Raw genomic sequence first — 57,671 nt, 5'->3', positions numbered from 1 at the left:
TCTACATCACAAATAGGTAATTGTGGATTTTTTTTCATAATTTTGTTCTCCGAATAGAATTTTTAATTTATCTATAGTATAAATTAAATTTATAGATAATTTCAACGAAAATATCTAATAAAATTTTATTAATAGACTTTCTATTTTAGCCAATATTGTGTGAAAAATTATAGATATATATTTTAAAACATAATCAGTTGCCTTGATGTTAACTTCAAGGTTTATAATGATGAAAAATAGATAGTAGGGAGTTAGATAGATGAAAAAGACACTTTATTTAATGAGACATGGTCAAACATTGTTCAATCAACAAAAAAAAATTCAAGGATGGTGCGATTCTCCTTTAACAAAACAAGGAATTGAACAAGCTAAGATAGCTAAAGAATTTTTTGAAAAAAACGGTATTGTATTTGATGGTGCACACACTTCTACTCTTGAACGAGCTTCAGATACATTAGAATTAATTACAGAAATAAACTATGAGAGGCATAAAGGATTAAAAGAATGGAATTTTGGCAGATTAGAAGCGGAGCATGAATATTTAAATCCACCATTACCTTATAGAGATTTTTTTGTACAATATGGTGGTGAAGAAGAAATAGAGTTTAGAAAAAGAGTAACAAAATGCTTAGTAAATATTATGCAGAAAGAACAAGGTAAAACTATTTTAGTAGTCTCACATGGAGCAGCTTGTAGACAATTTATAAGAGAGTGGGCGCATTTAAGTGATATTACACCGCAAGCTCCTATTGGTAACTGTAGTATTATGAAATTTTGTTTTGAGAATGATCAGTTTTACTTAGAAGAGATTATTAATCATGATTTTTCACATTTAGAGTAAGGAGGTAAAGACAATAATGAATATAAAACAGGCAGCAGAAATGTTTAATTTAACAGTAGATACGTTAAGATATTATGAACGAGTGGGAATAATACCTCCTGTATCAAGAAACAGTAGCGGATATAGAGACTATAAAACTAAAGATTTAAATTGGGTTTATTTAGTAAAAAATCTTCGTAATGCAGGATTATCTATAGAATCTTTGATTGAATTTTCAACTTTAGCACAACTTAGAGATAAACAAAATGTAGAAGATGCGCAAAAGCATATTTTAAAAGAACAGTTAGTAGAATTAGATAAAAAGCTAGGGGAAATGCAACAAACAAGAGAATTACTTGTGTACAAGATAGAAACATACGAGGATCATATTGCAAAATTTAAAGCTGGTGAATTGGATCCTGATAAAGTCGAAAAACTATGGGAACGAAAAAAATAAAACTTTTTTCTTTTTATGTATTTAACTCTAAGGTTTAGGATAGAACATGTAAAGAAATTAGAGGAGGAAAACAATATGCAAACAATTACTTTGAATAATGATGTAGAAATGCCTCAATTGGGATTCGGTGTGTATCAAATTCCATTAGAAGAAACAGCTGAAGCAGTCTATCAAGCCATTAAAGCAGGATACCGTCTGATCGATACAGCTTCTATTTACGGAAATGAAAAAGAAACAGGTGAGGGAATCAAACGTGCCATCAATGAAGATCTGGTCACTAGAGATGAACTTTTTATTACCTCTAAATTGTTTATTCTTCAAGCATCAGAGGACAAAGCTAAGGAAACGATTGAACATTCTCTTAAAGTAATGGGATTGGATTATCTTGATCTTTATCTTATTCATCAACCATATGGAGATATTTATGGTGCATGGCGGTCAATGGTTGCCGCTCAAAAAGCAGGGAAATTGCGTGCAATAGGAATTTCAAATTTCAAATCAGCTAAAATGATTGAATTTATTGGGTTGAATGAGGTGAAACCTCAAATCAATCAAATCGAAGTGAATCCTTGGAATCAACGAATTGAAGATCAGGAATGGCATGAAAAATATGGCGTACAAGTTGAAGCTTGGGCACCATTTGCAGAAGGTCGTCACGAACTATTTACTAAACCTGTATTAACAGAAATCGGTAAACAATACGGAAAGACAGTAGGACAAGTTGTATTACGTTGGTTAATTCAAAGAGGGATTGTTGCTTTAGCAAAATCAGTCCATCCCGAACGAATGGCTGAAAACATTGATATTTTTGATTTTGAGCTTTCAAAAGAAGACATTGAAAAGATAGCGAATTTAGACATGAAAGAATCTGCTTTCTTTGATCATGACGCACCACAGCAAGTGGAATGGTTTATGAATAGAATGCTAGACACTGAAATTAATGTGGATTAAAGGAGTTAAAAAAGATAGGTCTGTATGGTTACTTTAAAGTAACTAATTGCTAGCTATAATAAAACCTTATAAAATTATTTTAGAAAGGAAGTGATTGTTATGAACAAATATAAAAATATAATTATTGGTTTTGGAAAGGGAGGGAAAACACTAGCAAAAGAAATTGCTATGCGTGGTGAAGAGGTATTGATGATTGAAGAATCTGAACTAATGTATGGAGGGACATGTATTAATGTAGGATGTATACCATCAAAATCTTTAATAATTAATGGAGAAAAACATGTAGATATGTCAACGGCGCATTCAATAAAAAATAGTTTGACAAGTAAGTTGAGAGAAAAAAATTACAATAACCTTTTTGAAGAAGAGAATATAACTATTTTAAATGGAAAAGCTAAATTTTTATCAGATAAAATCATACAAATCACTAAGACAGATAATATGAAAATCCAAGTTGAAGGTGAACGTATTTTTATTAATACGGGCTCAAAAGCTATCAAATTACCTATAGATGGGTTAAATAAAAGTAAAAATGTTTTAGATTCTACAACTGCTATGGAACAAGTAATAGCACCAGAAAAAATAGTTATTATAGGTGCTGGTTATATTGGGTTAGAATTTGCATCAATGTTTAATTCTTATGGAAGCAAAGTTAGTATTTTAGATGCTAGCTCTGAATTTTTACCTAGAGAAGATGAAGATATCTCAACATTAATATATAAAGATTTTTTAGATAAGGGAATTGATATTCAGTTAGGCGTATCTATAAACCATATCATAGATAAGGATAATTATACTGAAGTAATATATACTCAAGCTGGTAAAATAAAGAAAGTAGAAGTGTCTAAATTGCTTGTAGCTACAGGTAGAAAACCTAATACAGATGCCTTAGGATTAGAAAACACAAATATAAAAACGGATAGTCATGGGGCTATTGTTGTAGATGAATTTTTAAAAACATCTGTGGAAAATATTTGGGCAATAGGCGATGTAAAAGGGGGCCTACAATTTACCTATATTTCTTTAGATGATTATAGAATAATAGTGGATTATCTTTATGGTGACAAAAAGAGAAATACTATGAATAGAGGTAATATACCGTACAGTGTATTTATAACACCACCTTTTTCAAGTGTTGGAATAAAAGAAAAAGAGCTAGAAAAAAGCAAAGTAAACTATAAAGTTTTTAGTTTACCTGTAAAAGCTATACCTAAAGCCCATATTATTGATCAGACAGTAGGAATTTTTAAAGTAATAATAGATGCAGAAACTGAAAAGATTTTGGGAGCTTCTTTATATGGTGCAGAATCTCATGAATTAATAAATCTTATTTCGTTGGCAATGGATTTTAATATGGACTATAAAGTATTACGTGATAGAGTGTATACCCATCCTACTATGTCGGAATCTTTAAATGATTTACTAAAATAAAAAATTGAAGTTCATTTCATAACCATAGAAATGAACTTCAATTTTTTAGATTTGTACAATCTAATTCTCTTTGACCCCATAGTTTCATTTGTAAAACAATAGTTGCTAAATCTTTTCCCTTTTCAGACAAATAATAAGTAGACGAAGTAGTATTATTGAAAACTTCTTTTTCATTCTTAACAATCTCATTGTCTTCCAAAAGTTTTAGTTGTTGTTTGATCATTTTTGGAGAACTATTCGGAAGCAATCGGCAAACTTCTCCAAAGCGCATAGATCCTCCGTTTAGGGATTCTATTATTTGGGGAACCCACTTTTTTCCAAGTATATTAGATAAAGCCTCTACAGGGCATTTTTTTTCCACGTTTTTATCCATTATATAACACTCCTTTTATGATTCATTAAAAATAAAAACTAATTGAAAATAAATCTGTAGATATCAGTTTCTTTATGAAAGTAATAATTGTTAAAAAGTGTATTAGCGTGTGCAAAAGTACAATTATTTACATACATAAGATGCTCGATGAGTCTATTTCTTAATGCAGATTTGCTCATAAAAAAGTATTGTGCAATTTCTTCGAATGAATAAAATTTTTTTAATGCGTAAAACAATGCTTGATCATTTGCCATTAACATACTAGCACCGACATTAGCACGATATTCTTTTGGAAAATCTTCCATCAAGTAACCATTTTTCAAAAGAATATCAGAAAAAGTATGAGTTGCATTATTAATTTTAGGTATATCTATGTAGTAATGCATAACCTCATGCATTTTAGTGAAATTTTTTCGTTCTAACATTAATTCTTTGTTTGTTGTTATAATGACTTCATCGTCTACTTTAGAGATTGAACCAAGCATCCGTCTTTTAAGTTGTTTTTGAAACGTGTATTCAACAAATTCAACATCTTCAACTTCTTTTACATATTTTTCAATATCAAAGCATTTAACTTGTTCAATATTTTTGGAAGAATAGTAAGATACTTCTTTTATTAATTCGTTTGAAAAATTAAATGCTTCAAAATAGAGTTTTTTACTAATAAAATCCACCAACAACAGTCCAATCAATCTTTTTTGTTACGTTTCTTTTTTTCTTTTGCTTTTTTTATAAGAAAATCTTGAAAATCGATTAATTCTTCTTCTAATTCTTCTATATCTTCTATGTTCATATCAGAAGTATTTAAACGAAAATGAGAAATGATATTTTTTCCAATTTTTTCCTTGTCGTTTAGATGTATTCTTTCCTCTGTTCTACCTAGTAAAAAATCGGTAGATACATCATATAGGGAAGCTATTTTTGATAGCATTTCCGAATCCGGTTCACGTGTTCCATATTCCCAGTTTGCATAGGTTCCTAAGTTATTTAAACCTAGTTGTTTTGCAACATATGTTTTTGTCCATTCTTTTTCTTCTCTTAAAAGCTGTAGTCTTTTTGCTAATGGTTGCACTGGTTTTACCTCCTCTATAAGTACATTATAAACTTTTTGTGTACAAAATTGAGAAAGTTAAACAAAAAGTGTTGACAATTTATTTTAAAAGGTATATTCTTAACACAAGTTAAACAAAATGTTTAACTTTTCAGTTGAATAAACAAAAAAGCGTTCACGAGAAGAAAATGAATCTCCATTTCGTAAACGCCGTGAAATAAAACTTAGACACTTTTATTGTACGGTAGTTGTCGAGATAAAACAAGGGTGAAGTTTTCATTAAATGTTGTAAGTCTTGTTGAGGTGGTGCGTACCAGCCGTTGAATGGGACGCAAGGTGGCAGTAGTATCTTTAACTAGAGCCATATTGATGACAGATTAATGCAGAGCTGTCAGATTATTTTCAATAACCATGTCGTGAGACACGTTGGAAATAGTTGCTGAACTAGATTGAATAAAAAAATCTATGCAAGCTCAATAAAAGGAGGAGAGCTGTACACCGTATATTACAGTACTATCTAATGTGCCGTGATGTGATGTAATGTAAGAGTCACTAGCCATTGAAGATGATTCTATGTATTGTGATGAACGTAAGAATCTAAAATTGAAATACAATTAAAGTTGTTATTTTTAAGCGTGGAAAAGATTTTTTCTAAAAGAATATTCAATATTAACTTTAGTAAGCACAACTGTATTATTTTAGTTGTACTTTTTTATTTTAAATGAAAGAACAGAATTTGTTATTAAGTGAATAAGGAGGATAAAAATGAAAGAAGAGCTATTACTTTTTGTTGAGAAGTTTGTTGAACGTATGAAACGACAGAAAAAAACTTTTTCTATTTCGGATATAGAAAAGAGCTATAACTTAGAACGTAAGAAGTTAGGTAAGAGTGCGGTTAAGTTAACAAACATGGAACGCTTAACAATTGAAAGTCGATTATTAAAAAATCAGATTTTACAACGAACATATAAAATGACAGGTTATCATAAACCTTGTCAAGTTGTGTTTTTTAGTTAATAAGAAGAATTGCATAAAGAGAGAAAGGCAGTCAATGGTTGACTGTTTATTTTTGTATAAAAATTAGTGAAAGAAGGAAATTATTTTGGCAAATAGAATTCAAGAAATTGCATTAAGTGATAAAAATTTAGGAAGTAAAATTAAAGCTGTTTATAAAACAGAACGTGATATTTATGTAAATGGAGCACCTGTTCGTGGTCGTGTGTTCACCGCTTCAAGCGAAAAGCAACGTGATTTTGAGATTTTTGTTCCTCATTTACGAAATTCACAAATGTTGAATGGCCGTGAAGAAGTAAAATTAATTGATCCAGTAGCACGAATCAATGTAAAACGGAATAACATTGGAAATAGTCGCTCAATTGACATGGTAGTTTATGCAAAACGTTTAGAAGTAGTTGGAGGTAATAAATAATGGAATTATCATTTGAAAATAACACGATTGAAAATTTTGATGTAGTAGGAACATTTGGTACGATGAATTTCTTAGAAGTAGTTGCAATTAATGAACGTGATGGTGAAGGAAATGTGACTGACGATGTTCGTGAACAACGAGTAACGGTTTATTCTAGCAAATTAAATGACCAAGTAGAAATTGCGATTGATCCAGGCTATGACGTTAGTGATATCAATTATGATGATGAAATCGAGTTGACTGGAAATGTAACAGCTCGTGGATGGCTTAATGCTTACAAAGGTTTTAATGACAATGTACAAACAGAACAAGCGTTTAAAGTCCGTGCAGTGGGTATTAAAAAAGTAGGAGCTGTTAAACCAGCGCAACCTACACTACAAAAAGAAAATAAGAATCAAGCAAATGAGCAAAAATAAATATTAGATTGAGGTAGATTTAATGAGTAAAAGGGAAGAATTAAAAAAAATAGGTGATGAGTTATATAAAGTTTTGGCACAAAACAACGTTACCTTTGAACAAGCAAAAGTAACGCTAAATTATCTTTCGATTAAATTAGATCATGAAATGCAACGAACAATGGTATCTCTTAAGACGTTGTAAAATAGAGAATACTTTTTTCAGGAATGTAGTATTGAATATTGGAGCTGATAAATTCTAAAATTTTATCATCAATAATTGATTGGAATTTTTCAATTTTGAGTCTTTGGTTGTTGGCAAGAATAATTGTTACGGATTGCATATCTATTTCACATGCTTTTTCAATTGTTTTTAGCATTATTATAGGACACCTCCTTTTGTTAATATTTTACCACTGAACCAGAAATTTCTGAAAAAATTAATTGGATGTGGGAATTGAAACGAAAGTAAATATCATATTCAGAGGAATCGGTAGCACCGTTTAACAGCTAAAAAGGGCATTCTAACGAGTGCCCTTTTAACTATTAATTTGTGTTAACAAGATTTGTTAATAGACATTAATAATAAAGAAAAGGAGAGGTTAAATGAAACAAGGGAAACGCCTAGTTAGGAAAGAAAAAGAGTTGTTGAAACGTTGCCGATTGAATCCAACAAATTGGTTAGTAGAAAGACGGTTGAAGAGTAGTGTGATTTTTCTTCATAAAGAAAGTGGTAATTTGAAGGAAATTTATTATTGAAAGGGGGTGGCGGAGAAGTAGTGTTAGACTTGGCGGAAAGAATGGGTGTAAAACAAGAAAAATATAGGAGGTTTTTAGAGAGAAAAATTAGAGTCTATCGTATGTGGCAAAGTTTTAGTTATTATAGTACATTGTATTTAAAACTTTATAACGAAACTAGTGAGTATCTTATCCAGTTTTTATTGTTAGATGATTTATTTTTTGAATGTGATGAAGCTATTTTAAACTTGTTAGATAATTTTTTAGAACAATTAGTTAAAGCATATAATAATAAACTGCATGAAGATTTTGATAAGGGTGTTTTCTTTGAGGAATACACAAGTAAAGTGAATTGATTGTGAAATTTGAATGCTTTATAATGGCTTTAGAATAGACGTTAGAAGAGGTGAGAAAAATGGTGATGACAATGAATGAAATTAAAGAGCGTGTGAAACCTGTAGCAGAAAAACACAATGTACCAGTCGTTTATGTCTTTGGTTCTTATGCACGTAATGAAGCGAAAGAAACCAGTGATATTGATTTTGCTGTAGATATTACAGGACAATCAGAAGAAGCCTATTGGAATTTATATGGAGATTTCTTTGAAGAATTAAAAGAAGCTGTAGCGCATGATATTGATTTAGTGGAGCTAGAAACTCTTGTTGAAACACAAGATAAACCCGAAAGAAGAGAATTGTTAGCTACCATTTTAAAGGAAGGTGTAAAGGTATTTGAGAGATAGTACAGCAAAGGATTTACGTTTGTTAAGAGGAACGCTGATCTACATTGAAGATATAGAACAGACACTCAATCGTTTTGGAAGGGATTATGAAACCTTCTATCATGATAGAGTGTTTTTTAATGCAATCAGTATGTGTTTAATGCAAATTGGTGAATATACTGTTGGGAACAGTGGCTTTTCAGAAGAATTTAAAGAGAAAAATAGTGGTAAAGTTGATTGGAAAAGACTTAGGAATATGAGGAATATGTTTGCACATTCGTATAGCACAATGAATGAACGTCAGATTTTTCGAATGGCTACAGAATATATTCCAATGTATAAAGAATTTTGTAGACAAGAATTAGCACGGTTAAAAAAAGAAGGTAGGTAAATGGTAAAAAAATTATTTAGATATAGAGGTAGAAGAATTCGTTATTCTTCAAGAAATTTGTTGGCACTCTATAGAGTGTTATTTTTTATGCCAATTTTTGCTTGTTTAGGCTATTTTGTGGGCTATAAATGGATGTATCCTTTATATCTTTCAAATCCAACTGATTGGAAAATATATATTGTACCAGCGTTAATCATTATGGGTGTCTCGATAGGCTCAATCGTGCTAATTACATTGCTTGTTAAGGCTTCAATTATCAATTCGGGCTATTTTTCTAAAGTAGAACAACGTCAAGTGTTAGCTCGTATGATTATCGACAATGGCTATTATACGAAGAAGCAAGTTAAAGGTAGTGATGGTAAAACAAAAGAAAAAATAAAGTTCCCAAAAATTTATTATAAGTCTGCAAAAAATAGTATTTTCGTTTCATTTGAAACAGCAGGTAATAAATTTCAGGAAAAATTTGAAACCATTGGTGGTTTTTTGGAAACAGCGTTTCATGCGGACAATTTAAATAAAATTGATGAAAAAGGCTTTATTACCTATGAACTAGCTTCTGATGTTTACAATAAGCGTATTTGGATAAAGGATATGCAAGCTGATAAAGGAAAGGTTCAATTAATGAAAGGGTTGTATTGGTACTTTGATAAAGACCCACATTTATTATTAGGTGGTGGAACTGGCGGAGGCAAAACTTTTACCATTTTATCTCTAATTTATGCACTTTGCCGTGTGGGTGAAATGGAAATTTGTGATCCTAAAAATTCTGACTTGATGGCACTAGGTAAGTTACCAATGTTTGCAGGAAAAGTGCATACAGGAAAAATAGATATTGTTAATTGCTTGAAAAATGCAGTTGAATTAATGAATGCACGTTTTGAAATGATGAATAATAGCCCTGATTACAAAATGGGTAAAAATTATGCGTACTATGGTTTAAAGCCTAAGTTTATTGTGATTGATGAATTTGCAGCATTTAAAGCAGAATTAGCGAATGACTATGCGATTGATGGCGATGTAGATGAATATTTAACCCAACTTATTTTAAAAGCTCGTCAAGCAGGGATTTTCTTTATCGTTGCAATGCAACGTCCAGATGGTGAATTTATCAAAACGGCTTTACGTGATAATTTTATGTTTCGAATGTCAGTTGGCCGTCTTTCAGAAACAGGTATTTTGATGATTTTTGGTGATGAAAATAAAAATAAAAACTTTAAATATGTTGAAAAAGTTGACGGTCAAAAAGTCTATGGTCGTGGTTATGTTGCACAAGGAGGTTCAGTAGCAAGAGAATTTTATAGCCCGCAAGTACCACAAGATTTTGACTTCATTCAGGAATTTATCAAGATTTCTAAAGAACTAGGATATGAAGAAATTTCAAAAGAAGTTCAAGAAGAAGTATCTAAAAAAATATCAAAACATGTGGATAAAGAAGCCCTTGCTGAAATTGATGAAGAGTTAGAAGCGGGGCAAGCAAAGTTAGCAAAGTTAAGTGAAAAATTTGGATAATAAGAAAGGAGCTTTTTATTGGATTCTAATGAAATAATCAAACACGTTAGAGAACGAGTATATGTTGAAGTCAAGAAACGATATAAAAAGCCTGATTTAGATACACGTATTCGTGACATTCTCTATGAACAATCAGAAAGCTATGCAAAATTAGTTCGATTTTCTAATGGAAAGCGAATAAAAAAATTAACTGATCCTGTTGAGTTTGAAAAATTTATAGAAAATAAGGGAACTAAAATTGTTGAAGAAGTAATCTTTGCTTTGAATAAAAAAGACACTAATCGTTATTTGGCTGATATTTGGGTTCCTGTTAAAGATGAGCCTAGTGCATTGGAGTATTTTTATTATTATGATGAAGATAAGCAGTTAGATAGTACAAAAAGCAAAGCAACTTTTGATGATATGAAAGCTAGTGGTAACTATGAAGTTATCTACAAGTCGGGTAAATTTAAATAGAAATTCAATTTTAATGAACATTTGACATAGGGTAGTGCTAATTAAGTACTGCTTTTTTTTATGTAATTAAATAGAAGGAGATGGTATTATTAATGTTAAGTACTGTGACAAAAAAAGACATTATTAGCCTTGGATTTTCTCCATACCAATCACAACGTGTTATTCGTGAAGCCAAAGCTTTACTAGTAGAAAGAGGTTGCCACTTCTATAGTGGTAAAAAAATCTCTTGTGTTCCTGTGAGTGTAGTTGAAGAAATTTTAGGAATAGAGGTTAATAAAGGTGGCAAAGACATCAAATGTTTATAAAGACAAAAAGACAGGTAAGTATTATTTTGTTGCAAGCTTAGGTTTTGATTTAAAAGGGAAAAGAATACAAAAATTTAAGCGTGGATTTAAGACAGCAAAGGAGGCAAAAAAAGCTTATAATCAGTTTATGATTGATTATCAAGAAAAACGTGAAAAGATTACATTTGGTAATTTTTACGAAGAATATTATAAATGCTGGTACAAAAATCATGTTAAGGAAGGTACTTTTAAGACCAATACAGGTATAATTGAAAATCATTTATCTATCTTTAATGAGGTACAGATAAATGCTATTGAAACGGTTGATTTACAAAAATTGATTAATTATTTATCTGGTGAGTATAAAACTAAAACAGGTGAAAGTTTATCTCCAGAGTATATTAATTTGATCATTTGTAATATTCAATCCGTATTTGAGCGAGCTTTTATTTTTGGGTTTATTGATGAAGATATATCAAAAAAAGTAAGTAGAGTTCGTGTTGAAGAGAAAGAAGTTAACATTTGGACTATAGATGATATGCAAAAAGTAATGCTGCTTAGTGATGAAAGCGATAGTTTATTGTTCTTTAAAAAAATGTTTTTTAGATTTTTATTCATGACAGGTCTTCGGCTAGGTGAAGCCTTAGCTTTGAATTGGGAAGATGTTGATTTTGACAGTAAAGTTGTTTATATTAATAAGACGATGCTTGTTAAAAATAAAAGAGAGTTTAGAACTACAACGCCAAAAACAAAAAGTAGTATTAGAACGGTATCTCTTGACGATGAAACGCTACGGCTTTTTGAAATATGGAGAGAACAGCAATCTCCTTTAAAAATAAACCTTATATTTTCTATAGATGGTGGAACATTGGCTAAGTCTACAACGCATGGCTGGCTTAAAAAACTTTGTGACTTAGCAGATGTGCCAGTGATTAAGATACACGCTTTAAGACATTCTCATGCTTCTATGTTAATTGCCCTTAAGGAAGATTCACTGGTTATTAAGGAAAGATTGGGTCATAGTCGTATAACAACCACTTTAGAAAAATATGGGCACCTTTATAATGGAAGAATGAATGATGTTTCTAAGAAATTAACTGATTTAAAAATTTAGAATAGTAATTGTTAGCTTTATTGTTAGCAAATATAATGAAAACTAATTGTAAGCTTTGTTTTAAAGCGATTTAGAAAGGGATTAATAGAAAGTGAAATATACAGAAATTATGGTTCGCTATGGCGAATTATCAACTAAAGGAAAAAATCGTAAAACGTTTATCATGCAGTTAGCACAAAATGTGAAACGTGCGTTAGCTGATTTTCCAGCATTGAAAATCCATGCAGATCGAGACAGAATGCATATTTTATTAAATGGGGAAGATAGTGAAGAAGTGATTCCGAAACTAAGTAAAGTGTTTGGAATTCAAAATTTTTCGCCAAGTATTCGTATTGAAAAAGAAATGCCAGCGATTCGTGCAATGGTTCAAGAGGTTGTTCGGGAAGTTTATACGCCAGGTAAGACGTTTAAAATTACTGCTAAACGCTCGGACCATTCATTTGAACTTGATTCAAATGGCTTGAATCAAGAATTAGGTGGGGCTGTTATTGAAGCCATCCCGGAAATTCAAGTACAAATGAAAAAGCCTGATATTAACTTAAGAATTGAAATTCGTAAAGATGCGGCGTATTTATCTTATGAAACGATTCGTGGTGCGGGTGGATTGCCAGTGGGCACCAGTGGTCGTGGTATGTTGATGTTGTCAGGAGGCATTGATTCACCAGTTGCAGGTTATTTAGCTATGAAACGTGGCGTGGAAGTGGAAGCTGTCCATTTTGCTAGTCCGCCTTATACAAGTGAACAAGCGTTACAAAAGGCCAAAGATCTAGCTGAAAAATTAGTCCCTTATGTAGGAACTATTCAATTTATTGAAGTGCCCTTTACAGAAATTCAAGAAGAAATAAAACGAGTTGTTCCCCAAGGCTACTTAATGACCATTACACGACGTTTAATGTTACGCTTAACAGATGCAATTCGTGAAATGCGGAAAGGTTTAGTCATTATTAACGGTGAATCGTTAGGACAAGTGGCTTCGCAAACACTTCAAAGTATGGTAGCAATTAATGAGGTTACCTCAACACCGATAATTCGACCTGTTGTTTCAATGGATAAGACAGAAATTATCGAAATTGCCGAAAAAATTGACACATTTGAATTAGCCATTCAACCCTTCGAAGATTGTTGTACAATTTTTGCGCCACCGCAACCGAAAACACGACCTCGCTTGGATAAAGCGCAAGATTATGAAGCGCGCTTAGACTTGGAAGGTTTAATGGCTCGGGCCTTAGAAGGACTCAAAATTACAGAGATTTCAGCAGAAACAGCGAAAGATAAACAAGAAGACGAATTTGCAGATTTCCTATAAGAAATAAATACAGTGACGGTCGCTTAGACGTCACTGTATTTATTTTGTACTTATTTCACAAACAAGTTGCTCGGAGAGGGGAACCGTGATAAACTGAATATGTGAAGTAGGTAACAAGGAGGACAGAGGATGGAGAAAAAAATGCCTAAAGCAACGGCAAAACGTTTGCCGGTTTATTTACGTTATTTAAAAATGTTAGGGGATTCTGGTGTTAAACGCATTAAATCACGAGAGTTTAGTGAAATGATCCAGATTCCTTCTGCAACGATTCGGCGTGATTTTTCCCACGTTGGTGAACTGGGCCGAAGCGGTTATGGTTACGATGTGCCGTATTTAATTGAGGTATTTAGTAATATTTTAAATACGCAAGAAGAAAAAAGAATTGCTCTGATTGGTTGTGGCAATTTAGGCAAGGCATTATTAAAAAATAATTTTAGACGCAACGAGAATTTGAATATTGTCTGTGCTTTTGATAATGATTCAGCTTTAGTTGGCACCACGATTAATGGATTATTAGTTCATGATATGTCTGAGTTAGAAGCATTCGTTCGACAAGAAGGGGTCACGGTAGCCATTTCTACAGTACCAAGTCACCATGCCCAAAAAGCCATCGACAAAATTGTACAAGCGGGTGTGACTGCGATTTTAAATTTTGCGCCAGACCGTGTCAGTGTGCCAGCCAACGTTAGTGTGCAGTATATTGATTTAACAACGGAACTGCAAACACTGATTTATTTTAATGAAACTTTTTCACTAGCAAATAGCCCAAAGCAATAAAATTGTCTTCATAAAAATCCTCTACTATACTTATTATTGAAAGTGGAAAAGGAGGATTTCAGAATGAATGTTACAAGAAAAGGGCACGTATTAGAATTGACAGGTGAGCAGCCTAAAGTTGGCACAAAAGCCCCCGTCTTTTCTTTGAAAAATTTAAACAACCAAGAAATCAACTTGGCAGATTATAAAGGTAAAACGGTTTTAATTAGTGTGGTTCCTGATATCGACACACGTGTTTGTTCACTGCAAACGAAACGTTTCAATCAAGAAGCGGCGAAATTAGACGGTGTTCAGATTATCACGATTTCTAATAATACAGTCGAAGAACAAGCAAATTGGTGTGCCGCTGAGGGTGTCGAAATGGAAATGCTTCATGATACTGAAGACTCATTTGGTGCAGCTTATGGTTTGTATATTCCAGAAATGGGTCGTTTAGCACGTGCTATTTTTGTGATTGACCCAGAAGGAACGTTAGTTTATGAAGAAATCGTCTCAGAAGTTTCGTCGGAACCCGATTATCAACAAGCGTTAGAAGCTGCAAAAAAAGTGTAATCCCTCTAGATTACAAATTGACTTTGCTTGCGCTTCATTGTAGAATGAAGCAAAGACAGCGAACAAGAGGAGTATCATTGGCGTCGTTTTAGAGAAAAAGTCGTTCAGGTGCAAGACTTTTACACAACCAGTGAGAAGGTAGCTTGTGAGTCAATGGTTTGAACACAGTACGTTAGTAGAACGATTCGTTTCGTGAACGTTATCTCACGAATGAGTGGCATTTGAATGAATTCAATTCAAATGCAATTTAGGTGGTACCGCGTAAATAAGATGAATCTACGCCCTAAAATACGAAAGTATTTTAGGGCGTATTTTAGTGTTTAGCCCAAAAAAACTCATTTGTAAAATAATTACCGCTCCAAATCGCGTATTTTAAGAAAGAAGGGGAAAAAATGTCAGAAGAAAAAAACTTACCAACGAAATATCAACCGACAGAAATCGAAGCTGGCCGTTATCAAAAATGGCTAGATCAAGATTTATTTAAACCAAGTGGCGACAAAAAAGCGAAGCCCTATTCAATTGTTATTCCACCACCCAATGTAACAGGAAAACTACACTTAGGGCATGCTTGGGATACAACATTACAAGATATGATTATCCGCCAAAAAAGAATGCAAGGCTTTGATACGTTATGGCTGCCAGGAATGGACCATGCCGGAATTGCCACGCAAGCAAAAGTAGAAGAGAAACTAGCACAACAAGGAATTTCACGTTACGACTTAGGTCGTGAAAAATTTGTTGATCAAGTGTGGGAATGGAAAGAAGAATATGCTTCTCACATTCGTGAACAGTGGGCAAAAATGGGCCTTTCTTTAGATTACAGCCGTGAACGTTTTACTTTAGATGAAGGGCTATCTGAGGCCGTTCGTAAAGTGTTTGTCTCTCTTTACGAGAAAGATTTGATTTACCGTGGTGAATATATCATTAACTGGGATCCAAAAGCGAAAACAGCATTGTCTGATATTGAAGTAATCCATAAAGATATTGAAGGAGCTTTTTACCACATGAGCTACCCATTATCAGATGGTTCTGGCGTTGTTGAAATTGCGACAACGCGTCCTGAAACAATGTTGGGAGATACGGCGATTGCGGTCCATCCAGAAGATGAACGGTATCAGGAACTTATTGGTAAGACAGTTGTCTTGCCATTAGTCGATAAAGAAATTCCAATTATTGCAGATGACTATGTAGATATGGAATTTGGAACAGGGGTTGTAAAAATCACACCTGCCCATGATCCAAATGACTTTGAAGTCGGTAATCGTCATGACTTACCTCGAGTAAATGTTATGAACGAAGACGGCACGATGAATGAACTGGCTGGAAAATACGAAGGAATGGATCGTTTTGCTGCACGTAAAGCGATTGTCTCTGACTTGAAAGAATTAGGTCGCTTAATTAAGATCGAAACAATGAATCACAGCGTGGGCCATTCAGAACGAACAGGCGTTGTCGTGGAACCTCGTTTATCGACCCAATGGTTTGTAAAAATGGGACCATTAGCTGAAAAAGCAATAGAAAATCAAAAAACAGAAGACGCTGTTGAATTTTATCCACCACGCTTCAATCAAACATTTTTACGTTGGATGGAAAATATTCATGACTGGGTTATTTCGCGACAATTATGGTGGGGCCATCAAATTCCTGCTTGGTATCACAAAGAAACGGGCGAGATGTATGTTGGGATGGAAGCACCAGCCGACAGTGAAAACTGGGTTCAAGATAGTGATGTCTTAGATACATGGTTTAGTTCTGCATTATGGCCATTTTCAACGATGGGTTGGCCGGACGAAGCAAGCGAAGATTATCAACGTTACTTCCCAACAAGCACATTAGTTACTGGCTATGATATTATTGCCTTTTGGGTAAGTCGTATGATTTTCCAAAGCTTAGAGTTTACAGGCGAACGTCCCTTCCAAAATGTCTTAATTCACGGCTTAATTCGTGATGAGCAAGGACGCAAAATGAGTAAATCATTGGGGAATGGGATTGATCCAATGGATGTCATCGAAAAATATGGTGCAGATGCGTTACGTTGGTTCTTATCAAATGGTTCAGCTCCAGGTCAAGATGTTCGTTTTAGTTATGAAAAAATGGATGCTTCTTGGAACTTTATCAATAAGATCTGGAATGCAAGTCGCTTCGTTATCATGAATGTAGAAGGTATGACTGCTGCAGATATTGACTTTAGTGGTGAAAAGACTGTCGCTGATCGTTGGATTTTAACGCGCTTAAACGAAACAGTCGCCCGTGTGACAGAATTATTTGATCGTTTTGAATTTGGTGAAGCAGGTCGCCAATTATACAACTTCATCTGGGATGATTTCTGTGATTGGTATATTGAAATGAGTAAAGAAATTCTTTACGGAGAAAATGAAGCAGCTAAACAAACAACACGGAGCATCTTGGTGTACACATTGGATCAAATCTTACGCTTATTGCATCCAATTATGCCGTTTGTAACAGAAGAAATTTGGGAAAAAATTCCGCATCAAGGTGAGTCATTGGTTGTGGCAGAGTACCCAGTTGTTCATGAAGAATTTAACGATGAAGCAGCAGCTCGAGGAATGGAAGTTCTGAAAGAAGTTATTCGTTCGGTTCGGAATATTCGAGCAGAAGTGAATACACCACTTTCTAAACCAATTACTTTGTTAATTAAAACAAACGATACAGAAGTAGAAGAATTTTTAACAGCTAATACTAGCTACTTAGAACGCTTCTGTAACCCAGAGGAATTAGTCATCAGTCGTGAAATAGAAGCGCCAGAATTAGCCATGTCCGCTGTATTAACAGGTGCAGAACTATTCCTACCATTAGCTGGGTTGATTAATATTGAAGAAGAAATTGCTCGCTTAGAAAAAGAATTAGACAAATGGACAAAAGAAGTCAAACGTGTGCAAGGCAAACTTTCAAATGAACGTTTTGTGTCAAACGCACCAGATGAGGTCGTGGAAGCAGAACGTGCAAAAGAAAAAGACTACCTTGAAAAACAAGAGGCTGTCAAAGAACGGATTGCCCAATTACGTTCAATCTAAAAAAGAAAAGACAACAAAACCAAACGTTGGTTGAGCCGACCCCCAAAAGTTAGACCTAGAAATCTAACTTTTGGAGGTTTTTTTGTATGGCAAAATACAGTTTTGAATTTAAACTTAAACTTGTTCATGACTACTTATCTGGTCAAGGAGGTCTAAGGTTTCTCGCAAAGAAGTATGGGTTTAAAGATAGTTCTCAAATAAGCAAATGGATAAATGCCTATAAAGAACTTGGTGAAGAAGGCCTACTTCGCAGTCGAAAAAATAAGAATTACTCTGTTCAATTTAAGCTAGATGCGTTAGAGTTATATTTAACAACAGAGTTGTCCTATCAAGAAGTAGCTAATCTTCTAAAAATGAACAATCCATCATTGATTGCGAATTGGCTTAGAACGTATCAGAAGTTTGGTATAGAGGGACTCTCTAAACAGAAAGGACGTCCACCTACCATGTCTAAAAAGAAACGAAATGAACCCCAACCACTACCAAGTGAACGATCTCAAGTAGAGAAACTAGAAAAAGAAAATAGAATGTTAAAAATTGAGAATGCCTATTTAAAAGAATTGAGGAGACTGCGTTTAGAGGACGAACAAAAAATGAACGAATCGCACGAATCATTCACAGTCTCCGAAGACACTTTCGATTAAAAGATATTTTGGAAACCCTAAGGTTTCCAAAATCTACTTACATGTACTGGCAAAAACGCCTCGACAGAACAGCTTCAACACAAATCATTGAAGAAGAAATTCAAGCGATTCGTAAAAAACATCAACATTATGGCTATAGAAGGATGACCCAAGAATTGAAACGACGTGGATTTCAAGTGAATAAAAAGAAAGTCCAGCGATTAATACAAAAGTTAAAGTTACAAGTCAAAGCTTTTACTAAGAAATCCAGAAAATATAATTCCTATAAAGGAACCGTTGGTAAAATCGCTAAAAATTTGATTCGTCGCCGATTTAAAACTTCTGTTCCTCATCAAAAAATTACAACTGATACAACTGAATTTAAGTACTTTGAAGCAGATAACGCAGGCATCTTTCGTCAGAAAAAACTATACTTAGATCCATTTATGGATATGTATAATAGTGAAATTCTAAGCTATAGCCTTTCTACTCAACCAAATGGTAAAACAGTTATGGGAGGTCTGAAAGAAGCAATTTCTCAAACAAATGATTGTCCCTATCGGCGCACCTTTCACTCTGATCAAGGCTGGGCTTATCAAATGAATGTCTATATACAAACATTAAAGGACAACAATATCTTTCAAAGTATGTCTCGAAAAGGAACCTGTTTAGATAATTCTCCTATGGAGAATTTCTTCAGTATCCTAAAACAAGAAGTGTACTATGGAAAAATCTATCAAAGTCAAAATGAATTGAGAGAAGCAATTGAGAACTACATTTATTATTACAATCATCACCGAATCAAGGAAAAACTTAACTGGAAAAGCCCAGTAGAATTTCGACAATTCAATCAAAAAACTGCATAAAAAATAGAGTGGAAAAATCCACTCTATAAAAGTCTAACTTTTTGGGGTCACTACAGGTTTTGTTGTCTTTTTGTTATAATTTGCCAAATAATTGAAACAAATACAACATTAAGTAGCTGTAAGTAGCCACAGACCAGAATTTCAATAAAAGAACAATTTTCATGAATTCTTTTAAAGAAATATCTGTAATTCCCGCCACTAAACAAACAATATCATCTGGAGCGAAGGGGACTAACATAGTAAAGATTAAGAGCTTTTTGACATTGTGTTCATTTTTGTCTAAAATCTCTTCAAATTTTTTGTATTTATTGGGTGAAAGGATTATTTTTACAAAGCTACGTCCATAGTAACGAACCAGTAAAAAGCCAATAAACTCACCAATAATCAATCCAAGATAGCTATACAAAAGGCCTTGCAAATTGCCAAACATCAACATTCCTGCAACAGAAGAGATTCCTCCAGGTAGAATAGGAATAATCACTTGGACGATTTGTAAAAGAATGAAACACAGAACCGCATAGTTACCAAACTGTTTAATAAAAGCTTGCAAGGAAGCAACAGAATGAAAAATTCCTCTGGAATATCCCCATAAAATTAAGCCGAAGAAAAGCACAAGTCCCACTAGGGGTAACCACCGAATGAGTCCATTTAAAAATTTTTTCTGATTAGTCATGAGTGGCCTCCTGACGTTTTCGACGGTATTTTTTAAAGCCAAGATAACCAGCCGTTCCCAGTAAAATCGTTCCGCTGACGGCAGTGCCGAGATAAATCATTCTTGGATGATAGGCAAAGGTTAACTGCTGTTTGCCCGCTGGGACTTCAATAGCTAAAAAGCCACCTAGAATGCGTTGTGTTTTTAATGGTTCTTTTTGTAGCGACGATTTGACTTGCCAATCTTGATCATAAGGAATGGACGTATACAGTAACTGAGTATCATTTCCAGGTACATTCAGTGCGCCATTTAAATGGCCTTTTTTAGTTGCATTCACGTGAAGAGCTTGTTGGCGTAGTTTGTCAACCGCACGATTAAAGGCTGTTTGGTCTAAAGTTTGAAGCTGCCAATTGGTTAAATCACCCACTTGTTCAGCAGTTAGTGACAGGGTCACGGTAGTTCCTTTTTCAAAATGCCCTAAATTGAACAGTTGATTGGTTGCAATATAAATCGGCGTCGAGATAACTTGTTGGTTTACCTTCAATTGTGTAACCTTTTTCCATTTTAAATTCGGAATATAAAGATGCAAGTCACCAGTGCTATTCACTTTAAAGGTTGCTTCAATTGTTTCGTTGGTATGATGAGGTTCATTTATCAACGAAGCTGTTTTAAAGTAAGGTTTATCCGTCGGCACGAGCGTTTGCAGGAGTTCTTCTTGGGCATCTAAAGGATTATTTTTTGCTAATTTTAACTTGGTTAATGCGGTTGGCGCCAAAAAGCCCATACCGATCGCTTCATCATTTTCCATGATTTTCGTGGAACCAACTGTTTTTAGCAATTTTTCACTGGTAGGTTTTTCAATTGGTGAAAAGTCATATTTCACATTTAAAAGTAAATTGGTTAGTTGTGAATTATCCACATAAGCAATCCGGCGATCATTTTTTCGATATAAACCTAGCGCACTTAATGTGTCTTGGGTAGTGGCAGTTAAAGTCGAAGTATAGCTAGAAACGCCAGCATAGCCATAAAGTAAAGGATTATTGTAGCCGTTATTGATTTCACGGAACCCTGTTTCTTTGGAAGGAATGACTTGTTTCATGCGATAAAGTTCTGGTGCTGAGGCCATTTTTTCATCGATTAATTGGCTGTGTTTTCGGTAATCTTGGGCAAATGTTGCTTGGCTACCAAAGGGCATGTGTTTAAAAGAAATCCAGAAATTCGTTGTTAATTCTGTGCTGACCAGTAAGAATAAAGCCACGACTACATAGTTTCTTAAGGCCTTTTTGTGTGCTAAACGCAAGCAAAAGAAAATCAACCAAATAAAAAGTAAACTTAGCCATAAATAATTGATCGAAATTAAGAGATTCTTTTGTGGACCATAATACAAAGATCCGTAGCCAATGACTAACAGCAGACTAAAAATAATAGGTGCGGACCAAGGAATGGTCACTTTTTTTAGCCAAGCTTCATAGGCAAAGACAATCAATAAAAAGCTAAAGATAAAGACATTTCGGTAAGGGAAACCAGCTGGGCTTTGAAACATGTGCCAGACAGTATTAAAGGCTTCTAACCAAAAGCTTAAAAAAAGAATGAATAAAAGAATTGCTGAAGCTATTCTTTCTTTTAACGCAATTTGTTTCGTTTGAAAATAGGCAACACAGAGGAGTGTCACAAATAATCCAGCAAAAACGGTTGGTAAATGGTCTAAACGCAACTCATAATTAATAGAACCTAAGCCTAATTGCGAGAAGAACGAAGTGTTGAACTTAGGCGTTAAAAAGAACGTCGAGACATCAAAATCTGTTTTTTTTGTATAGAGCATTCCTTCTGCTGCAGGTAATAATAAAAAGCTAGTTGCGGTTCCTGTTAAAAAAGAAACGAGGATGAATAACGGACTTTGTTTAAAAAATTGCCGAATAGCATGGGCTTGGGTATCCTTTTTAAAGAACCAATAGATACTGTACAAAACAGCAAAGAGACAAATCATATAACCCATGTAGTAATTCGTCACAATCGCTAAAAACAGGGTTATACTGTATAAGCCCCATTTGCGTTGATCCCATAAACGTTGGAGTCCCAATAAGATAAGCGGGAATAGAATCAGTGCATCCAACCACATAAAGTTTTGGCTATAGACGGTGACAAAGCCACAGAAACTATAGGACGTTGAAAAAAGTAACGTGGTGCCATCAACTTTTTGATAGGTGTATTTTAAATAGCTAAACATCGTAGTGCCCATCAAGGCAAGTTTTAAGGTAATAATCCATAAAATTGCTATAGGTAATTGTTCATAAGGAAAAAAGAAAGCCAACACATTAAAAGGGCTCAGTAAGTAATAGGCTGCCAAAGGAACAATCGACTCACCAATCTCATTGGAAAAAGAGTAGAATGTAGTTATTCCCTCGTGAAAAGAGCGTTTTAAAAAACTCAAGAAAGGCATGTATTGTGTGCCTAAATCACTAACTAATAAGTTGTTGTCACCAAAAGGCGCAAGTTGTAATGTCATCCATACAAGCAATAGAAGTAAAAACGGCAAGAAAAAACTTCCTAACCATAAAAGCTTCGATTTGTTTTTCATCAAAATAAGTCCACCTTTATAAAAAAATCATGAATAAGCGTGTTGAACGCTCTAAAAATAGTTTTTAATTGGCTGGCTGGAATGAACCATCCAGAATGTTAGTTTACCATAAGTTCATTAATGTATCCGCTAATAACGCAAAATTATGAAAAATGCAAAAAGTTTTCAAGAAAAAGTTTCAATTGGTTATTAGTGAAAAAGTCACTTAACTTAGTTATAATGTAGAAGAAGACAAGGAGTTGGACAAGATGCAATTAACAATAGAAGAAGCCATTGAATGGATTCATAGCCGGTTACCCTTTGGTTCAAGACCTGGTTTGGATCGGATTAATGCGTTATTAGAAAAAATTGATCATCCAGAAAACAAAGTGCCAACGATTCATATCGCAGGAACCAATGGTAAAGGCTCAACCGTGACATATTTACGCTGCCTATTAGAAGAAATGGGCTTGAAAGTCGGAACCTTTACCTCTCCTTATATTGAATCATTTAATGAAAGAATTGCGATAAATGGTCAACCAATTTCAGACGAACAATTGATTACCTATGTGGAAAAGTATCAACCAATCATTAAAGAATTAGACCAGATCACTGAAGTGGCTGGAATTACAGAATTCGAAACATTGACAGGAATGGCCTTGGACTATTTCGTGAATGAACAAGTGGATATCGCCGTTGTTGAAGTTGGCTTAGGTGGATTACTTGATAGCACCAATGTCGTGAAGCCATTATTGACGGGAATTACGACAATTGGGAAGGATCACACAGAAATTTTAGGTGAAACAATTGCTGAAATTGCCTATCAAAAAGCGGGTATTATTAAAGAAAAAGTCCCAGTAGTAACAGGCAATATTTGTGCTGATGCGCTAGCAGTCATTGAAAAAGTCGCACAAGAAAAACAGAGTCCAATTTTTCGTTTTGGCAAAGAGTATCAAGTGGAATATCTACATCCTGATACACAATGGGGGGAAGTATTTAATTTCTATGGAGAAATGGGCAAACTGACAAAAATTAAAGTTCCCTTGTTGGGGCGTCACCAAGTAGAAAACGCGGCGGTAGCTATTCAATTATTTGACAAGTATTGCCAACTACAACATTTGCCGTTTAAAGAACGAGACATTACTCAAGGGTTAGCTAAAGCGCAATGGCCAGCTCGAATGGAACGTCTTAGTGATGAACCGTTGATTGTTTTAGATGGTGCCCACAATGATCATGCAGTAAAACGCTTAGTTGAAAACTTGCGCAAAGAGTTTCCACAACACACGATTCATATTTTATTTTCAGCTTTAGCAACTAAAGATGTGGATGAGATGATTCAGGACTTAAAGCAAGTACCGAATGCGCATCTTTACTTAACTAGCTTTGATTACCCTAAAGCTATTGCACTTACAGAAATGGAAAAATATGAAGACGATTTAACAGAAATTGTGTCTTTATGGCAATTTGGCTTAGGCGAAATTTTAGAAAAAATGTCGACAGATGATTTATTATTAGTAACAGGTTCATTATATTTTGTTTCTCAAGTAAGAGAATTACTTTTAACTATAGGAGGAAATGATGAAGAAATTTGATGGCGTAATTTTTGATATGGATGGGTTGCTTTTTGATACGGAGTTGATTTACTATACATCTACTCAAAAAGTAGCAGATGCAATGGGGTTACCATATAGTAAAGAAGTCTATTTAGACTATGTTGGGATTTCCGATGAAGAAGTACAAGAGAATTACCGACGTATTTATGCATCTTATGGTCACGACACAGTGGAAGAATTTATCCGCCGTTCTTATGATGATACCTTGCAAGAGTTTCGATCTGGTAACGTCCCTTTAAAACCAGGGGTGGTGGAATTTCTCGACTTTTTAGATGATCAAAAAATTCCTCGATTAGTTGCCTCAAGTAACGTCCGTCCAGCAATTGAAATGTTATTAAGCCATGCTGGAATTCAGGATCGTTTTGTAGGGATCGTTTCAGCAGAGGATGTTAAACGAGCAAAACCGGACCCAGAAATTTTTCAAAAAGCTCGTCAACTTTTAGGAACAGAAGCCCCGAAAACCTTGATTTTCGAAGACTCATTTCATGGGGTAAGTGCGGCTCATAGTGCGGGCATTCCAGTGATCATGGTACCTGATTTATTGCAACCAACTGAAGTTATCCAAGAGAAAACATTACATGTCTTGGAGAGTTTACATCAAGCGCCACATTATTTAAAATAATAAAAACAACACTCCTTTGCGTAGTTTATTAATGACTAGCAAAGGAGGTTTTTTTATGCAAGTATCGGATCTGTTTATTCGTGAGATGCCGAGTGATTGTTTACCACGAGAACGGCTCTTGGCAATAGGAGAAAAAGCATTATCGAATCAAGAGTTGTTGGCGATTCTGTTACGCACTGGCTCAAAAGAAGCAGACGTGATGACTGTTGCCGCAACGCTGTTAAAACAGTTTAAGCAGCTTTCTTATTTGCAGCAAGCCACGTTGAACGAGTTAATGGCTATTAAAGGCATTGGCCAAGTGAAAGCCATTGAATTACGTGCGGCCATTGAATTAGGGTGTCGAATTTATCAAAGTAGTCAAATCAAATTTGGCAAAGTTACGTCCAGTCAACAAGTCGCTCAACGATTACTCCAAGAGATGAAGGGGCTGCAACAAGAACATTTAATTTGTATTTACTTGAATACCAAGAATGACATTATCCAACAGAAAACGATTTTCAAAGGATCACTGAATCAGAGTATTGCTCATCCACGCGAAATTTTTCGGGAAGCGGTTAAATATTCTTCTGCTCGCATACTATTAGCTCATAATCATCCATCTGGCAATCCGACACCGTCTCCACAAGATATTCAATTTACCAAACGAATGGAAGAATGTGGCGAAATGATGGGGATTCAATTGTTGGATCATATTATTGTTGGTGATAGCGGATACATTAGTTTGAGAGAAGAGAATTTTTTTGCTTCAGAATGAGGACAATTCTTGCAAAAATATTTTATCACGTGTAAAATGAAAGGGTAATCTTGTTTGGAATTATGTAGACTTTTTAAATTTTTTTAAATATTCTATTGGAAGCGAGCAAAGTTACGACTATTTATGTGCAAATGCACGAGGAGGAACAAAAGAATGGAACAAGGAACAGTAAAATGGTTTAACGCAGAAAAAGGTTTTGGGTTTATCTCACGCGAAGACGGAAGCGACGTATTCGTACACTTCTCAGCTATCCAAGGTGATGGTTTCAAAACTTTAGAAGAAGGTCAAGCAGTGACTTTTGATGTTGAAGATTCAGACCGTGGCCCTCAAGCAGTTAACGTAGAAAAAAACTAATAAAAAATAATCCAAAAACACCTAACGCATGTTAGGTGTTTTTTTGTTAGAAAAAATAGAGAAGAAAAATGGACAAACATTTTTCTTCTCTATTAAATGAGAGCTTTATTGATCACTAACTGTGGCAGTCATAATCATTGGCAGAATCATTGGATGACGTTCTGTTTGTTCAAACAAGAAAGGCTGTAAAGCGGTCGTCATGGCTTCGCCTAATTTTGCTTCGGTACAGTTTTTATCTTTCATTGCTTCACGTAGAGCATTGAATAAAAGACGTTGGCCTTCATGAATCATATCACCAGACTCACGCATGTAGACAAAACCACGGGAAAGAATGTCTGGACCAGCCATAATTTCTTTATTTTTAATATCAACCGTTGCTACCGCTAAAACTAAACCTTCTTCAGATAAGATACGACGATCCCGTAAAACAACATTCCCGATATCGCCGACACCATTTCCATCAACGTACACGTCATTAGCATTGAAGTGACCAGCAGGACGTGCGCTATCAGCCGTTAAAGCTAAGACATCGCCGTTGCCCATGATAAAGCAATTTTCTTCAGGAACCCCTGTATCTTGAGCGAGCGAAGCATGGATTTTTAACATTCTAAATTCACCATGAACAGGCATGAAATATTTAGGCTTCATCAAGCGAAGCATTAATTTTTGCTCTTCTTGTCCACCGTGACCAGAAGTATGGATATTATTGATTTTTCCGTGGATAACTTCTGCACCGGCTTCAGATAATAAGTTGATTAAACGGTTAACGCTTGTCGTATTCCCAGGAATTGGTGAACTTGAGAAAACAACCGTATCGCCTGGTTGAATACTAATTTGGCGATGTGTACCGTTAGCAATCCGACTAAGCGCGGCCATAGGTTCTCCTTGAGAGCCAGTACATAAAATCATTGTTTCATTTGCTGGCAATTGGTTCAGTTCCGCTGCATCGACAAACGTTCCTTTTGGCACTTTGATGTAGCCTAAGCGTTCGCCATTGACAATGGCATTTTCCATGCTACGACCAAAAACAGCAATTTTGCGACCGGTTTTCACAGCTGCATCAGCAGCTTGTTGTAAACGGAAAATGTTTGAAGCGAAACTGGCAAAGATAATCCGACCATCAATTTTTTCAAAGATTTTTAAAATAGAGGTCCCGATTGTTTTTTCGGATTTTGTAAAGGTGGGTATTTCAGCATTGGTACTGTCTGAAAGAAGACAAAGGACGCCTTCTTCACCTAATTTCGCCATTCTGTGTAAGTTGGCTGGCTCACCAACGGGTGTAAAGTCAAACTTAAAGTCACCTGTTGCGACAATGTTACCAGAAGGCGTTTTAACCACAACGCCCAAGGCATCAGGAATACTGTGAGTCGTCCGGAAAAAGCTAATCGCTGTTTTTCTAAAACGAATCACCGTATCTTCATTAATTTCGTGTAATTCCGCTTCTCGCAATAAACCATGTTCATCTAGTTTGTTGGTAATTAAAGCCAAGGCTAGTGGTCCCGCATAGATTGGGATATTCGCTTGACGTAAAAGATAAGGAACGCCACCAATATGGTCTTCGTGACCGTGGGTAATAACGAGTGCTTTGACTTTATGCAAATTTTGAACGATGTAGCTATAATCTGGAATCACGTAGTCAATCCCAAGTAAATCATCTTCTGGGAATTTGATCCCAGCATCAATAATGATAATTTCATCTTGGAATTGTACCCCATATGTGTTTTTTCCAATTTCGCCTAAACCACCGATTGCAAAAACGCCAGTTTCGTTATTTTTTATGTTTACTTTCATGTTAAAACTCCGTTAGAGTGAAGTCCGCATGTTCTTGCTCGTAAGCAAGATGTTTTTCGTCTAATAATTGAACGTATTCAATATTGTATGGGGTATTTTCTTCAACTAATTGGCGCACGATTACATCGCTATCGGCTTCCATGTAAAGAGATTTTGTGTCTTCTCTTTTTGGGTTTCTGATTTTTGTTTCTTGATAGTATACTTTGTAAATCATCGATTCATTTCTCCTTCAGCTACTAATAATAGCAATTTATAGTTTTTTTCATTTTAAGACAGAAAATTAAACACAACAAAACGAGGTGCTGATCACCTAAAAAAGAATGCTCATCAAAAACATCTGTTAATGATGAAATGAAGCCTCGACTTTGCTTCATTCTGGGTATTTGATTTTATGTGTTCTTTTTCAACCGTCCCGTGTGTTGTGAATAACAACAATTAAGCTTATTTTATCATAGAATGATAAGGAAGTATAGAAACACTCACTGGACTTTTAAAAAAAACAAACTTCTTGTTTCGCCTTATTCTTGATCAAGTTCGAGTGCCTTTTTTTTAGGACGCCAATACCAACTTAAGCCAATCACGTGAGCTAAATAAACAATCGCTAAAGTCGTAGTCATCAACGTATTTCGGACAATTAAACACGGAATGGCAAATAAAAGAAACATGGAAATAAATAGTTTCCATTTACCTTTACGAGTAATTTTTTTCTCAAAGAAGGCTTCTTGGATATATTTTTGATAATAAGAAGAAGCTAAAAATTTGTTATAAAGTTTATCTGAACTACGCATCCAAAAAAAGGCCGTTAATAAATAAAAACCAGTGGTGGGTAAAAGCGGCAAAAAGATTCCTAACGTGCCTAAAGCAAACGTACAGGAACCGAGAAAAATGAAGAATAATTTTTTCATTCAAAGGGTCCTTTCAGTTTTTCCCAATTATGGCACAATCAAAAGGAAGTAGCAATTTTAATCGTATAAGTAAATCATTAAAATTATCTATTTTTTAGAAAATCTAAAAGGGAAAGGATAGAAAGAGAAAGGCTGTTTTTTCTAGCCAGACAGCTTGTATTACCGATTTCTTTTTGATACAGTGGGAGTACTAGAAAATTTAAAGTAAGATAAGAAGGAGATGATTAATTGAAGTTAATGTGGCGTTACACAATGCGTTATAAGAAATTACTTTTCGCTGATTTTATTTGTGTGTTTGGTTTTATTTTGATTGAATTAGGCTTGCCGACCATTTTAGCGCGAATGATTGACAAAGGAATTATTCCTAGAGATATGGACTATATTTATCAGCAAGGGATTTGGATGGTTGTAATTACGATTATTGGCGTCGCAATGAATATTTTGCTAGGGTACTTTGGTGCCAGAATTACAACAAACATTGTTCGTGATATTCGTGATGATTTATTTGAAAAGATTCAAACTTTCTCACACAGTGAATATGAAAGTATTGGGGTTTCTTCCTTAATTACGCGAACTACCAATGATGCATACCAAATTATGCTCTTCATGGGAAATATTTTACGTCTTGGCTTTATGACGCCAGTGATGTTTATTGCCAGTCTTTACATGGTGATGCGAACGAGTCCGTCGTTAGGAATGTACGTTTTAGGTGCCTTGCCTTTTCTGCTGCTAGCAGTTGTCGGAATTGCTCGTTTGTCAGAACCGTTATCTAAAAAGCAACAAAAGAACTTAGATGGAATCAATGGGATTTTAAGAGAAAATCTTTCTGGATTGCGGGTAATACGCGCATTTGTTAATGAAAAATTTGAAGAATCTCGTTTTAATAAAGTCAATGAAACTTACACTAAAAGTTCAAAAAGTCTGTTTCGTTTAATGGCAGCAGCCCAACCAGGGTTCTTTTTCTTATTTAATATTGTGATGGTCTTAATCATTTGGAGCGGGACTGTTCAAATCAGCCATGGGGATTTAGAAGTTGGGAATTTAATTGCTTTTATTGAATATATTTTTCATGCGCTGTTCTCGTTTATGTTATTTGCCAGTGTCTTTATGATGTATCCACGGGCTGCGGTTTCGGCTTCACGGATTCAAGAAGCCTTAGACATGGAACCAGCTATTCGTGAAGAAGAAGGCGTAACAGAAACAGCTACTAAAGGCTATCTAGAGTTTAAAAATGTAACCTTTGCCTATCCTGGACATGCGGAAAGCCCAGTTATTCGCAATGTAAGTTTTAAGGCGTCACCTGGTGAAACAGTGGCCTTTATTGGGAGCACAGGTAGTGGGAAATCAACATTAATTCAATTGATTCCACGGTTTTATGATGTATCAGAAGGTGAAATTTTAATCGATGGAGTGAATGTAAAAGAGTACAAACTTAGTGCATTACGCAATAAGATTGGCTATATTCCACAAAAAGCGTTACTTTTTACTGGTACAATTGCTGATAATCTTCGCTACGGTAAGGAAGATGCGACGTTAGAAGAAATGGAACGAGCAATTGACATTGCTCAAGCAACAGAATTTGTTTCACAAAAACCGCAAGGCTATGATGAACCTCTTTCAGAAGGTGGCACGAACTTTTCTGGTGGTCAAAAACAACGTTTAGCTATCGCACGGGCGATTATTCGCAATCCGGAAATTTATATATTTGATGATAGTTTTTCTGCGTTAGATTATCAAACAGATGCAAATTTACGAGCGCGTCTGAAAAAAGAAACAACAGAATCCACTGTTTTAATTGTGGCACAACGTGTTGGAACAATTATGCATGCGGACCGTATTGTTGTTTTAAACGAAGGCGACGTGGTCGGAATTGGCACACATCGTGAATTACTTGAGACTTGTCCAATTTACTATGATATTGCGGCTTCTCAATTGTCAGAGGAGGAATTAGCATGAAACACGCCTTTTCTTCTATGAAACGAATCGGTCGCTATATTAAACCGTACCGACTGACGTTTTATTTAGTTATTTTATTTACAATATTAACCGTTGCCTTTAATGCAGCGTTGCCTTATTTGACTGGATTACCAACGACAGAAATTAGCCGTAATATTGCGGCTGGCGAATCCATTAATTTTGATTATGTAATCCGATGTTTAATTTGGATTTTAGTTGTGGGAACAGGTTATTGTGTGGCACAATTTTTGTCAGGATTTTTAATGACGAATGTCGTTCAACAATCCATGCGCGATTTACGTCGAGATATTGAAGAAAAAATCAATCGTTTGCCAGTTTCTTATTTTGATAAGAACCAACAAGGAAATATTTTGTCACGGGTGACGAACGATGTGGATGCTGTCAGCAATGCGATGCAACAAAGTTTTATCAATATTGTTTCGGCAGTCTTAGGTATTGTGATGGCGGTAGTGATGATGTTTTTAATCAATCCGCTGATGGCGATTTTTTCAGTAATTATGATTCCGTTGTCTCTGATTATTTCAAGAACAATTGTTAAAATCTCCCAGAAATATTTCCAAGGAATGCAAAATTCTTTAGGAGACTTAAATGGTTATGTTCAAGAAAATATGACTGGGTTCAGTGTCTTAAAACTATATGGCCGGGAAAAAGAAACTCTTGAAGGTTTTAAACAAGTCAATCACCGTTTAAATGGTTTTGGTTTCAAGGCATCCTTTATCTCAGGATTAATGTTGCCATTGGTTCAAATGACCGCTTATGGGACATATATCGGGGTAGCTGTCCTTGGTAGTTACTATGTGGTTGCTGGTGTGATCGTAGTGGGGCAGTTACAAGCGTTTATTCAATATATTTGGCAAATTAGCCAACCAATGGGGAATATTACGCAGTTGTCTGCAGCTTTACAAAGCGCTTCAGCTTCGACCATGCGGATTTTTGAAATCCTAGATGAACCAGAAGAAGAACTTAACGAACAAGATGTTCCTTTACCAGAACCTATTTTAGGCTCTGTTGAATTTGAAAATGTCAGCTTTAGTTATGACCCAGAAAAACCGTTAATTCGTAATTTGAACTTTAAAGTTGATGCGGGCCAAATGGTTGCGATTGTGGGACCAACTGGCGCTGGGAAAACAACCTTAATCAACTTACTGATGCGTTTTTATGATGTAACAGAAGGCGCCATTAAAATTGATGGTATTGACACAAAAAAAATGAACCGTAGTGATGTCCGATCTGTATTTGGAATGGTATTGCAAGATGCTTGGTTGTATAAAGGTACCATTGCCGATAACATTCGTTTTGGGAAATTGGATGCCACGGATTATGAAGTTGTGGATGCAGCGAAAACGGCCAATGTGGATCACTTCATTCGGACAATGCCAGATGGGTATGAAATGGAAATCAATTCTGAGGGAGATAACGTTTCCCTTGGTCAAAAACAATTGTTGACCATTGCCCGAGCGGTAATTTCTGATCCGAAAATTTTGATTTTAGATGAGGCGACTAGTTCAGTCGATACACGCTTGGAAGCCTTAATTCAAAAAGCAATGGATCGTGTTATGGAAGGACGAACGAGTTTCGTTATTGCCCACCGCCTATCAACTATTCGTGAAGCTGATTTAATTCTTGTTATGAAACAAGGAGAAATCATTGAAAAAGGTACGCATCATGAGTTGCTGGAACAAGGTGGCTTCTATGAAAAACTATACAATAGTCAATTTGCTGAAGAAGGCGACTATGAGGAATAAAAAAACGGCTGTCTGAACAGACAGTCGTTTTTCTTGTCTTTTTTACTATGAAAGTGAGGAATTCTTGTCTATACTTAATGAAAAGAGGTGACAGAGTTTGAAAAAAGAGTATTTTATTGCTGCTAGTGCAGATGTCTATGGAAACGTACAACTAGCGAAGGATAGTAATATTTGGTTTCAGTCGGTCTTAAGAGGTGACAGTAACACAATTACCATTGGTGAAGGTAGTAATATTCAAGATGGCACGATTATTCATGTTGATGAAGATGCCCCGACAATTGTAGGCAAGTATGTAACGGTGGGCCATCAATGCATGTTACACGGTTGTAAAATCGGTGATGGTGCTTTGATTGGCATGGGGTCAACGATTCTAAATAATGCTATTATTGGAGAAAACAGCCTGATTGGTGCGGGCTCTTTAGTGACGGAAGGCAAAATTATCCCGCCAAATGTTTTAGCATTTGGTCGACCCGCGAAGGTTATCCGTCCGTTAACGGCAGCAGAAATAGCCAGTAATCATACGAACGCCTTACATTATATTCAACGAGCAGAAGAATTTCGCCAACAAAAATACCCAAAACTAACATAGAATTAGGAGGAAAATGATGAAGAAAATTAAAGTAATGACAGTTTTTGGAACACGGCCAGAAGCAATCAAAATGGCCCCTTTAATCAAAGTTTTAGAAGAGCAAAGTCAAGGGTTTGACTCTGTAGTAGTTGTAACAGCGCAACATCGACAAATGTTGGATCAAGTGTTAGAAGATTTTCAAATTACACCGAATCATGATTTAAATATCATGAAAGATGGGCAAACCTTAACAGATATTACAAGTCGTGTTTTGAATTTATTAACTGAGGTTCTTGTGACAGAACAGCCGGATATTGTCTTGGTTCATGGCGATACAACCACGTCATTTGCGGCTGCATTGGCTGCTTTTTATCAACAGATTCCAGTGGGACATGTGGAAGCAGGATTGCGGACCTGGCAAAAATATTCTCCGTTTCCGGAAGAAATGAATCGTCAACTGGTAGACGTGTTAACTGATATTTATTTTGCCCCAACCACTCAAAGTAAGGACAATTTAATCAAAGAAAATCATCCAGAAGAACATATTTATGTGACTGGCAATACAGCGATTGACGCGATGGCGTACACCGTTGATGCCCACTATCAAAATGATTTATTGGAGAAAATCCCTACAGACCAACGCATTGTACTAATCACAATGCATCGTCGTGAAAATTTAGGCCTACCAATGGCAAATGTGTTTAAAGCTGTTCGTCGACTTGTAATGGAACATCCAGAAATTGAAATCATTTTCCCTATGCACAAAAATCCCAAAGTCCGTGAAATAGTAGCGGAACATTTAGGTGAATTAGCTCGTGTGCATTTAATTGAACCATTGGACGTCAAAGATTTTCAAAATTTTGCAGCGAAAAGTGCTTTAATTTTAACTGATTCTGGCGGTGTGCAAGAAGAAGCTCCTTCCTTAGGTGTGCCAGTTTTAGTTTTACGAGATACAACGGAACGTCCAGAAGGCGTAGCGGCAGGAACATTGAAATTGGTTGGTACAGACGAACAAGTAGTCTATCAAGAGGCGAAAACATTATTGACTGATTCTGATGCTTACCACGCGATGGCGCATGCACAAAATCCGTATGGGGATGGTCAAGCTAGCCGCCGAATCGTTGAAGCCATTGCCTATGAAATGCAGCAATCAGATAAAAAACCAGATACGTTTACAGCAAAATAAATAAAAAGGCAGAGAAGCGCTGAAAAATGTGCTTCTTTTGCGTATCTTATTTTGAAGAATCAATTAGACAAAAAATGCTAGAAAGTAGTGAAGTGAAGATGTATCAAACGATTTTATTTGATTTAGATGGCACAATTACGGATTCTGGTAGCGGCATTATGCGTTCTATTTTATACGCAACAGAACAATTAGGCTGGCCAGCTCCTAGCGAGGAGACGTTACGTTCTTTCATAGGGCCGCCTTTATATGAGTCGTTTTTGTACATGGCGCCTTCAGCTGAAGCAGCGCAACAAGCCGTGGGTCATTATCGAGCGTATTATCAGAGAAAAGGCATGTTTGAAAACAATGTGTATCCAGGGATTCCAGAAGTGTTAACAAGGTTAAAGGAAGCGGGAGCAAAGTTATACATTGCGACTTCCAAGCCAGAAGAATTTGCTAAAAAGATTATTACTCATTTTGATTTAGATCGTTATTTTACAGGCATCTATGGAGCGAGTATGGACGGTCATCGTTCTAAAAAAGCAGATGTGATTCAGTATGCATTAACGGAAGCTCAATTAGACCCAACCAAAGAAGCGATTATCATGGTTGGTGATCGTAATCATGACATTCTTGGTGCTCAACAAAATGGCTTAGATAGTATAGGTGTCTTGTATGGATTTGGTGAAGAAACAGAATTACAAGAGGCGGGAGCGACATTCCTAGTACAATCCCCTAAAGACTTAGGTGCTATTTTGCTACAAAATTCTTAATAAAAAATGGATTTTCGATAAATTTAGGAGGATTTTAAGATTTATTATCGTTTCAATAGAAAAGCGCCATCATAGGCTTTAAACGTTGTCAATGATGAATTTTTTATCGGGGAATGACGGTCTTTTTATTAAAAACATTTAATTTTAAAGAGGTTTCATGTATAATAGTTTCAGTCATAAACGATAGAATAGTAAGGAGGGTTAGTTTTGGCTAATGATAACCAAAATAACCAAGATCCCAAATCTTCGCTTAGAGATCAAGTAACTGGGTCTTTAAATGGTAGAAATGATGGCGATCAACCTGATTCCTCTGAAAAAAATGATAGGTCTCCCCAACCTTCATCTGATGAATCACAAGAAACAGCGAGCCGCACAACACAAACACGTGCAGGTTCTAGAGCTGCTCGAAGACGTGGGAAAGACAAGACAACACAGACAGTCGAAGAGCCAACCCCGATTGAAACAGACGAAAAGCCAACAAATACAAAAAAACAAACACGTAAAAAAGAAGATCGTTTAGTCGGTCGTATCGTGTTAATTGTAGTTTCTGTATTGGTTTTAATGATGGCAATCTTTGGGTTTACTTTTTATAAATATGTAGATGCTGGGCTACAGCCACTAGACAAGAACAATAAGAAGCTTGTTCAAGTGCATATCCCAGAAGGATCTTCTAATAAGCAAATTGCTGCGGTTTTAGAAGAAAGCAACGTCATTAAAAGCGGAATGGTTTTTAACTACTACGTAAAATTTAAAAACTTAACAGATTTTCAAGCGGGCTATTATCAAATGTCTCCAAGCATGACACTCGATGAAATTGGTGAAATGCTAAAAGAAGGAGGCACGCCAGAACCAACTAAAATCGCAGATGGCAAAGTAACGATTCCTGAAGGCTACGATATAGATAAAATTGGCGAAGCCATTGAAAAAAATACGGATTTCAAGAAAGCAGATTTCATTGCATTAATGAAAAACGAAGACTTCTTCAATCAAATGAAGGCTAAGTATCCTGATTTACTTGAAAGTGCTGCAACCGCAGAAGGTGTTCGTTATCGCTTAGAAGGCTATTTGTTCCCGGCAACTTATGATTACTACAAAAAAGCAACACTTCCTGAATTTGTCGAACAAATGATTGCTAAAATGAACACAGTAATGGAACAATATACGCCGACAATTCATGCAAAGAATTTAACCAATCAGCAAGTCTTAACGTTAGCTTCATTGGTTGAAAAAGAAGGAGTCAAAGAAGCAGACCGCAAACAAATTGCCCAAGTATTCTTTAACCGCTTGGCTGCCGATATGCCGATACAATCAGATATTTCTATTTTGTATGCTCTAGGAGAACACAAAGAAACTGTAACGTATGCTGACTTGGAAGTGGACTCGTCTTATAACTTGTATAAAAATACTGGTTATGGACCAGGACCATTAGATAGCCCAAGTGAGGAGTCAATTAAAGCAGTCTTGAATCCGACACCAAGTGACTATTTATACTTTGTAGCAGATATTTCTACAGGAAAAGTATACTTCTCAAAAACATATGAAGAACATCAAGTATTAGTAGATCAGTATGTCAATAATTCAAGTAGTGAATAAAATGAAAACATAAAAGAGCTTGGTGAATCAATTTTGTATGATTCACCAAGCTTTTAGATACTCAAAAAGTAATCTGTTTAACAGAGGGAAAGCGTAGCAACTAGAAATTTATATAAATAAAATTTAGCAAAATCACAAAAATTCAATAATTATATTTACAATTTAGAAAAAGCGTGGTACTCTTTTGTGGATTGAAAGCGGAATTTTTTTCAATAACCAACCAAGAACTACGTATCGTTAAGCGAAAAAGGAGAATTAACATGGTAGAAAAAGTATATCCAATGACTCTTGAAGGAAAAGAAAAATTAGAACAAGAGCTAGAAGAATTAAAAACAATTAAACGTAAAGAAATCGTAGAGCGTATTAAAATCGCTCGTAGCTTTGGGGATCTTTCAGAGAACTCAGAGTATGAATCAGCTAAAGATGAACAAGCTTTCGTTGAAGGACGTATTACAACGTTAGAAAATATGATTCGTTTTGCAGAAATCATCGATAATGATGGCGTGGACCAAGACGAAGTTTCCATCGGTAAAACAGTTACTTTCCAAGAATTGCCTGATGGAGAAGAAGAGGAATACACAATCGTAGGAAGTGCCGAAGCCGATCCATTTTCTGGTAAAATTTCTAACGATTCACCGATTGCGCAAGCCTTAATTGGTAAACAATTAGGCGACCAAGTGATTATTGCAACACCTGGTGGCGACATGACAGTTAAAATTACAAAAGTTGAAGCAAACTAAATAATTGAGTAGGGCAGGCAGCTTCCAAGGCCTGTCCTTTCGCAATCTAGGACATTTAGGGCTAAAGTCCTATGGTAACCTGAGGCGCAAACCACTATGATTAAATAAAATAAACGAGTAAAATAAATGACAGAGGGAGGAGGCAAATCTATGAATAACCCTTGGCGCTTTTTTATCGTCGCAGAAGCATTACTTTTTATTCTGGCGTTATGGCAAATTGTACATAATCCTGGATTAGCTGTTTTATTAACAATTGGCGTTTTACTTGTGGCCTACGTTTCCAGGAAAGCATCTAAAACACATTTTAACAACTTTCAATTCGTCCTCGGCGTTGTTTTTATTGTCATTGGTGCAATGAACAGTACGGCTGTTTGGTTTATGTTGATTTTTGGCGTACTCTTTATCGGCTTAAAAGGCTTTGAGATTTCAGGCGTGGATATAGCTGAGCGAGCACCTTGGCGTAAAAAACAAATGATTATGGTGGAGACGGCGGCAAAAGAACCTAAAAATGGCAAACGATTTAAACGCCGTTGGTTTGCCAACGAACGCATTGGTAACAATATCTATGAATGGGATGATATCAATATTGATTTAATCTCTGGGGACACCATTATTGATTTAGGTAATACGCTACTACCGAAAGAAGACAATATTATTATTATTCGTAAAGGTTTTGGCCGCACGCGAATTCTAGTACCGTTAGGTGTAGCAATTTTGTTAGAACATTCAACTTTTTACGGAACGGTACGTTTTGAAGAAGAAAAATATCAATTGAAAAACGAATCATTAAAAATTTACAGCAATGATTACGATACCAATCTTCGTCGTTTGAAAATTATGACGAACACTTTAGTAGGAGATGTTGAGGTGATCCGTGTATGACCGATCGGATTTCAAGACGCATGATTTCATTATATGCGTCCCTTAGCACCTTTATTGTTATCTTAATTACATTGTTTTCATATTTTCATTCGATTAAACAAAACCGGTGGATATTAGAGCTTCTTCAGAGAAAAGTCTTTTATTTACCACTAATTGTGCACATTGTTCTCATATCCTTACTAATAGGCTTATTGACCTTTTTACTGATTTCATTGGTTCAAAAAGGGCAATATGGACGGATTGAAGAAAAACTTCGGTTATTGGCCAATGGTAATTATGAAAGTCCAGTCTTAAACAAACCAACGACCAGTGAAAATCAAGACCATTATCTAACCGAAGTCGAACAAGATATTTGGTCGATTAAAAATAAATTATTAGAGATGTCTAAAGAATTGCAATTATTAAACAGTCGACCGCAATTAATGGATGGGCAAACAAAAGAAGAAATTTTAGAGAACGAGCGGCATCGTTTGGCGCGGGAGTTGCATGATTCAGTCAGTCAACAACTTTTTGCAGCCATGATGATGTTGTCTGCCTTAAATGAACAAGCACAACGAACAGAAACCCCTGAACCATATCGCAAACAACTAGCCATGGTGGCAGAAATCATTAATGCCTCCCAATCGGAAATGCGCGCGTTACTATTGCACTTGCGTCCTATCAGTCTAGAAGGAAAAAGTTTGCGTAAAGGTATTGAACAATTACTGAAAGAACTACAAACAAAAATTAAAATTGAATTGATTTGGGATGTTGAAGATGTTCATTTAAATAGCAGCATTGAGGATCATCTTTTCCGAATTGTGCAGGAATTACTTTCAAATACCTTAAGACATGCCAAAGCAAAGGAATTAGAGGTATACTTACACCAAGTCGATAAAAACGTGCTATTGCGTATTGTTGATGATGGTGTCGGCTTTGATATGAAGGAACAAAGTAATAAAGCCGGTAGTTATGGCTTAAATAATATCCGAGAACGTGTTGTCGGCATGGGCGGTACAGTTAAAATTATTAGTTTTAAAGGGCAGGGAACCAGCGTTGAAATTAAAGTTCCTGTCATAAAGGAGGAAACTGCAAGTGATCAAAGTAATGTTAGTGGATGACCATGAAATGGTCCGTTTAGGCGTTTCATCATATTTATCTATTCAAGAGGATATAGAAGTCGTAGGCGAAGCAGAAAACGGTAAGATTGGCTATGAAAAAGCATTGGAACTACGTCCAGATGTTATTTTGATGGATTTGGTAATGGAAGAAATGGATGGCATTGATTCAACCAAAGCGATCTTGAAAGATTGGCCAGAAGCCAAGATTATTATTGTGACGAGTTTTATTGATGATGAAAAAGTGTATCCGGCGATTGAAGCTGGTGCAGCAGGCTACCTATTAAAAACATCAACAGCTCATGAGATTGCTGATGCAATTCGGGCGACTTATCGCGGAGAGCGTGTGTTGGAACCTGAAGTGACGCATAAGATGATGGAACGGTTAACAAAAAAACAAGAGCCGGTGTTGCACGAAGATTTGACAAACCGAGAACACGAAATTTTAATGTTGATTGCACAAGGTAAAAGTAATCAGGAAATAGCTGATGAACTCTTTATCACTTTGAAAACAGTTAAAACACATGTTTCAAACATTTTAGCAAAACTAGATGTGGATGATCGGACCCAAGCGGCGATTTATGCTTTTCAACATGGTTTAGCCAAATAAATATCAGATAAATCCATAAATAAATTCTAGGAAATCCTTCTAGGAATTTATTTATGGATTTGTTATACTAATTTTAACGAACAGACAGGAGCGGTCAGAAGAAATGAAACAAAATTTTGCAATTATTGGTTTAGGACGTTTTGGCGGCAGCATATGCCAAACTTTGGTGGAAGCTGGTCAAGAAGTTTTGGCCATTGACAGCAGTGAAGACCGTGTCAATGAATATATGAACATTGCAACGCATGCAGTGGTGGCTAACGCCCAAGATGAAATGACGTTGCGTTCTTTAGGAATTCGGAATTTTGATCACGTAGTGGTGGCGATTGGTGAAGATATTCAAGCGAGTATTTTAGTGACACTAATGGTTAAAGAGATGGGGGTTCCCAATGTCTTAGCCAAAGCAGTCAATGAATATCATGCCCGTGTCTTAGATAAAATTGGGGCAGACATGGTCGTTCACCCAGAGCGGGATATGGGCATTCGAATTGCTCACAAACTTGTTTCACGCAATATTTTAGATTATATTGAATTATCTAGCGAATTTTCATTAGCTGAGGTTCGGGTCACCAATCCTAAATTTTACAATAAAACCTTAGCAGAATTAAATTTCCGTCAACGATTTGGTTTAACTGTGGTAGCGATCCGCCGCTCGAAAACAGAAGTAATTGCTTCGCCAGATGCTTCTGAAATTGTTCGAGAAAACGACAATTTATTAGTTATCGGTGATACCGCAGACGTGGATTTATTAGATGAAAAAATGAATGGCTAAGCACTTTATTCTCTAAAAGCACTGCGCTGTGCTACAATAAATGGCGACAGAGATGTGAAGGAGGAACAAAGAATGAAATTAGAAGTGACACCGAAAGCCCAACAATGGTTTAAAGAAGAAACCGGGGTTCAGCCTGAGACAGGCATTCGTTTTTTCGGAAAAATTTACGGAAAAACACCTGTTCATGATGGTTTTTCCATTGCGATGTCTGTAGAAGCGCCAGATGAGCCAATGATTAAAGAGAATCTAGATGGGATTACCTATTTTATTGAAGAAACAGATGATTGGTTCTTTAAAGGGTATGATTTGATTGTTGATTATGATGAAAAGAATGATGAACCGCGTTATCAATTTGAAGCAAACCAAGAAGATTTAACAAAATAATTTTAGTGCTAAACAGAAAAAGCTGAAGTAGTGCGTAGGACTATTTCTGTTGCTTTCGTTTAACCGCTAGTCAGCCTGAGAAAAAATCGTTTTGGATTTTTTCTCAGGTTCTTTCTATTTAATTAAGCTATTCTTAATTGGATATCGTTATTTAATAAGGCTATCATATGGTATAATGATAATTAACTGAAGTGTGGAGGAAATAAAATGCTATCAATTGTTGTCCCTTGTTATAATGAGGAAGCAGCGATTCCGCTGTTTTTTGAAGAAGTAGAAAAAATTAGCCAGCAACTATCTCATTCAGTAGAATATATATTTGTGAATGATGGCTCAAAAGATAATACGTTAGCTGTTTTAAGACAGCTTTATCGCGAACATCCAGAGAAGGTCCGTTATCTTTCTTTTTCACGAAATTTTGGGAAAGAAGCGGGCTTATACGCTGGTTTAAAAGAAGCAACAGGTGACTTAGTGACAGTCATGGACGTTGATTTACAAGACCCGCCTGAGTTATTACCTCAAATGATTGAGATGATTGAAACCAGTACAGATTTAGATTGTGTTGGCACACGACGCATAACAAGAGACGGCGAACCGCCCATTCGTAGCTTTTTTGCTCGGATGTTCTATAAACTCATTAATCGAATTGCTGAGACAGAAATGGTGGATGGTGCCCGTGACTTTCGTGTTATGACCCGACAAATGGTCGATGCGATTTTAGAGTTATCTGAGTATAATCGTTTTTCAAAAGGGATCTTTAGCTGGGTCGGCTTTAAAACAGAATATATTGAATTTAAAAATCGAGAACGAATTGCTGGAGAAACCTCTTGGTCTTTCTGGAGTCTATTAAGTTATTCAATTGACGGGATTGTCAATTTTTCAGAGACACCATTGAATATTGCTTCATACGTTGGCGCCTTTTCGTGTATTGGTTCTGCACTAGCAATGTTAGTGATTATCTTTCGAACATTAGTTAATGGTGATCCAACAAGCGGCTGGCCTTCAATGGTTTGTATTGTACTTTTTGTAGGTGGTTTGCAACTATTATGTTTAGGAATTATTGGCAAATATATTGGCAAAATTTTCTTAGAAACGAAAAAACGACCAATTTATATTGTAAAGGAATCAGAAAAAGATTCTAAAAAATAACCAAAAAAGCAGAGAAAAATTCTCTGCTTTTTTGTTATGCGTTAAAAAAAGTGTAAATAGGCTTTTCAGAAAAACAACATTTTTTACATAAAAAATACATTAACTTTACCTATTTTTATCTTAATGAAACAGCTTTGCTCTCGCGGTTGCAAGAAATAAATGTTAAAATCAAAAGGTATGCTATTAAATGTTTTTTTGGAGGTTGGGTCATGATAGAAGTTATCGACTTGAAAAAAGTATTCGATAATGGGTTTGAAGCGTTAAAATCGGTCAATTTTACGATTGAACAAGGGGACTTGGTTTGTTTGTTAGGACCAAGTGGGTGTGGGAAATCCACAATTTTAAACTTAATTGCAGGTTTATTACATCCAAGTGATGGAGATATTCAGTTTCGACAGCAATCGGTTGTCAAAACAGCACCAAAAGATCGGAACATCGGGTTCGTTTTTCAAAACTATGCCTTATATCCACATATGACTGTTCTAGAAAACGTAATGTTTCCTTTGACAGTAGGGAGCAAGAAAGTTCCTAAAACAGAGGCACAAGCTATTGCCGAAGAATATATGAAACTAACGAATATTGAAGAGTTAAGCCATAAAAAGCCAGGCACACTTTCTGGTGGTCAACAACAGCGTGTTGCGATTACCCGGGCGTTAGTTCAAAAACCAGATGTTTTATTATTAGATGAGCCCTTAAGTAACTTGGATGCACGTTTGCGTTTGAAAATTCGTGAAGAAATCCGCCGCTTGGTGAAAGAAGTAGGCATTACAACAATCTTTGTAACGCACGACCAAGAGGAAGCGCTATCAATCAGTGATAAAATTATTTTATTAAACGAAGGGGTTATTCAACAAAATGATGAACCTCAAAACCTTTACTTAGAACCAAATAACTTATTTGTTGCTCAGTTCATAGGTAACCCAATTATTAATTTATTGTCTGTTGAAGTGAAAGACGGCAAAATGTACCACGAAAGTTTTGAAATTCCGCTTGAGCGTTTTGAGCAAGCTCGCTTTAAAATGCCAATGACTGATGGGAAATATACGTTTGCTTCTCGTCCAGAAGATGTGGTACCAGCTGAAACAGGTCTCTTTACCACAACGACAGATTTAGTGGAATTGATTGGTCGAGAACGTATTTTACGATTTACATTAGGAAATGAACAAGTGAAATCAATTGTAAGTGTAGAAGAAGCGATTGAAGAAGGAGACACTTTATCTTTTGATTTTTCATATAAAAAAGTATTTATCTTTAACGAAGCGGGAGACCGGGTTTACTAATGAAAAAATACAATCCAGAAAATCAACCAAAAGCATGGCTCTTCCTTCTGCCATCATTAGGAATCATTTTACTGTTTAGCGTTTATCCGCTGTTTCGTTCTTTGTGGATGAGCTTCCAAAAAGGTTCCTTAATTAACCAACGCTACGCTGGTTTAGAAAATTATCAACGTGTATTGAATGATCCAATCTTCTATAAAGCGTTAAAAAATACAGCGCTCTATGCATTTGCTGTGGTACCGATTGCCTTGATAATTTCCCTAGCAATTGCTTGGATTATCTTTGAAAAAGTTAAACATAAGAGTTTCTTTGAAACGATTTTCTTTATGCCTTATGTAACGAGTACGATTGCCATTGGGATTGTCTTCCGTTACTTCTTTAATGGCGATTATGGAATTGTCAATTACGTCTTAGGTTTTTTCGGCATTCCTTCTGTCAACTGGCTAGATAATGTTCAAATGAGTATGCCGACATTGATTATTTTTGGAGTTTGGACGAGTTTAGCATTTAATATTATTATTTTGTTGGCTGGGTTGAGAAATATTGATGAAGAACATTTTAAAATTGCAAAAATGTTTGGTGCCTCAGACGGCGAAATTTTCCGACGTATTACGTTTCCGCAACTAGTCCCGACCATTGCCTTTTTATTAACGGTCAATTTAATTGGCGCCTTTAAAGTTTATACACAAGTTTATGCTTTATTCGGTGGTCGTGCGGGGATTGCCAATAGTGCCACAACCGCAGTGTACTATATTTATGACAAATTCCACATTGCAGGGCGTCCTGGAATTGCGATGGCCGCCACAGTGATTTTATTTGTGATTATTTTAGTGGTCACTTTCTTACAAAATAAACTCTTAAAGAAAGTGGGGCAATAAGCCAATGCAAAAAGTTTTAACGATTATCGCATTTGTTTTCTTAGGCATTTTAGCCGTTATTACGTTATTTCCATTTGTCTATATGATTTTAGCTGGTTTAATGAGTTACTCTGAAGCGACCAGCATGCCGCCAACTATGTTTCCAAAACAACCACAATGGCAAAACTACACAGAGGTCTTTCAAAAAGCACCCTTTCTTCGGTATTTCTTGAACACAGTCTTTGTTTCAGGCGTTACAACGATTGCTACGGTAGTCACCGCCGTTTTAGCTTCATTCGCGTTAACGAGTTTGAAGTTCCGTTTTAAAAATGTGGTCATTGCTTTGATGATTTCGTTATTAATGGTTCCGTATGAATCTATTATTTTTACCAATTATCAAACGATTGCGCAATTAGGTTTGTTAAATACTTACAGCGCCTTAATTATTCCATTTTTAACTAGTATTTTTTATATTTACTATTTAAACGGTTATTTAAAAGGTATTCCTGATACTTTTTACAAGGCTGCCAAGATTGATGGTGCTAGTGATTTAGAATATATTTGGCGTATTTTAGTACCAATGTCAAAACCAGCGTTAGTAACAGTAGGGATTTTAACATTTATTTCTAGTTGGAATTCTTTCTTGTGGCCATTGTTGGTGACGAACGAGAAAAAATACCGTCTATTAAATAATGGACTATCGGCCTTTGCGACAGAGAGCGGTAGTGACGTACATTTACAAATGGCTGCTGCAACATTAACCGTTATTCCAATTTTAATTATTTACTTGATTTTCAGAAAAGAAATTATCAGAGGAGTTGCAAAAAATGGAATCAAAGGCTAAAACAACTGTGACTTTTCACAGTGGCATTTTAACAATTGGAGGAACCGTGATTGAAGTGGCGTATAAAGATGCCCATATCTTCTTTGATTTTGGTACAGAATTTCGACCAGAATTAGATTTGCCCGATGATCACATTGAAACCTTAATTAATAATCGTTTAGTGCCAGAATTAAAAGACTTATATGATCCACGTTTAGGTTATGAATATCATGGTGCAGAAGACAAAGAGTATCAACACACCGCTGTTTTCTTATCTCATGCCCATTTAGATCATTCACGCATGATTAATTATTTAGACCCAGCTGTTCCGTTGTACACCCTAAAAGAAACGAAAATGATTCTAAATAGTTTAAATCGCAAAGGTGATTTTTTGATTCCATCACCGTTTGAAGAAAAGAATTTTACCCGAGAAATGATTGGTCTTAATAAAAACGATGTGATTAAAGTTGGTGAAATTTCAGTGGAAATCGTACCTGTTGATCATGATGCGTACGGTGCTTCGGCATTACTGATTCGCACGCCTGACCATTTCATCACATACACAGGTGATTTGCGCTTACATGGCCATAATCGTGAAGAGACTTTAGCTTTTTGTGAAAAAGCCAAACATACTGAATTATTAATGATGGAAGGCGTAAGCATTAGCTTCCCAGAACGTGAACCAGATCCAGCCCAAATAGCGGTTGTCAGTGAAGAAGATCTTGTTCAGCACTTGGTTCGTTTAGAACTAGAAAACCCGAATCGACAAATTACCTTTAATGGTTATCCAGCAAACGTAGAACGTTTTGCTAAGATTATTGAAAAGTCACCACGTACAGTCGTTTTAGAAGCAAATATGGCTGCGTTGTTACTTGAAGTATTTGGAATAGAAGTTCGTTATTATTATGCTGAATCTGGTAAAATACCAGAATTGAATCCAGCGTTAGAAATCCCGTATGACACGTTACTAAAGGACAAAACAGACTATTTGTGGCAAGTTGTGAACCAGTTTGACAACCTCCAAGAAGGTAGTTTATACATTCACAGTGATGCACAACCGTTAGGGGACTTTGATCCACAGTATCGCGTGTTTTTAGATTTGTTGGCTAAAAAAGACATTACTTTTGTCCGCTTAGCTTGTTCAGGACATGCAATTCCAGAAGATCTGGATAAAATTATTGCATTGATTGAACCTCAAGTATTGGTTCCAATCCATACGTTAAAACCAGAAAAACTGGAAAACCCGTATGGTGAAAGAATATTGCCAGAACGTGGCGAGCAAATTGTTTTATAAATTTTTTTAAGGGAGAGAAAAAAATGAAGTTCAAAACTCTAGCAACAACAGTGTTAGCAACCGCAGCTATTTTCGCATTGGGGGCTTGTGGTAACGGTAATGGGGCCAAAGAATCAAACGATATTGTGAAAGAAGTGAAGGAAGATACGACAATCACTTTCTGGCATGCAATGAATGGGGTTCAAGAAGAAGCGTTAACAAAATTAACGAAAGACTTCATGAAAGAAAATCCAAAAATTAAAGTGGAATTACAAAATCAATCTGCTTACCCTGATTTACAAGCCAAAATCAATTCGACTTTAACTTCACCAAAAGATTTACCAACAATTACGCAAGCGTACCCAGGCTGGTTATGGAATGCTGCACAAGATGAAATGTTAGTGGACTTAAAACCATATATGGATGATGACACAATCGGCTGGAAAGATGCAGAACCAATTCGTGAAGTATTGTTAGATGGCGCCAAAATCGACGGCAAACAATACGGCATTCCATTTAATAAATCGACAGAAATGTTATTCTATAATGCTGATTTGTTGAAAGAATATGGTGTTGAAGTACCGAAAACATTAGAGGAATTAAAAGAAGCTTCTAAAACAATTTACGAAAAATCCAACAAAGAAGTCGTTGGTGCTGGTTTTGACTCGTTAAATAACTATTACGCAATTGGAATGAAAAACAAAGGCGTTGATTTTAATAAAGACTTAGATTTAACAAGCAAAGATTCACAAGAAGTCGTGGACTATTACCGTGATGGTATCGAAGCAGGTTACTTCCGCACAGCTGGTTCAGATAAATATTTATCTGGCCCATTTGCAAACAAAAAGGTAGCAATGTTTGTCGGTAGTATTGCTGGTGCTGGTTTTGTTCAAAAAGATGCTGAAGCTGGTGGCTATGAATACGGTGTTGCACCACGTCCTGAAAAAATCAACTTACAACAAGGAACAGATATTTATATGTTCGATAGTGCTACGCCAGAACAACGGACAGCGGCATTTGAATTCATGAAATTCTTAGCTACTCCTGATTCACAATTGTACTGGGCACAACAAACAGGTTATATGCCAATTTTAGAATCTGTTTTACACAGTGATGAGTACAAAAATTCTAAGACAACCAAAGTACCTGCACAACTTGAAAACGCAGTAAAAGATTTATTCGCTATCCCAGTAGAAGAAAATGCTGATTCAGCCTATAATGAAATGCGGACAATTATGGAAAGTATTTTTGCTTCATCAAATAAAGACACGAAAAAATTATTGAAAGATGCAACGTCACAATTTGAACAAGCATGGAACCAATAATCAATAAATAAACAGACGTGGGAGGTTGGGATCTGAGTCGTTATGGCTCGTGTTCTAACCTTCCTGTTCTTTTGGGCGGAAGAAGGAGAGAAACAAAATGCAAATAAAAATTTTAGCAACAAGTGATATGCATGGGTATATTATGCCAACAAGTTATAGTGAAAAAAAGATGGATTTGCCTTTTGGAACCGCAAAAGCAGCAACCATGCTGAAAAAGTTACGTGCGTCTGCCAAAGGACCAGTTTTTCAAATTGAAAATGGGGATTTTATTCAAGGTTCGCCGCTTAGTTATTACGTAAGAAAAGCAGAAACACATTCAGTGGAAGCCATCACTAAGATCATTAATCAAATGGATTATGATGTTAGCATTTTAGGTAACCACGAATTTAATTACGGATTAGATTATTTAAAGGAAACGATTGCCAGTTATCAACAGCCAGTTTTAGCTGCCAATATTCTTGGTAAAGATGGACAACCTTATTTCGGTCAGCCGTATGTCATCATAGAAAAACAAGGGGTTAAAGTAGCCATCCTTGGCGTGACGACTCAATATATTCCTCATTGGGAACAGCCGGCAACAGTCAAAGATTTAACGTTTAAAAGTGTCGTTGAAACAGCGGCAGAATACGTGCCAAAACTGCGGGAAGAAGCGGACCTAGTTGTTGTCGCTTACCATGGCGGTTTTGAAAAAGATTTAGAAACAGGGGAACCCACGGAATTACTAACAGGAGAAAATGAAGGCTACGATTTATTGGAAAAAGTTCCTGGGATTGATGCCTTAGTCACTGGTCACCAACATCGAGAAATTGCTACAAAACTGAATGGAATACCTGTGATTCAACCAGGTTTTCGAGGAGCTTTCGTTGGAGAAATTACTTTAGAAATTGAACCTATGGCTAAAGGCTATCGCGTTATCGGAAGTGATGCAGCTATTCATCCTGTTGGGAACGAACAACCAGATGCAGAAATTTTAGCTTTGACAACAGCGTTACATGACGAGGTAGAAGAGTGGCTTGACCAACCAGTGGGAAATGTGGAAGGGGATATGACGATTCAAAATCCGAATGCCGTACGCCTCAAAGAACATCCATATATAGAATTTATTAATAACGTCCAAATGGCTTCAAGCGGAACGGATATTTCAGGGACTGCACTTTTTAACAATGAAGGCAAAGGGTTTAATAATCAAATTACGATGCGCGATATCATTACCAACTACATTTATCCAAATACCTTGGCTGTATTGCGTGTCACTGGACAAGACCTCCGTGAAGCGTTAGAACAAAGCGCTACTTATTTTGTGTTAGAAAAAGGCCAACCAATTTTTAACCCGAAATATGTCGATCCAAAACCACAATACTATAATTATGATATGTATGAAGGCATTGAGTATACGCTTGATTTAAGACAACCGTTTGGTGAAAGAGTGACGAAACTTAATTATCATGACAAAGCAGTGCAAGCAGAAGATGTTTTGGAAATCGTGACAAATCAATACCGAGCAGTCGGTGGCGGAAACTATCAAATGTTCCAACCTGAAAAAATTATTCGAGAAATTCAAATTGATATGACGGAACTGATTGCAGAATATTTGAAAAAACATCCAATCATTCAAGCGTCGACAAATGATAACTTCAAGGTTATCTGGTAAAAAATAGCAAAAAAAGCCTTCAACCATGCAATTACTTGAAAGATGGTTGAAGGCCTTTTTTGAGTTAATAGCCTTTTTTTAAGGAAACTTGGTTTTTGACGAGGGTTTGATCTGTCACAAATTGATTTAAGTTTGGAATAAAAATCGCCAGTAATTTTGATTTGAACTTCGGTGTCATGCCAGAAATATGAGGTGTTAGTAAAACATTCTGCATCTCCCATAAAGGGCTATCTTCGGGAAGAGGTTCTTCTTCAAAGACATCTAAGGCAGCAAAAGCAATGGTTTTATTGTTTAAGGCAGTTATCAAATCGTTCGTTGCTACTGAGGCGCCGCGACCAACATTTACGAAAATTGTTTCAGGAGCCATTTTTTCAAAAAGTGCCTGATTGTATAAATGTTTTGTTGTTTCAGTCAAAGGAAGAATGTTCACAACAATGGACATTTCATGGATAATTTTACTCATATTCTTCTGTGAATAGCATTCAATGAAGCCTTCCGTCACATGTCCAGAGGTATTCACGCCATAAACTTGAAGATTTAAACCTTTAGCAAATTTAGCTAATTGTTGTCCGATTTGCCCAGTGCCTACGATTAACATTTTTTGCCCAGAAAGTTGTTGATAGGAAGGGGCTGTTTGATTCCATGTGTGTTGCATTTGTTGTTGGATACTTTCTTGCAGTCCACGGGTATGTGCTAATAAAACGCCTAAAACATGTTCTGAGATAGAAACACTATGGATTCCGCTACCATTAGACAACAGAATGCCTTTTTCTCTTAATTTATCAAAATCCATATAATCAGCACCAGCAGAAATGAGCTGAATCCATTTTAGGTGACTAGTATCAGATGCTAATAAACGCGGACCAATTTCTTTATGCCAGCCTAACATAATTTCGATTGCCTCTTCTTCAGCAGAGGATAAATGATCGGTAGATGTTTTAACTAGATAATTGGGCGCCACAGCTTTCACTTGTTCCAGTTGTTCTTCGTTGAATACTTCATTTAAATAAATAATTGGTTGGTTCATCTTTCTTCCTCCTAGCACTTTTTATTGTATCAAAAATAAATTTAAAAGAGAAAAAGAAAGGCTTTTCAGTAAAGCAGAAAGCCAAGGACAAAAATCCGTTTTAGATTTTTGTCCTTGGCTTAAAAACTGCTAAAGTCCAGCGCTAACCTTATTTAGGTACACCGTTTTCAAATAAACTTGTACTATGAACTGGTTGACGTCGAGCATCGGGCCGTAAGTAATGTAAAGCATTATTTACGGCAGTAGGTGCCTCACCAAAGCCTGTAGCGATTAACTTCACTTTTCCCTCATAGGAACAGATATCCCCTACAGCGTATACACCAGGAATGTTAGTTGACATATCGGAATGAACATTAATAGCATTTCTAGAAACGTCTAATCCCCATTCTTTGAGGTGTGTTAAAGAAGAAGTGAAGCCATAATTGATAATTAAATCATCCAGAGGGAGATCCAATGTTTGGTCACCTTTTGTCTCCGTTAATTGGATGCCTGTGAACGTTTCATTTTCCTTTAAAATATCACTAATGATATAAGGAGTTCTGATAGAAACACTAGATTTTTCCAGTTGTTCCACGCTATGTTCGTGGCCGCGAAATTGTGGGCGACGATGGATAATAGATACTTCTTCTGCAACGTTTTCTAGCATTAAAGCCCAATCAATTGCAGAATCGCCGCCACCAGCTATCGCAACTTTTTTGCCAGCGAATTTTTTCATGTCAGTCACATAATAATGGATTGACTCACCTTCAAAGGCTTCAACATTTTCGATAGCTAAACGTCGAGGTTGGAAAGCACCGTTACCAATCGCAAAGATAACCGTTTTAGAATAATGTGTGCCTTTAGTTGTGTCTAAGCGCAGAAGTCCATCTGCTTCCTGTGCAAGGTGTGTGACCTCTTCTTCCAAACAAACATCGTGCTGAAATGGCTGCATCTGTTTTTCCAAATTGGCAATTAACTCACCGGCTTTAATAGCAGGGAATCCAGGAATATCATAAATATATTTTTCGGGATACAGCATTGTTAGCTGACCACCTAATTGCGGCAGGCTATCAATGATTTTCGTTTTCGCTTTACGAATTCCCGCATAAAAAGCGGCAAATAATCCAACAGGACCGCCGCCGATAATCGTTAAATCATAAATATCTTTTTCATCAGACATTTGAAAATTCCTCCTAATTCATTTAGGGTTGAGACAACTATTGATCGTTTTGCGAACACTTCACAAAATAGCACGGCTTTTCGAAAAAAGCAAGTTTGGCTAACGAATCAAAGCATTCTTTAATCATTGGAAAAAGATCATAGCAATTTTCAGCATTTTTCGATATGATGGAACTATAAAATAATTATCTAGGAGGACATTCTCATGTCACAATTTCCACAATTAGATTTAGAAAATGCTAAAGGCCCAAAAGCGGTCATTAAAACAAACCGAGGCGACATCACTGTTCAATTATTCCCAGAACAAGCGCCTAAAACGGTTAAAAATTTTGTTGAATTAGCGAAAAAGGGCTACTATGATGGCGTTATTTTCCATCGTGTGATTCCTGATTTTATGATTCAAGGCGGTGACCCAACCGGAACAGGAATGGGCGGCGAAAGTATTTATGGAGAAGCATTTGAGGATGAATTTTCTCGGGATGTTTTCAATTTGCGTGGCGCATTGTCAATGGCAAATGCTGGTCCTAACACAAATGGCAGCCAATTCTTTGTTGTTACTAATCAAAATGTTCCAGCTCAAATGATGAGTCAGTTAGAAGATGCTGGTTTTCCAGAAGAAATTATTGAAGCTTACAAACAAGGCGGAACACCTTGGTTAGACTTCCGTCATACTGTTTTTGGTCATGTTGTGGATGGTATGGATGTAGTGGATGAAATTGGTGGAGTCCAACGGGATGCCCAAGACCGTCCAACATTTGACGTCGTGATGGACACAGTTGAAATCATTGGTGAATAAGTTTAACCAATTGAAAAAGAGAGTATCAACGAGGGACAAATTCGTTGGTACTCTTTATTTTTTTCTTAAAACGACTAACTTTTTTTTTAAAAGCGTCCAAATCACTTCTTTTAATGAAGTCTTTATAAGATACTGAGTTAAAGGATAGAAGGAGAGGAAGCGAATTTGTTAGAAAAATACAGATATCCAATGGCCTTGGCTTTGTTTGCAGTAATATTCCCATTTATAGGAACGTTTTTTACGTATGTAGATCAGCAAGGAATCGTTCATGAACCAGGATTTTATACAATAATAATTGGAGAAATTTTACTTCTATTTTCAGGTATCTGGTTCGTCAGAGTTTATTTAGCTAAACGCAAAAGAAAGAATTAAAAGCTTTTTTGATACGTAAAAGGCCTTCTTCGAGAGTTTCTTTTGAACAAGCTAAGTTTAAACGCATGTGTTGAGAACCTTGGGGACCGAAACTAATTCCTGGATTTAGAACCACTTTCCCCTTATGAATTAAGGTATCGCGAAGTTCCCGATCCGTTAGCGAATAAGAACTAAAGTCTAACCATAAAAGATAGGTTCCTTCAGGCTCCATTACACGAACGCTAGGCAGCTCTTCACGGAAAAAGGAAAGGGCAAAATCAATATTTTCTTTTAAATAATCCAGTAACGCCGTTAGCCATTCCTCCCCTGTTTGATAGGCAGCTGCCGTTCCAACGTAGCCAAAAGTATTGATACCGCCTTGATGATTTTTGTCTTGTAAAGATACGAAAGATTGCCGTAGTTTTTCATTAGGAATGAACAGCATTGAATTTTTAATACCCGCTAAATTAAAGGTTTTCGTTGCCGCGGTTAAGGTAACTGTGAATTCCTTAAATGCTTCATCAGCGACAGTGAAGGAAGTGAAGGTATGCGGTTTGAAAATCAAATCCTGATGAATTTCATCGCTAACCACAGTTACTTGGTGTTTTTGGCATAAACGGCCAATTGCTAGCAATTCTTCTTTTGTCCAAACACGTCCACCAGGATTATGGGGATTACAAAAAAGTAACAGTTTCACCTTTTCTTCGATTATCTGTTGTTCCATTTTAACCAAATCAACTTCATAATGTCCGTTAACTTCTAGTAAAGAATGTCGCACAAGTCTACGCTCATTTTGTTTTACCACATCTGCAAAAGGGGGGTAGACTGGATCACAAATCATGACAGAATCCGCAGGTACTGTATACGCTTGAACGGCTGTGGCCAAACTGGGAACCACGCCACTATTAAACAAAATTTCTTCTTTTTCAACAATCAATTGATGGTGTTGCCGTTGCCAATCTTGAATTGCTTGATACAGTTCATTAGGTGCAACTGCATATCCTAGAATGCCTTGTTCAATAACTTGTGACAAGGCATCAAGAATAGGCTGATGTACTTTGAAATCCATATCAGCAACCCATAAAGGTAGTAAATCTTTTTCGTGGTAACTCGTTTCAACGGTGTCCCATTTAACACAATTCGTGTGGCGACGATCAATGGTTTCATTAAAATTAAACATAAGATAACTCCTTTTCTTCTATATAAAGTCTTACTTCCTATAGTATAGTAGATTTTGCTTAAAAGATGAAACAATAGTTTTAACAACTAGGGAAGAAATAATGCACAAACGTTGAAAAAATGCTATTATTTTAAATGAGTAGAAACGGAAAAAGAAATTTATCGTATGAAAAGAGGAAATTTGATGAAGTACAAAATTGGTATGGTACTTTCTGGCACAATTACCGGACTTCAACCATATGGCGCATTTGTTTCTTTAGACGAAGAAACACAAGGACTGATTCATGTTTCGGAAGTACAAGCTGGCTTTACCAAAAATATCCATGGACTCTTAACCGTTGGACAAAAAGTAACCGTTCAAGTTATTGATGTTGATGAATATTCTCAAAAGATTAGCTTATCTTTACGAACCCTTGAAGACAAAGTTCATTCAGTGAACCATCGACGCAAAAAATATTTTACGGATAAGAATAAAAAAATTGGCTTTGCAACCTTAGACAAAGAACTTCCAGAATGGATTGATGAAGCAATGGATAAGTTGCTTGAAAAATAATTCTGTATTTTTTCAGAAAGTGTGTTACAATTTCTTTTGTTAGTGAATCTAAAAATTAATTGAGGTGGATGTCGTGTCTAACAAAAAAGTCGCTGGAACAATCATACTGAACTTAAACGATGGTAGTAAAAAATTTTTGATGCATCCAATAGGTGAAGCGATTGAGTTTGCGATGGCAAAAGTTTCTGATGAGATGACGGGTTTAGCTAGTATGCTACAATGGTTCAAAGAAGAGGTTCAATTGGACGTTACTTCAATTAGCTTAGTAGAATTAACTAACGCGCATATCAATAAAGAAAATGTTCCGCTGTTTGTCTTCGAGATGGATGAACAAGCACTTAAAAATGAAATGGATAAAGACTATACATGGGTAGCACCTGCAGAATTAAAAACGATTTGGTCAAAATATCATATTGAAGGTGTCCCAATGTTTTAAACAAAAAAGAAAGAATCTGTCGATAATCGAACAGATTCTTTCTTTTTTTATGTTGTACGTAAAAAAGTTAATCGAACTATTTCAAATATATGATTCAAATTGTTCGATTTTTAGTAAGGAATTAAACTGTTTTGATAGACAATTAGGATTTAAAAAGTTTAAAAACGAAATAATTGAAAAGAATGAAAACAGATTGAAAACTTCTTTTAATTTTTTTGAAAAAAAGTGTTGACCAAACATCAAAATCTTGATATATTATTACATGTCGCAAGGCGAGTCACACAGCTGAGCGATTCAGAAATCAATAATTAAATAACAATTCTTGATTTCAAATCTCTCGAAAAAAGTTTGAAAAAACAACAAAAAAGTTGTTGACAAATAACAAACGAGATGATAAGATATAGAAGTTGTCACAACAGACAACAACAACCGAGCAAAACAACTTAAAAAAACTTTTTCAAAAAAGTTCTTGACATTCAAACGAAAGTTTGTTATGATATAAAAGTTGTTGCGAGGTAACGTAGACCTTTGAAAACTGAACAAAGAATAGACGAACCAAATGTGTAGGGCGTCTTGATTCAATTCAAGACAACAAACATTTTTAACAAGCAAGCAATATGCTAGCAAACAAATTGAGCTTAACAATCGCAAGATTGTTCTAACTTTTATTATGAGAGTTTGATCCTGGCTCAGGACGAACGCTGGCGGCGTGCCTAATACATGCAAGTCGAACGCTTCTTTCCTCCCGAGTGCTTGCACTCAATTGGAAAGAGGAGTGGCGGACGGGTGAGTAACACGTGGGTAACCTACCCATCAGAGGGGGATAACACTTGGAAACAGGTGCTAATACCGCATAACAGTTTATGCCGCATGGCATAAGAGTGAAAGGCGCTTTCGGGTGTCGCTGATGGATGGACCCGCGGTGCATTAGCTAGTTGGTGAGGTAACGGCTCACCAAGGCCACGATGCATAGCCGACCTGAGAGGGTGATCGGCCACACTGGGACTGAGACACGGCCCAGACTCCTACGGGAGGCAGCAGTAGGGAATCTTCGGCAATGGACGAAAGTCTGACCGAGCAACGCCGCGTGAGTGAAGAAGGTTTTCGGATCGTAAAACTCTGTTGTTAGAGAAGAACAAGGACGTTAGTAACTGAACGTCCCCTGACGGTATCTAACCAGAAAGCCACGGCTAACTACGTGCCAGCAGCCGCGGTAATACGTAGGTGGCAAGCGTTGTCCGGATTTATTGGGCGTAAAGCGAGCGCAGGCGGTTTCTTAAGTCTGATGTGAAAGCCCCCGGCTCAACCGGGGAGGGTCATTGGAAACTGGGAGACTTGAGTGCAGAAGAGGAGAGTGGAATTCCATGTGTAGCGGTGAAATGCGTAGATATATGGAGGAACACCAGTGGCGAAGGCGGCTCTCTGGTCTGTAACTGACGCTGAGGCTCGAAAGCGTGGGGAGCAAACAGGATTAGATACCCTGGTAGTCCACGCCGTAAACGATGAGTGCTAAGTGTTGGAGGGTTTCCGCCCTTCAGTGCTGCAGCAAACGCATTAAGCACTCCGCCTGGGGAGTACGACCGCAAGGTTGAAACTCAAAGGAATTGACGGGGGCCCGCACAAGCGGTGGAGCATGTGGTTTAATTCGAAGCAACGCGAAGAACCTTACCAGGTCTTGACATCCTTTGACCACTCTAGAGATAGAGCTTTCCCTTCGGGGACAAAGTGACAGGTGGTGCATGGTTGTCGTCAGCTCGTGTCGTGAGATGTTGGGTTAAGTCCCGCAACGAGCGCAACCCTTATTGTTAGTTGCCATCATTTAGTTGGGCACTCTAGCGAGACTGCCGGTGACAAACCGGAGGAAGGTGGGGATGACGTCAAATCATCATGCCCCTTATGACCTGGGCTACACACGTGCTACAATGGGAAGTACAACGAGTCGCTAGACCGCGAGGTCATGCAAATCTCTTAAAGCTTCTCTCAGTTCGGATTGCAGGCTGCAACTCGCCTGCATGAAGCCGGAATCGCTAGTAATCGCGGATCAGCACGCCGCGGTGAATACGTTCCCGGGCCTTGTACACACCGCCCGTCACACCACGAGAGTTTGTAACACCCGAAGTCGGTGAGGTAACCTTTTTGGAGCCAGCCGCCTAAGGTGGGATAGATGATTGGGGTGAAGTCGTAACAAGGTAGCCGTATCGGAAGGTGCGGCTGGATCACCTCCTTTCTAAGGAATATTACGGAAATACACATTTCGTCTTTACTTTGTTCAGTTTTGAGAGGTCTACTCTCAATCAAATAAGTTCGGGGCCTTAGCTCAGCTGGGAGAGCGCCTGCTTTGCACGCAGGAGGTCAGCGGTTCGATCCCGCTAGGCTCCATTGATAGCTTTTGCTATCAGATTCGTTCATTGAAAACTGGATATTGAAGTAAAAAGAATCAAAACAAACCGAGAACACCGCGTTGAATGAGTTTTTTAATAAGTTCAATTGCTTATTTATTGATTAACCTTCTATCGCTAGAAGAAGTGATCAAGACCCAACCGTAAGGTTGATAAGGTTAAGTGAATAAGGGCGCACGGTGGATGCCTTGGCACTAGGAGCCGATGAAGGACGGGACTAACACCGATATGCTTTGGGGAGCTGTAAGTAAGCTATGATCCAGAGATTTCCGAATGGGGGAACCCAATATCTTTTATAGGATATTACTTTTCAGTGAATACATAGCTGATTAGAGGTAGACGCAGAGAACTGAAACATCTTAGTACCTGCAGGAAGAGAAAGAAAATTCGATTCCCTGAGTAGCGGCGAGCGAAACGGGAAGAGCCCAAACCAACAAGCTTGCTTGTTGGGGTTGTAGGACTCCGTTATGGTAGTCTGTTAGTATAGTTGAAGGATTTGGAAAATTCCGCTAAAGAGGGTGAAAGCCCCGTAGACGAAATGCTGACAACACCTAGGAGGATCCTGAGTACGGCGGAACACGAGAAATTCC

General features: G+C 36.5%; 61 protein-coding genes, 1 tRNA gene, 2 rRNA genes, 1 pseudogene and 1 other annotated feature (2 of these 66 running past the window's edge). Of the genes and pseudogenes, 52 read left to right on the top strand and 13 right to left on the bottom strand.

All coding sequences use genetic code 11. From position 1 onward, the window contains the following. Positions 1–38 carry the start of a winged helix-turn-helix transcriptional regulator gene (locus IGJ24_RS11530; protein WP_002365236.1) on the bottom strand. The gene continues 292 nt to the left of window position 1, outside the view, so 38 of the gene's 330 nt are visible here — the first part of the coding sequence; its start codon is at positions 36–38; its stop codon lies beyond the left edge, outside the window. Between the two features lie 221 nt (positions 39–259). Here IGJ24_RS11530 and IGJ24_RS11525 point away from each other — a divergent pair, with 221 nt between their 5' ends. The 4 genes from IGJ24_RS11525 (at position 260) to IGJ24_RS11510 (ending at position 3,659) form a co-directional block, all read left to right on the top strand. Beyond that, a complete protein-coding gene (locus tag IGJ24_RS11525; protein ID WP_002380883.1) occupies positions 260–841 on the top strand; it encodes a histidine phosphatase family protein in 582 nt (193 codons plus the stop codon). Positions 842–857: 16 nt separating this feature from the next. Next, positions 858–1,277, top strand: a complete 420-nt coding sequence (locus tag IGJ24_RS11520; RefSeq protein WP_002380882.1) for a MerR family transcriptional regulator — start codon at positions 858–860, stop codon at positions 1,275–1,277. Between the two features lie 75 nt (positions 1,278–1,352). Further along, positions 1,353–2,228: an aldo/keto reductase gene (locus IGJ24_RS11515; RefSeq protein WP_289865910.1), complete on the top strand. Its 876-nt coding sequence runs from the start codon at positions 1,353–1,355 to the stop codon at positions 2,226–2,228. A 99-nt stretch (positions 2,229–2,327) separates the two neighbouring features. After that, positions 2,328–3,659 carry an FAD-dependent oxidoreductase gene (locus IGJ24_RS11510; protein WP_289865911.1) on the top strand — a complete coding sequence of 444 codons (1,332 nt, stop codon included), beginning with the start codon at positions 2,328–2,330 and terminating at the stop codon, positions 3,657–3,659. A 37-nt stretch (positions 3,660–3,696) separates the two neighbouring features. Here the strand turns inward: IGJ24_RS11510 and IGJ24_RS11505 are convergent, their stop codons facing one another. Genes IGJ24_RS11505 through IGJ24_RS11495 form a run of 3 tightly spaced genes read right to left on the bottom strand, consistent with a single transcriptional unit; the run spans position 3,697 to position 5,104 of the window. Further along, positions 3,697–4,032 carry a winged helix-turn-helix transcriptional regulator gene (locus tag IGJ24_RS11505; protein WP_002365231.1) on the bottom strand — a complete coding sequence of 112 codons (336 nt, stop codon included), beginning with the start codon at positions 4,030–4,032 and terminating at the stop codon, positions 3,697–3,699. A 38-nt stretch (positions 4,033–4,070) separates the two neighbouring features. Continuing rightward, positions 4,071–4,724: an ImmA/IrrE family metallo-endopeptidase gene (locus IGJ24_RS11500; protein WP_002380879.1), complete on the bottom strand. Its 654-nt coding sequence runs from the start codon at positions 4,722–4,724 to the stop codon at positions 4,071–4,073. Then, on the bottom strand, positions 4,721–5,104 hold the full coding sequence (locus tag IGJ24_RS11495) for a helix-turn-helix domain-containing protein (protein WP_002380877.1): 384 nt from the start codon (positions 5,102–5,104) through the stop codon (positions 4,721–4,723). The genes IGJ24_RS11500 and IGJ24_RS11495 overlap by 4 nt, the downstream gene beginning before the upstream one ends. A gap of 744 nt (positions 5,105–5,848) precedes the next feature. On the opposite strand from IGJ24_RS11495, the gene IGJ24_RS11490 reads away from it, so the two are divergent. From IGJ24_RS11490 to IGJ24_RS11475, 4 genes are all read left to right on the top strand, one after another. Continuing rightward, complete coding sequence (locus tag IGJ24_RS11490; protein WP_002365227.1) at positions 5,849–6,100, top strand: hypothetical protein; 252 nt, start codon at positions 5,849–5,851, stop codon at positions 6,098–6,100. 85 nt (positions 6,101–6,185) lie between these two features. Then, positions 6,186–6,512, top strand: a complete 327-nt coding sequence (locus IGJ24_RS11485; protein WP_002365226.1) for a hypothetical protein — start codon at positions 6,186–6,188, stop codon at positions 6,510–6,512. Further along, positions 6,512–6,928 carry a DUF961 family protein gene (locus IGJ24_RS11480; protein WP_289865912.1) on the top strand — a complete coding sequence of 139 codons (417 nt, stop codon included), beginning with the start codon at positions 6,512–6,514 and terminating at the stop codon, positions 6,926–6,928. The genes IGJ24_RS11485 and IGJ24_RS11480 overlap by 1 nt, the downstream gene beginning before the upstream one ends. 22 nt (positions 6,929–6,950) lie before the next feature. Beyond that, positions 6,951–7,112, top strand: coding sequence for a hypothetical protein (locus IGJ24_RS11475; RefSeq protein ID WP_002380875.1), 162 nt, complete (start codon positions 6,951–6,953; stop codon positions 7,110–7,112). On the opposite strand, the gene IGJ24_RS11470 is transcribed toward IGJ24_RS11475, so the two are convergent. After that, positions 7,099–7,287, bottom strand: coding sequence for a hypothetical protein (locus tag IGJ24_RS11470; RefSeq protein ID WP_002371434.1), 189 nt, complete (start codon positions 7,285–7,287; stop codon positions 7,099–7,101). The two genes, IGJ24_RS11475 and IGJ24_RS11470, sit on opposite strands and share 14 nt — an antisense overlap. Before the next feature lie 226 nt (positions 7,288–7,513). Between IGJ24_RS11470 and IGJ24_RS11465 the strand changes: the two genes are divergently transcribed. From IGJ24_RS11465 to IGJ24_RS11405, 13 genes and pseudogenes are all read left to right on the top strand, one after another. Beyond that, positions 7,514–7,666 carry a DUF6906 family protein gene (locus tag IGJ24_RS11465; RefSeq protein WP_002380874.1) on the top strand — a complete coding sequence of 51 codons (153 nt, stop codon included), beginning with the start codon at positions 7,514–7,516 and terminating at the stop codon, positions 7,664–7,666. Positions 7,667–7,707: 41 nt separating this feature from the next. Further along, positions 7,708–8,001 carry a hypothetical protein gene (locus IGJ24_RS11460; protein WP_002394269.1) on the top strand — a complete coding sequence of 98 codons (294 nt, stop codon included), beginning with the start codon at positions 7,708–7,710 and terminating at the stop codon, positions 7,999–8,001. Between the two features lie 59 nt (positions 8,002–8,060). Next, positions 8,061–8,387, top strand: coding sequence for a nucleotidyltransferase family protein (locus IGJ24_RS11455; RefSeq protein ID WP_002393071.1), 327 nt, complete (start codon positions 8,061–8,063; stop codon positions 8,385–8,387). Beyond that, positions 8,377–8,757 carry a HepT-like ribonuclease domain-containing protein gene (locus IGJ24_RS11450; RefSeq protein ID WP_002371429.1) on the top strand — a complete coding sequence of 127 codons (381 nt, stop codon included), beginning with the start codon at positions 8,377–8,379 and terminating at the stop codon, positions 8,755–8,757. The genes IGJ24_RS11455 and IGJ24_RS11450 overlap by 11 nt, the downstream gene beginning before the upstream one ends. Further along, on the top strand, positions 8,758–10,266 hold the full coding sequence (locus tag IGJ24_RS11445) for a cell division protein FtsK (RefSeq protein ID WP_002380872.1): 1,509 nt from the start codon (positions 8,758–8,760) through the stop codon (positions 10,264–10,266). It abuts the gene before it with no gap. An 18-nt stretch (positions 10,267–10,284) separates the two neighbouring features. Next, positions 10,285–10,722: a hypothetical protein gene (locus IGJ24_RS11440; protein WP_289865913.1), complete on the top strand. Its 438-nt coding sequence runs from the start codon at positions 10,285–10,287 to the stop codon at positions 10,720–10,722. 92 nt (positions 10,723–10,814) lie between these two features. Next, positions 10,815–11,027: a DUF3173 domain-containing protein gene (locus IGJ24_RS11435; protein ID WP_002399131.1), complete on the top strand. Its 213-nt coding sequence runs from the start codon at positions 10,815–10,817 to the stop codon at positions 11,025–11,027. Further along, positions 11,002–12,120: a site-specific integrase gene (locus IGJ24_RS11430; protein ID WP_002365190.1), complete on the top strand. Its 1,119-nt coding sequence runs from the start codon at positions 11,002–11,004 to the stop codon at positions 12,118–12,120. The genes IGJ24_RS11435 and IGJ24_RS11430 overlap by 26 nt, the downstream gene beginning before the upstream one ends. A 91-nt stretch (positions 12,121–12,211) precedes the next feature. Then, positions 12,212–13,426 (top strand): tRNA uracil 4-sulfurtransferase ThiI, encoded by a 1,215-nt coding sequence (gene thiI / locus IGJ24_RS11425; protein ID WP_002359156.1) that lies wholly within the window; start codon positions 12,212–12,214, stop codon positions 13,424–13,426. A 129-nt stretch (positions 13,427–13,555) separates the two neighbouring features. Beyond that, positions 13,556–14,203 carry a redox-sensing transcriptional repressor Rex gene (locus tag IGJ24_RS11420; RefSeq protein ID WP_002365189.1) on the top strand — a complete coding sequence of 216 codons (648 nt, stop codon included), beginning with the start codon at positions 13,556–13,558 and terminating at the stop codon, positions 14,201–14,203. 63 nt (positions 14,204–14,266) lie between these two features. Continuing rightward, positions 14,267–14,755, top strand: a complete 489-nt coding sequence (gene tpx / locus IGJ24_RS11415) for a thiol peroxidase (RefSeq protein WP_002355111.1) — start codon at positions 14,267–14,269, stop codon at positions 14,753–14,755. Between the two features lie 49 nt (positions 14,756–14,804). After that, positions 14,805–15,044, top strand: a binding site (T-box leader). Between the two features lie 103 nt (positions 15,045–15,147). Beyond that, complete coding sequence (locus tag IGJ24_RS11410) at positions 15,148–17,790, top strand: valine--tRNA ligase (RefSeq protein ID WP_002375712.1); 2,643 nt, start codon at positions 15,148–15,150, stop codon at positions 17,788–17,790. An 86-nt stretch (positions 17,791–17,876) separates the two neighbouring features. Then, positions 17,877–19,279, top strand: a pseudogene (locus IGJ24_RS11405) (IS3 family transposase). A 73-nt stretch (positions 19,280–19,352) separates the two neighbouring features. Here IGJ24_RS11405 and IGJ24_RS11400 read toward each other — a convergent pair. Together IGJ24_RS11400 and IGJ24_RS11395 are read right to left on the bottom strand one after the other, a co-directional pair. Further along, the gene (locus IGJ24_RS11400) at positions 19,353–19,952 is read right to left on the bottom strand and encodes a TVP38/TMEM64 family protein (RefSeq protein WP_002355114.1); all 600 of its coding nucleotides are present in this window, start codon (positions 19,950–19,952) and stop codon (positions 19,353–19,355) included. Continuing rightward, complete coding sequence (locus IGJ24_RS11395; RefSeq protein ID WP_438775406.1) at positions 19,945–22,509, bottom strand: YfhO family protein; 2,565 nt, start codon at positions 22,507–22,509, stop codon at positions 19,945–19,947. The genes IGJ24_RS11400 and IGJ24_RS11395 overlap by 8 nt, the downstream gene beginning before the upstream one ends. A 248-nt stretch (positions 22,510–22,757) precedes the next feature. Here IGJ24_RS11395 and IGJ24_RS11390 point away from each other — a divergent pair, with 248 nt between their 5' ends. The 4 genes from IGJ24_RS11390 to IGJ24_RS11375 all read left to right on the top strand — a co-directional run bounded on the left by IGJ24_RS11390 (position 22,758) and on the right by IGJ24_RS11375 (position 25,831). After that, the gene (locus IGJ24_RS11390) at positions 22,758–24,080 is read left to right on the top strand and encodes a bifunctional folylpolyglutamate synthase/dihydrofolate synthase (RefSeq protein WP_002355117.1); all 1,323 of its coding nucleotides are present in this window, start codon (positions 22,758–22,760) and stop codon (positions 24,078–24,080) included. Further along, positions 24,064–24,723: an HAD family hydrolase gene (locus tag IGJ24_RS11385; RefSeq protein ID WP_002385286.1), complete on the top strand. Its 660-nt coding sequence runs from the start codon at positions 24,064–24,066 to the stop codon at positions 24,721–24,723. The genes IGJ24_RS11390 and IGJ24_RS11385 overlap by 17 nt, the downstream gene beginning before the upstream one ends. A gap of 55 nt (positions 24,724–24,778) precedes the next feature. Then, positions 24,779–25,477, top strand: coding sequence for a RadC family protein (gene radC, locus IGJ24_RS11380; protein WP_002365188.1), 699 nt, complete (start codon positions 24,779–24,781; stop codon positions 25,475–25,477). 153 nt (positions 25,478–25,630) lie between these two features. Beyond that, positions 25,631–25,831 (top strand): cold-shock protein, encoded by a 201-nt coding sequence (locus tag IGJ24_RS11375; protein WP_002355121.1) that lies wholly within the window; start codon positions 25,631–25,633, stop codon positions 25,829–25,831. Between the two features lie 105 nt (positions 25,832–25,936). On the opposite strand, the gene rnjA is transcribed toward IGJ24_RS11375, so the two are convergent. The 3 genes from rnjA to IGJ24_RS11360 form a co-directional block, all read right to left on the bottom strand. Then, positions 25,937–27,622 (bottom strand): ribonuclease J1, encoded by a 1,686-nt coding sequence (gene rnjA, locus IGJ24_RS11370; protein ID WP_002355122.1) that lies wholly within the window; start codon positions 27,620–27,622, stop codon positions 25,937–25,939. Between the two features lies 1 nt (position 27,623). Further along, positions 27,624–27,836 carry a DNA-directed RNA polymerase subunit epsilon gene (locus IGJ24_RS11365; RefSeq protein WP_002355123.1) on the bottom strand — a complete coding sequence of 71 codons (213 nt, stop codon included), beginning with the start codon at positions 27,834–27,836 and terminating at the stop codon, positions 27,624–27,626. A gap of 304 nt (positions 27,837–28,140) precedes the next feature. Continuing rightward, complete coding sequence (locus IGJ24_RS11360; protein WP_002355126.1) at positions 28,141–28,527, bottom strand: YbaN family protein; 387 nt, start codon at positions 28,525–28,527, stop codon at positions 28,141–28,143. 228 nt (positions 28,528–28,755) lie between these two features. Here IGJ24_RS11360 and efrA point away from each other — a divergent pair, with 228 nt between their 5' ends. The 19 genes from efrA to IGJ24_RS11265 all read left to right on the top strand — a co-directional run bounded on the left by efrA (position 28,756) and on the right by IGJ24_RS11265 (position 49,182). Then, positions 28,756–30,483: a multidrug efflux ABC transporter subunit EfrA gene (gene efrA / locus IGJ24_RS11355; protein ID WP_002414139.1), complete on the top strand. Its 1,728-nt coding sequence runs from the start codon at positions 28,756–28,758 to the stop codon at positions 30,481–30,483. Further along, complete coding sequence (gene efrB, locus IGJ24_RS11350; protein ID WP_129194287.1) at positions 30,480–32,249, top strand: multidrug efflux ABC transporter subunit EfrB; 1,770 nt, start codon at positions 30,480–30,482, stop codon at positions 32,247–32,249. Before efrA ends, efrB begins: the two co-directional genes overlap by 4 nt. A 97-nt stretch (positions 32,250–32,346) precedes the next feature. After that, positions 32,347–32,838 (top strand): gamma carbonic anhydrase family protein, encoded by a 492-nt coding sequence (locus IGJ24_RS11345; RefSeq protein ID WP_002355129.1) that lies wholly within the window; start codon positions 32,347–32,349, stop codon positions 32,836–32,838. 13 nt (positions 32,839–32,851) lie between these two features. Then, positions 32,852–34,003 carry a non-hydrolyzing UDP-N-acetylglucosamine 2-epimerase gene (wecB, locus tag IGJ24_RS11340; RefSeq protein ID WP_289865858.1) on the top strand — a complete coding sequence of 384 codons (1,152 nt, stop codon included), beginning with the start codon at positions 32,852–32,854 and terminating at the stop codon, positions 34,001–34,003. A gap of 74 nt (positions 34,004–34,077) precedes the next feature. Further along, positions 34,078–34,755, top strand: a complete 678-nt coding sequence (locus IGJ24_RS11335; RefSeq protein ID WP_164980870.1) for an HAD family hydrolase — start codon at positions 34,078–34,080, stop codon at positions 34,753–34,755. Between the two features lie 207 nt (positions 34,756–34,962). Beyond that, positions 34,963–36,348: an endolytic transglycosylase MltG gene (gene mltG, locus IGJ24_RS11330; protein WP_002387309.1), complete on the top strand. Its 1,386-nt coding sequence runs from the start codon at positions 34,963–34,965 to the stop codon at positions 36,346–36,348. 260 nt (positions 36,349–36,608) lie between these two features. Beyond that, on the top strand, positions 36,609–37,088 hold the full coding sequence (greA, locus tag IGJ24_RS11325) for a transcription elongation factor GreA (protein ID WP_002355133.1): 480 nt from the start codon (positions 36,609–36,611) through the stop codon (positions 37,086–37,088). A 150-nt stretch (positions 37,089–37,238) separates the two neighbouring features. Further along, positions 37,239–37,970, top strand: coding sequence for a cell wall-active antibiotics response protein LiaF (gene liaF / locus IGJ24_RS11320; RefSeq protein ID WP_002381168.1), 732 nt, complete (start codon positions 37,239–37,241; stop codon positions 37,968–37,970). Next, on the top strand, positions 37,967–39,070 hold the full coding sequence (locus IGJ24_RS11315; protein WP_289865859.1) for a sensor histidine kinase: 1,104 nt from the start codon (positions 37,967–37,969) through the stop codon (positions 39,068–39,070). Before liaF ends, IGJ24_RS11315 begins: the two co-directional genes overlap by 4 nt. Further along, on the top strand, positions 39,045–39,677 hold the full coding sequence (locus tag IGJ24_RS11310; RefSeq protein ID WP_002355137.1) for a response regulator: 633 nt from the start codon (positions 39,045–39,047) through the stop codon (positions 39,675–39,677). Before IGJ24_RS11315 ends, IGJ24_RS11310 begins: the two co-directional genes overlap by 26 nt. Before the next feature lie 103 nt (positions 39,678–39,780). Further along, positions 39,781–40,446: a potassium channel family protein gene (locus IGJ24_RS11305; protein WP_002355139.1), complete on the top strand. Its 666-nt coding sequence runs from the start codon at positions 39,781–39,783 to the stop codon at positions 40,444–40,446. Between the two features lie 54 nt (positions 40,447–40,500). Then, on the top strand, positions 40,501–40,830 hold the full coding sequence (locus tag IGJ24_RS11300) for a HesB/YadR/YfhF family protein (protein WP_002355140.1): 330 nt from the start codon (positions 40,501–40,503) through the stop codon (positions 40,828–40,830). 207 nt (positions 40,831–41,037) lie between these two features. Further along, complete coding sequence (locus IGJ24_RS11295) at positions 41,038–41,976, top strand: glycosyltransferase family 2 protein (RefSeq protein ID WP_002373102.1); 939 nt, start codon at positions 41,038–41,040, stop codon at positions 41,974–41,976. A 209-nt stretch (positions 41,977–42,185) separates the two neighbouring features. Continuing rightward, positions 42,186–43,256, top strand: coding sequence for an ABC transporter ATP-binding protein (locus tag IGJ24_RS11290; RefSeq protein ID WP_002375727.1), 1,071 nt, complete (start codon positions 42,186–42,188; stop codon positions 43,254–43,256). Next, a complete protein-coding gene (locus tag IGJ24_RS11285) occupies positions 43,256–44,131 on the top strand; it encodes a carbohydrate ABC transporter permease (protein ID WP_002355143.1) in 876 nt (291 codons plus the stop codon). Before IGJ24_RS11290 ends, IGJ24_RS11285 begins: the two co-directional genes overlap by 1 nt. 4 nt (positions 44,132–44,135) lie before the next feature. After that, positions 44,136–44,954: a carbohydrate ABC transporter permease gene (locus IGJ24_RS11280; protein ID WP_289865860.1), complete on the top strand. Its 819-nt coding sequence runs from the start codon at positions 44,136–44,138 to the stop codon at positions 44,952–44,954. Continuing rightward, positions 44,938–46,227 (top strand): MBL fold metallo-hydrolase, encoded by a 1,290-nt coding sequence (locus IGJ24_RS11275; protein ID WP_002359171.1) that lies wholly within the window; start codon positions 44,938–44,940, stop codon positions 46,225–46,227. Before IGJ24_RS11280 ends, IGJ24_RS11275 begins: the two co-directional genes overlap by 17 nt. A 23-nt stretch (positions 46,228–46,250) precedes the next feature. Then, entirely contained in the window at positions 46,251–47,531 is a 1,281-nt protein-coding gene (locus tag IGJ24_RS11270; RefSeq protein ID WP_002359172.1) for an extracellular solute-binding protein, read from the top strand. A gap of 97 nt (positions 47,532–47,628) precedes the next feature. After that, positions 47,629–49,182, top strand: coding sequence for a bifunctional metallophosphatase/5'-nucleotidase (locus IGJ24_RS11265; protein WP_289865861.1), 1,554 nt, complete (start codon positions 47,629–47,631; stop codon positions 49,180–49,182). Between the two features lie 64 nt (positions 49,183–49,246). Here the strand turns inward: IGJ24_RS11265 and IGJ24_RS11260 are convergent, their stop codons facing one another. Together IGJ24_RS11260 and IGJ24_RS11255 are read right to left on the bottom strand one after the other, a co-directional pair. After that, complete coding sequence (locus IGJ24_RS11260) at positions 49,247–50,209, bottom strand: phosphoglycerate dehydrogenase (protein WP_002355148.1); 963 nt, start codon at positions 50,207–50,209, stop codon at positions 49,247–49,249. A gap of 148 nt (positions 50,210–50,357) precedes the next feature. After that, positions 50,358–51,368 (bottom strand): NAD(P)/FAD-dependent oxidoreductase, encoded by a 1,011-nt coding sequence (locus IGJ24_RS11255; protein ID WP_002368301.1) that lies wholly within the window; start codon positions 51,366–51,368, stop codon positions 50,358–50,360. Between the two features lie 204 nt (positions 51,369–51,572). Here IGJ24_RS11255 and IGJ24_RS11250 point away from each other — a divergent pair, with 204 nt between their 5' ends. Both IGJ24_RS11250 and IGJ24_RS11245 read left to right on the top strand, forming a co-directional pair. Next, positions 51,573–52,163 (top strand): peptidylprolyl isomerase, encoded by a 591-nt coding sequence (locus tag IGJ24_RS11250; protein ID WP_002355150.1) that lies wholly within the window; start codon positions 51,573–51,575, stop codon positions 52,161–52,163. Between the two features lie 165 nt (positions 52,164–52,328). Further along, a complete protein-coding gene (locus tag IGJ24_RS11245) occupies positions 52,329–52,535 on the top strand; it encodes a DUF3955 domain-containing protein (RefSeq protein WP_265588167.1) in 207 nt (68 codons plus the stop codon). Here the strand turns inward: IGJ24_RS11245 and IGJ24_RS11240 are convergent. Further along, entirely contained in the window at positions 52,513–53,694 is a 1,182-nt protein-coding gene (locus IGJ24_RS11240; protein ID WP_438775405.1) for a MalY/PatB family protein, read from the bottom strand. The two genes, IGJ24_RS11245 and IGJ24_RS11240, sit on opposite strands and share 23 nt — an antisense overlap. Positions 53,695–53,877: 183 nt before the next feature. Between IGJ24_RS11240 and IGJ24_RS11235 the strand changes: the two genes are divergently transcribed. The 6 genes from IGJ24_RS11235 to IGJ24_RS11210 form a co-directional block, all read left to right on the top strand. Further along, on the top strand, positions 53,878–54,246 hold the full coding sequence (locus IGJ24_RS11235) for a CvfD/Ygs/GSP13 family RNA-binding post-transcriptional regulator (protein ID WP_002365178.1): 369 nt from the start codon (positions 53,878–53,880) through the stop codon (positions 54,244–54,246). A 64-nt stretch (positions 54,247–54,310) separates the two neighbouring features. Further along, complete coding sequence (locus IGJ24_RS11230; RefSeq protein ID WP_002385270.1) at positions 54,311–54,682, top strand: hypothetical protein; 372 nt, start codon at positions 54,311–54,313, stop codon at positions 54,680–54,682. Then, a complete protein-coding gene (locus IGJ24_RS11225; protein ID WP_002392518.1) occupies positions 54,666–54,914 on the top strand; it encodes a hypothetical protein in 249 nt (82 codons plus the stop codon). Before IGJ24_RS11230 ends, IGJ24_RS11225 begins: the two co-directional genes overlap by 17 nt. 434 nt (positions 54,915–55,348) lie before the next feature. Next, positions 55,349–56,909 (top strand): 16S ribosomal RNA (locus IGJ24_RS11220). Between the two features lie 79 nt (positions 56,910–56,988). Next, positions 56,989–57,061: transfer RNA gene (locus tag IGJ24_RS11215), tRNA-Ala, on the top strand. Positions 57,062–57,237: 176 nt separating this feature from the next. Next, positions 57,238–57,671: ribosomal RNA gene (locus tag IGJ24_RS11210) — 23S ribosomal RNA — on the top strand; it runs 2,479 nt beyond the window's last position. The 16S and 23S rRNA genes sit together here with 1 tRNA gene alongside, the layout of an rRNA operon.

The organism is Enterococcus sp. DIV0546 (assembly GCF_051712785.1).
GTDB lineage: Bacteria > Bacillota > Bacilli > Lactobacillales > Enterococcaceae > Enterococcus > Enterococcus faecalis.
The sequence above is the reverse complement of the archived record's forward strand: the minus strand, read 5'-3'. Positions and strand labels throughout refer to the sequence as shown.

Excerpts from the sequence above, each read along its gene's own strand:
- IGJ24_RS11305 (WP_002355139.1), top strand. The coding sequence starts at position 39,781 with ATGAAACAAAATTTTGCAATTATTGGTTTAGGACGTTTTGGCGGCAGC.
- IGJ24_RS11520 (WP_002380882.1), top strand. The coding sequence starts at position 858 with ATGAATATAAAACAGGCAGCAGAAATGTTTAATTTAACAGTAGATACG.
- IGJ24_RS11385 (WP_002385286.1), top strand. The coding sequence starts at position 24,064 with ATGATGAAGAAATTTGATGGCGTAATTTTTGATATGGATGGGTTGCTT.
- IGJ24_RS11435 (WP_002399131.1), top strand. The coding sequence starts at position 10,815 with ATGTTAAGTACTGTGACAAAAAAAGACATTATTAGCCTTGGATTTTCT.
- IGJ24_RS11295 (WP_002373102.1), top strand. The coding sequence starts at position 41,038 with ATGCTATCAATTGTTGTCCCTTGTTATAATGAGGAAGCAGCGATTCCG.
- IGJ24_RS11270 (WP_002359172.1), top strand. The coding sequence starts at position 46,251 with ATGAAGTTCAAAACTCTAGCAACAACAGTGTTAGCAACCGCAGCTATT.
- IGJ24_RS11265 (WP_289865861.1), top strand. The coding sequence starts at position 47,629 with ATGCAAATAAAAATTTTAGCAACAAGTGATATGCATGGGTATATTATG.
- greA (WP_002355133.1), top strand. The coding sequence starts at position 36,609 with ATGGTAGAAAAAGTATATCCAATGACTCTTGAAGGAAAAGAAAAATTA.
- IGJ24_RS11240 (WP_438775405.1), bottom strand. The coding sequence starts at position 53,694 with ATGTTTAATTTTAATGAAACCATTGATCGTCGCCACACGAATTGTGTT.
- liaF (WP_002381168.1), top strand. The coding sequence starts at position 37,239 with ATGAATAACCCTTGGCGCTTTTTTATCGTCGCAGAAGCATTACTTTTT.
- IGJ24_RS11390 (WP_002355117.1), top strand. The coding sequence starts at position 22,758 with ATGCAATTAACAATAGAAGAAGCCATTGAATGGATTCATAGCCGGTTA.
- radC (WP_002365188.1), top strand. The coding sequence starts at position 24,779 with ATGCAAGTATCGGATCTGTTTATTCGTGAGATGCCGAGTGATTGTTTA.
- IGJ24_RS11410 (WP_002375712.1), top strand. The coding sequence starts at position 15,148 with ATGTCAGAAGAAAAAAACTTACCAACGAAATATCAACCGACAGAAATC.
- IGJ24_RS11315 (WP_289865859.1), top strand. The coding sequence starts at position 37,967 with ATGACCGATCGGATTTCAAGACGCATGATTTCATTATATGCGTCCCTT.
- IGJ24_RS11455 (WP_002393071.1), top strand. The coding sequence starts at position 8,061 with ATGGTGATGACAATGAATGAAATTAAAGAGCGTGTGAAACCTGTAGCA.
- IGJ24_RS11445 (WP_002380872.1), top strand. The coding sequence starts at position 8,758 with ATGGTAAAAAAATTATTTAGATATAGAGGTAGAAGAATTCGTTATTCT.
- IGJ24_RS11470 (WP_002371434.1), bottom strand. The coding sequence starts at position 7,287 with ATGCTAAAAACAATTGAAAAAGCATGTGAAATAGATATGCAATCCGTA.
- IGJ24_RS11460 (WP_002394269.1), top strand. The coding sequence starts at position 7,708 with ATGGGTGTAAAACAAGAAAAATATAGGAGGTTTTTAGAGAGAAAAATT.
- IGJ24_RS11280 (WP_289865860.1), top strand. The coding sequence starts at position 44,136 with ATGCAAAAAGTTTTAACGATTATCGCATTTGTTTTCTTAGGCATTTTA.
- IGJ24_RS11255 (WP_002368301.1), bottom strand. The coding sequence starts at position 51,368 with ATGTCTGATGAAAAAGATATTTATGATTTAACGATTATCGGCGGCGGT.
- IGJ24_RS11400 (WP_002355114.1), bottom strand. The coding sequence starts at position 19,952 with ATGACTAATCAGAAAAAATTTTTAAATGGACTCATTCGGTGGTTACCC.
- IGJ24_RS11525 (WP_002380883.1), top strand. The coding sequence starts at position 260 with ATGAAAAAGACACTTTATTTAATGAGACATGGTCAAACATTGTTCAAT.
- IGJ24_RS11395 (WP_438775406.1), bottom strand. The coding sequence starts at position 22,509 with ATGAAAAACAAATCGAAGCTTTTATGGTTAGGAAGTTTTTTCTTGCCG.
- IGJ24_RS11505 (WP_002365231.1), bottom strand. The coding sequence starts at position 4,032 with ATGGATAAAAACGTGGAAAAAAAATGCCCTGTAGAGGCTTTATCTAAT.
- IGJ24_RS11465 (WP_002380874.1), top strand. The coding sequence starts at position 7,514 with ATGAAACAAGGGAAACGCCTAGTTAGGAAAGAAAAAGAGTTGTTGAAA.
- IGJ24_RS11260 (WP_002355148.1), bottom strand. The coding sequence starts at position 50,209 with ATGAACCAACCAATTATTTATTTAAATGAAGTATTCAACGAAGAACAA.
- IGJ24_RS11360 (WP_002355126.1), bottom strand. The coding sequence starts at position 28,527 with ATGAAAAAATTATTCTTCATTTTTCTCGGTTCCTGTACGTTTGCTTTA.
- IGJ24_RS11375 (WP_002355121.1), top strand. The coding sequence starts at position 25,631 with ATGGAACAAGGAACAGTAAAATGGTTTAACGCAGAAAAAGGTTTTGGG.
- tpx (WP_002355111.1), top strand. The coding sequence starts at position 14,267 with ATGAATGTTACAAGAAAAGGGCACGTATTAGAATTGACAGGTGAGCAG.
- IGJ24_RS11290 (WP_002375727.1), top strand. The coding sequence starts at position 42,186 with ATGATAGAAGTTATCGACTTGAAAAAAGTATTCGATAATGGGTTTGAA.
- IGJ24_RS11490 (WP_002365227.1), top strand. The coding sequence starts at position 5,849 with ATGAAAGAAGAGCTATTACTTTTTGTTGAGAAGTTTGTTGAACGTATG.
- IGJ24_RS11285 (WP_002355143.1), top strand. The coding sequence starts at position 43,256 with ATGAAAAAATACAATCCAGAAAATCAACCAAAAGCATGGCTCTTCCTT.
- wecB (WP_289865858.1), top strand. The coding sequence starts at position 32,852 with ATGATGAAGAAAATTAAAGTAATGACAGTTTTTGGAACACGGCCAGAA.
- IGJ24_RS11335 (WP_164980870.1), top strand. The coding sequence starts at position 34,078 with ATGCTAGAAAGTAGTGAAGTGAAGATGTATCAAACGATTTTATTTGAT.
- IGJ24_RS11515 (WP_289865910.1), top strand. The coding sequence starts at position 1,353 with ATGCAAACAATTACTTTGAATAATGATGTAGAAATGCCTCAATTGGGA.
- IGJ24_RS11480 (WP_289865912.1), top strand. The coding sequence starts at position 6,512 with ATGGAATTATCATTTGAAAATAACACGATTGAAAATTTTGATGTAGTA.
- IGJ24_RS11250 (WP_002355150.1), top strand. The coding sequence starts at position 51,573 with ATGTCACAATTTCCACAATTAGATTTAGAAAATGCTAAAGGCCCAAAA.
- IGJ24_RS11475 (WP_002380875.1), top strand. The coding sequence starts at position 6,951 with ATGAGTAAAAGGGAAGAATTAAAAAAAATAGGTGATGAGTTATATAAA.
- IGJ24_RS11235 (WP_002365178.1), top strand. The coding sequence starts at position 53,878 with ATGAAGTACAAAATTGGTATGGTACTTTCTGGCACAATTACCGGACTT.
- rnjA (WP_002355122.1), bottom strand. The coding sequence starts at position 27,622 with ATGAAAGTAAACATAAAAAATAACGAAACTGGCGTTTTTGCAATCGGT.
- IGJ24_RS11510 (WP_289865911.1), top strand. The coding sequence starts at position 2,328 with ATGAACAAATATAAAAATATAATTATTGGTTTTGGAAAGGGAGGGAAA.
- IGJ24_RS11365 (WP_002355123.1), bottom strand. The coding sequence starts at position 27,836 with ATGATTTACAAAGTATACTATCAAGAAACAAAAATCAGAAACCCAAAA.
- IGJ24_RS11275 (WP_002359171.1), top strand. The coding sequence starts at position 44,938 with ATGGAATCAAAGGCTAAAACAACTGTGACTTTTCACAGTGGCATTTTA.
- IGJ24_RS11420 (WP_002365189.1), top strand. The coding sequence starts at position 13,556 with ATGGAGAAAAAAATGCCTAAAGCAACGGCAAAACGTTTGCCGGTTTAT.
- efrB (WP_129194287.1), top strand. The coding sequence starts at position 30,480 with ATGAAACACGCCTTTTCTTCTATGAAACGAATCGGTCGCTATATTAAA.